Origin of the sequence: Leptospira meyeri, from assembly GCF_004368965.1 — a bacterium.
Classification (GTDB): Bacteria; Spirochaetota; Leptospiria; order Leptospirales; family Leptospiraceae; genus Leptospira_A; species Leptospira_A meyeri.
The window spans coordinates 2,881,213-2,938,883 of the sequence record NZ_SORO01000001.1 but is presented as its reverse complement, the minus strand read 5'-3'; the positions used below and the strand labels follow the sequence as shown (position 1 = coordinate 2,938,883).

The following is a 57,671-nucleotide window of genomic DNA, read 5'->3' as shown; positions in this document are numbered from 1 at the left end:
GGAATCTTCGACACATCCAAGAATCTGTGCTGATTCTTTCGCGTCTTTTTTAAGAATAGGATTTGATACTTTCTTTTCCTTATCAGCAGGAGATCCTAAGGAAAATACTTGGATTTGAAATTCTTTTTTCAAATCACGAAGGACAAATAGTTTTCCTTCATCTGTGTATGAGAAACTCAAAAAATCATTTCCGTTCCATTCTTCTAATATTTCCAAATTTGGATTTGTTTTAACAATTTTTCGGTCGGTACCCTTTTCTTTTTCTAAAAGAAGAAAAAAACCATTCGCATCAGCAGTTCCTTGTTTGACTTTCCAGCCAGCTAACACCTGTTTTTTAAAAGTCATCTTTCCAGACTCAGGATAAATTTTGGTGGCAGTATCATTGGAAATTCCTACAAGTTCCTTACCAGCAACTAACAATTGAAATGGAGCGGATGTATATTGTTTCCAAACCAGTTCTTTTGTGATTCGATCATAACCAACAAGCGCCGTTCCATAATTGACAATGATTCTGTTTGGATAGACAATTGGCGTTGAAACAGGAGTTCCTGAAAGATTCAGATCGGTTACATGCAATGGTTCATCGTCCAATGCATCAGAAGGAAGTAATCTTGCGTATTTGGTTTCTCCATATTCACGTAAGATTTTCTCTTTTGCTTGGTTTCGTTTTGTTTTGATCTTATCAGATGGAGATTGTTTTTGTTTTGTATCTAATATTCGAAACTGTGCAAACAATGCCTCAGCAGAAGGTTCTTCTTTGAGAACATGTTCAATGATTTTTTCTGCTTCATCTAATTTATTTTCCTTATAATAGATATAGGCTAATTGGATCTCGCCGTCCATAAAATCTGGATCCGACTTACGAATTGATTCTAAAATGGACTTTGCTTCTTTGGTTAGGTCTTCATTGAAGTAAGCAATTGCCAAATTGTAAGATGAAAGTCCAAACTCAGAATCTTTCTCTCTAGCTTTTTCGAATTCCCGTTTTGCGTTTTCTAGTTGGTTTAATTTATAAAATGCCAAACCCTTAGCGACATTACTCGGTGCAAAATTAGGATTTACCAAAATAGAACGATCAAAATCACCGATGGCCGCTTCGTAGTTTTTGCGTTTCATTGTGACGAGTCCCAACATATAATAGGCGTAATAAGAATCTGGCTTTTCTTTTAGAATATCGTAAAAGCCGTCCTCTGCTCTTTTGAGTTCACCTTTTTTATAATAAAACGAGTAGATCCCTTCCTTAAAGGAAATTGCATTTTCTTTGTTCGTTCGAACTGCATTTTCCAAAATAGAAAGACCTTTTTCTTCCTCACCTTTTTCGATGTAACATTCCGCAATTTTTACAAGAAGAGAAGCTTTAGGAACTTTGTCGTAAGCCTTTTGATAAGGAGTGACTGCTTCCAAATATTTTTTACGGTTGAAGAAGGAATTTCCTTCTTTTACGTAGGGCAAAATCTCCGCAAAACGCGAGTTCTCTGCGACTGTTTTTTCGGTTTCAATTAATTCAGGAATGTCTTTTGTATATTTTTTTGATTTTTGAATGAACTCATTCGCACGAGTGTAGTTCTCTTTTGAGTTTTCTTCCACTGCACGTTTGTAATACAAACTTCCCAATCGATAGTCTACTGCATCATTGTTTGAGAATTTTTTCTTCAGTCCCATATAGATGGACTCAGCTTCATCCCATTTACTTGCATCCTCTGCAATCCGACCTAAAGTGATGGCACTAAACGGATCTGTTGCGGATAGGATTTCGAGTTTTTTGATGTATTCTTTTTCTTTTTTGGATTCCCCAGTTTTTGCATACACACGAGCGAGTCCCTGTAAGGCACCCGGGTTTGTCGAATCCATTCGGTAAGCTTCTAAATAGGAACTCTCCGATTTTTTATATTCTCCAAAAGCAAAATAAGCCCGACCAAATGCATTTTGCGCAGCAGGATTTTCTGGATTTACTCCCATTGCTTTTCCATAATCATCAAAGGCTTGTTTTCTTTTTCCTTGGCGAAGGAAAACATCTCCACTAGCAATGTATTTTTGAGATTCTGCTAAAACTTTTGCTTTGCGAATCTCTTCCTTTTTTGCTTTGGGATGAGACTCTGCTTTTTTTAAAACATCGAGTGCTTCTTCAAAACGACCAGAATCAATTAATACATACGCTAAATTGAGTTTAGGTTCAAAAAAATTAGGATCCCAAGAAGCAGCATCTTGGAAACTAAGAGTGGCTTTTTTGGTTTCTCCCCATTTCCACTCACATATCCCTTGTTTGTTGCGGATTTCGGCGTTTTTTGGAATTTTTATGCCAGCTTGTTTGGATGTTTTTAAACAATCAGAATAGTTATGAGTTTGGATATAAACATTACACAATCCTACATAGGCATTGGGATTTGTATCAGCGAGTGATATGGATTTTTTAAAACTCTCTTCACTTTCTTTGAGTTTGCCACCTAATAACTGCGCATTCCCAAGAAAAGACCATAAAGATCCATTTTGAGGTTGTAAGTCCGTGGCTTTTTTAAATTCGGTAGTAGCCTCAGTATAATTCTTTTTGGCTAAAAAATCATTACCACGTTGGATGAGAGAGGCAATCTTTGTAGAAAGTTTGGCATCTTTGGCAGTTTTTAATTCCGGATTGAGTTTTTCCGCCTTTGCAAAGTATGCTTCTGCTTCCTCATATCTTTTTAGTTCTAAACAAACATCACCCAATTGGTTTAGAAGTTCGATAGGATACGGGAACTCTGCTTTTGTTTCCAAGGATTTGAGAACCACAAGGCTCTCTTGGTAGCGACCTAAGTTTTTGAGAAGGATCCCTGTTTTGTATGTATAAATAGTTTCTTCTGGTTTTAGTTGACTTAAGGTTTGGTAGGTAGAAAGTGCATCCTCATTTTCCCCCAAAGTGGACTGGACTGTTCCAAGACCAATGAGAAGTTTTTCGTTTTTAGGGTCTATGTTTTTGCCTTTTTCAAAAGCAAGTTTTGCATTTTCATAATCACCTAACTGATAATAGGAGGAACCAAGTAAAGAATAACCATCAATGAGTTCAAATGTTTGAATAGAGGCCTTTGCTTTCTCTAAAGCAGAATCCATATTCCCTTTTTGGAATTCGTTACTTCCTTCTGCAACAAGTGCCCTTGCCTCTTCAATTTTTTGACGATCTGAGGCATCGGATTTTTCTACCACGGGATCTTTGACCGTAACTGGTTTAAAATCTCGTGACTGGCAACCAACAAACAGAACGAAGGTAAAGATTAAAAAACTAAGTTGTCTCATTTTTGGAGCCTTTCCTCAAACTTAACCATATCAGGATAACGTATTTTTACACCGCGAAGGGGTGTGCCCGTAATTGGAGCATTATGCGGTGTTAAAACGCCTATATTCCAAAACGTTTCAAAATTCCAAGGAAGTTCCTCTACCATTTTATTTCCTAACGACAACCGAATCAGTTTCTTTTCGATATCAGTGGAAAGTTTTACAGATCTTCCTTTGAGTTCATCTTCTTTGTCCCAGCGGTACGAAGAACGAACAGGAGCTTCCTTCTCTTCAGAAGAAAACTTAATAATATGGAAATCTGTTTTATCTACATAAACTAAAATTGTATTTTGATTGTGGTCAGTAAAAGACAGGCCAACGGCACCGTTTAGATCTTTTACAAGATCTAACACTAGTTCCGCTTCCAAATAATCGGGAATCAAGTCTTCGGAATATACTCCATACCAACCAGAAGGAAGTTCTTTGTTTTTCGCAAAGGTTAGTTTTCCAGGAAATGTAGCAGAAAAATTCGGAGACGCTGAGGTTAGGTTCCAAAACTCTTCTGATTCCCAACCCACACCATCTTCTAGAGAAATGGGCAATGCAATGGATGTGATTTGTTTGGGTCTTATTTTAATTCCCGCTTTCGCATATTCAAAATTGGAACCATTTTGTGTGCGGATGAATTGGATTGGATAACTTCCGTAAGGTACTCCCGATTCGGCATATTGTGTTTTTCCTTTTTTCTGACCATCCACAACAATATCGAGCCCTGGAGGGAAACTGGATATGACAATGGTTCCTTGGGAAATATCATCACTCCATTCTTGGAACACACGAGTTGTTTTGCCCGCACGAATCAAAATATTTCGTTTTACCGGATCTTTGCCGGGTTTTGCAAAGGAAAGAGAATGTTTACCGTTGATCAGTTGATAAGAAAGTAAGGGAGCCTTACCCACTTCAATTCCATCCAAATAAATGGTAGTTCCCGGAGAAGTTGAAAATACAGAAACATTTCCTCGTAGGGAAGAAGTAAAATAGGAACGAAGGTCATCATCCGAAGGAGAGGAAATTTCAGCAAAATAGGAAGGAACACTTCCCGTCAATGGTTGGAGTTGTCTTTTGCCATGGAATACATCAAATGTTTTTAAAGACTTAACAACCGGTTCTTTTTCCTCTTGGTAAACAAACATCGCCTTTCCATAGTTTTGTGAAAGAACTGGATCTTTGTATTGTACCTCTACAGAAAGTCTTTCCGCATTTTTTGTGAGTGTTAACTCCAATAACAAGTCCAAGTCGGAGGATTCGGAAAATTTAGGATCGGGATCTTTGGGAGCTTTTTTATACAACCCTAGTTTGTTGTGCGGGAAAAGAACCTTCTCTTCCAGTAACAATAAATCGGATTTAGGAAACCCCTCTGGAACTTGTTTCCAGAGGAGTGAAAAATGTGGAGTGGATTTATTTACCAGTCGTTCTTTGTAATCTCTACCCGAAGGAAGGGGTTCCGACTCACCCGGAAGAGGTGTGATGAACTTAGGTTTTGTAAAACTTCGATTTAGTGTTTCGATCTTTGTGACCGAAGAACAATAACCGACTAAAAAACAAAGGACCGGTAAATAAACATATCTCATTTCGTCTTATCAAAACTCTCTTTGGGAGCTAATTTTAGTGAATCTTTTTGAACATCTTTTTTAATGTATTTTGAATCTTCGATGGACTTAGCCGTTTTGATAACTTCATCAGATTTTGATTTTGTTATCTCACGAGTTCTGGCTGCTTTTTCCAACTCTTCTGCAGAAGATCCAATGTTTAATTTTTGAAGTTCTTCGTTGTTAGTTCGAAGTTCGTTAGCAAGAGACTCAAACTGTAACATCTTAGTGTTTTCAAAAGCCAACATTTCTTTCATCTCTGATAAAGATTGTTTGTCCATTGGTTTGATCATTTTATCAGAAAGTTTAGTATCGTTTCCAACTTCAGCTACTTTCTGTTTGTCGACAACGATTTCGTTTTCTGAGTTTGATTTGCGAATTGCAACTGCTCCATCAAGAACTGTATACTTAACAACACAGTTTCCAGAACCACAAGCTACGTTCCCACCTTTGGCAGATGGATTTTCAACATTGGTAAGAAAGATGGTTCCGCGAACACCCGCAATTGAGGTGGGAGTGACAATGCTGAAAGATTCTGTTTTTCTTTCTTTGCGTAAAACTGTCACAAGTTTTCCGTACTGCATGTTTACTTCTGTTTCGCGAGATCCGTCATTTGCTGCAAACGCTTGGCTTACGCTGAGGGATGTGTTTTTGTTTAACTTGAGAACTCCGTCCTCACCCACAAGGATTTCCACTGAACCGTTTTGACCTGTTACGATGGTATCTTTAGAAGTTAAAACATCACCTAAGTTTGGTTTTACTTGCCCGCTTTCTCGGATCACGACCACATCGCCTTTCACAAAGGCAACAACAACATTACTTACTTGTTCAGACTTATCTGTAACATTTGTTACAGATTCTTTAGAATCTTTTTGGCAGGCAGTTAAAAATATGGCAAAAACCGCCACAAATCCTAATGCCGACAACCGATTGATCATTGCACGTTTCATATTCCTTCCTCCGGAAATCTTCTTCTAAGAATAGATAACAACTGAGTGCTTGGCAACTCTTTTCCCTAATACCTTTTTGTAACAGCTTTTGTCCAATGGTCCCGCCTTGTCACACGATGCGGGTTTTCAAGGCTTTCGATCATGGATTCTAAGCTCTTTTTTCTAGTTTCATCCATGGATTCATTTAAGTGTTTTCGCATTGGACACTCAGAACCCAGTTCACAGCAATAAATTTCCTGACAGGTTTCTTTAATCTTGCGTAATTCGGGAAAACTTTCCCAAAGTTCAACAGGCGTCAGGTGTAAAATCCCCCATTCTTTGACCCCAGGGGAATCGATGAGAACCGTGTTTTCTTCCAAAAACAGGGCAAAAGAATTGGTTGTGGTATGTTTTCCTTTTTTGGTGGACCCGCTGACAAGATTGGTTCTCTGCACTGTTTTTTTATGGAGATGATTCATGAGAGTGGATTTCCCTACTCCAGAATTCCCGCAAAGGAAGGTTCGTTTTCCACGGATGCGTTCCCACAAAGGTTGGATGGATTCCTCTGAAAGAAGAGACACACTTAATACCTCATAACCTAACTCTCTATAGTAAACTTCCCTCTCTTCAATTTCTTCTTCCGAAATTAAATCTTTTTTTGTAAAAATGACCAGAGGAGGAATTCCTGTTTGATAAGAAGCGGCAAGCAATCGGTCAATGAATCCTGGTTTGGTTTCTGGGTCTTTACAGGAAGCAAGGATTGCCACTTGGTCTAAATTGGCACATAACACATGACTGTCGCCACGGTCACTTTTTCTAGAAAGGTAGTTCTTTCGCTCCAGTCTTTCCGATATGACCCACTCTTCCCCGGAAGATTTTTCAGCCAAAACTAAGTCTCCCACAACAAAGGGATGTCTTTCGTTTGAGTTCTTCAGTCGCAACTTTCCCTTAAGTACGGCGAGGGCATAGGTAGTTCCTTCAGAATAAATTTCATAATAAGCTCCGAAGATACGAGCGATTGTAAATAGTTCTTTACCCAAGTGGAATCTGCACCAAAATAATCTAGTTCTTACATTCTATACAGGTGACATGCAAACACAAGTTTTCTTTCCCTTCGGAATCATAATCCTTTCTGCATTTGGTTGGTTTGGATTTGCTTATGCTTTAAGCAGTATCAATTCCACAGAAACCTACTTCCTATTTGCCACTCTTTTTGGAATTCTGAATCTTTTGGTTTTGTATTTTTTACGCAAAAAACAGGCACCACAAGGAATGGAAAAACCAAAAAAACGTGATGAACTCGTCCAAAACCTATTTGCTTTAGAAAAATTCAAAGAAGAACTAATTTCCTTCAACGACCCAGACCAAATCAGCGAAACCATCAGTCAGTTCCTTGCCTCAAAAATCCCAGCGGAGTTTGTCCAAGTGTATACTTGGGATGAAAGGGAAGGCCAATTTCGTCCCAGACCTTTTTTAGAATCATTAGACCAAAAGTTTTCAAATTTACCTTCTCTTCCCGTCTTTAATCCTTTTTTACTATGGCTCTCCGAACGCGAAGGTATCCATATCAAAGAAAATTTCATCCAGTTTGCCTCTCCCAATCATGAAAAAATAGCCAAACAAGCATTAAACTTTTTTACAGAAACCAAATCAGAGTTAGTTGCTACTCTTTCAATCAAATCAAGTCTTGTTGGTTTTATCTTACTTGGAAAACACAAAGAAGGAAAAATTTATGATATAGAAGAAATTGAAATCATTTTGGAAATCCTTTCTGTTTCTCTGATGTCATTATCTAATTCAATGATTTACCAACAGTTATTGAACTTAACAGAAACTTTGGAAGCAAAGGTAAGAGAACGAACGAAAGAATTAGAAGAAACACAAGCTCACTTAGTCCAATCGGAAAAAATGGCTTCTCTGGGGGTGATGGTAGCGGGGATTGCTCATGAAATCAATACGCCTGCTGCTGTCATCAATGGATCAGCAGACAACCTTGATGCTAATTTAGTTTATGTATTATCGCATTTAGGAGACATCTCACAACTCATTCAGAATCCTGATTTTCGTTCCATCTATTTGGACATTCTATTTAGTTTCGTGAAAGAAGACCCAGCGGCAAAGATCGATCCTAAAGACAAATTCAAACTCAAAAAAGAAACAAAATTTCGATTTGTCCAAGATGGAATCAGTGAAAATGATGCAACGGATTTAGCAACCTTTATCATTGATCATCATCTTTTGCATATGCAAGAGGAACTCATTCGTATTTGGAAGGCCGGTGGAAAAGAAACCTTTGAGATGTTAAAGAATACTTTGAGCTTACAAAGAAATATCAAAAACATCAAATATGCAATTCGCAATATAGTGCGGATTGTCAAAGCCCTCAAATACTATTCCCATTTAGGACAAGCCTCTTATGCGGAGTCCGACCTTCACGAAGGGTTAGAAAACACTCTTGTGATCATGCAAAACCAAATCAAACATGGAGTGGAAATTGAAAGGGCGTATGGAAGTATCCCTCCAGTTAGGTGTAATATTGATGAACTAAACCAAGTTTGGACAAACCTTATCACCAATGCCATCCATGCGATGAAAAAAATAGAACATCCCAAACTCATCATTTCTTCGCAAATGATTGGAGCAGATTATGTATTGATTAGTTTTGAAGATAACGGTTCGGGAATTCCAGTCGAGATCAAAGACAAAATTTGGGATCCATTTTTTACAACGAAAGACCAAGGCGAAGGTACGGGGCTTGGGCTGGGAATAGTCAAAGGAATTATCGAAAAACACAAAGGAAGGATTGAAGTGGAGTCCTCTCCAGGAAAAACAAGGTTTATGGTTTATTTACCGTTAGTTGGCCCTGGAGATGTTCCGAGTATCCCGAAAGAAATCTTTCGGGAAATTCGCGGTTAAGAAAAAATCGGTTTTCCCGGTTGGTTTAGAAGTTTCTCCCAACTTTCTTTTGTTTGTTCAAATTTTTTGCGAAGAATCCCGACTTCTTTTTCGTTGGAAGATTGTTTTGCCTGTTTCCAAGTTTGGAATTCTTTGATCGCAGTTTCCCTAAGGCTAGTTAGTTGTTCTTCCCAATGGCGTAGTTTTGATTCTTCCAAATTCGCAAATTGGTTTAAAGTTTCTTTTTCTTTTAAATACATGGTCTTCTGCAGGATTTTTTCTTCAGAAACTTTTTTTAAGTTATATGTAAGACCTAAAAAAGAAAGACCTTTGATCATCCATTTAGATGGATCATAGTCAAACCAACGTATCCCATTTCGATAATCTGATTGAAACTCATGGTGGAAGTTATGAAACCCTTCACCAAATGTAAAGAAGGCGATGATCCAGTTATCTCTTGCTGTTTGTTCTTTAGAAAAAGTTCTTTCTCCCCAAACGTGACATGCACTATTGATAAAAAAAGTAAACTGGTGAACTACAAACAGTCTTAAAAAACCAGCAACAAACATTCCTTCTAAAAAACTACCCCATAACATAGAGATAAGACCTGGGAGGATAAAACACATAAAAATAGAAATAGAATAAAAATGTTTATGTTGCCACAGAACCAAAGGATCATTTACCAAATCCTGAACTCCTTGTTGGACATACTTACGTTTGCGAAATAACCAACCAATGTGAGCAAACCAAAATCCTTTTTTAATGGAATAAGGATCTTTGTCTGTATCGACAAAACGATGGTGGATGCGGTGGTCTTCACTCCATTCCAAGGCTGTTGATTGAAATGCTGCTGCTCCAAAAAGAAGTAACCAGAGTTTGACGGGTGTTTTTGCATCATAAGCTTTGTGAGAAAAAAGTCTATGATAACCTACTGTGATTCCCATTCCTGTAGCAAAAAAATAAAATACAAACAGAGCCCAAGTTCCAATATGAACTGAATCATAAAGATACAAATAGAGGGTTCCGAAAATCCCTACTAACGGATAGGTTATTAAAAAGATCGTAGTCACCCAATCAATGGGTGCTTTGGTTTTGATTTCAGCTTGTATCATCATCGAGAATTCCTGTTTCATGGAGTGGGAGTCCCAATCCAGGATTCTGGTTGCAAAAAAAAATGAGTACAGAACGTTACAAACCGGGATTTTTAGAACAATGGGGGCGTAAGGTTCTCATTTCGATCCATTCACATGCGAGAAAACCCGAAAATTCCGACAAAAGTTTTGCCTCCCAGTCCAAAAAACTTCTTCTTTGGGGCGTTTTTTTATCTTTTTGGATTGGGTTTTTACCATCGATCACCTTCGTTTTTCTTTCAACTTGTCTTCCTCCACTTGAGTTTTGGAGTTTGGAAACTCATTCAATCATCACTCTGACTGAGTTTGTTTTTCTTTTGGCTCTAGTCACTTTCATTGAATTTTATCTCCTCTTTCGATTGGGATTTCACCTTTCCTATCGAATGGCACAGTATGCAGACATTGAACTTGCAGAAGAGCCAGAGCTCATCACTCCCATTCCGGGCATGATGGCTAGGTTGGTTTTAGAAATTCCCGATCCTAGGATTCGATTGTATGGAATTGATCCTTATAAACATTTAAATGAACGGGCACTATTCTTTCGGACCGTTTTGTACAAAAGCAAAGTTTTTCTTTCCAATATATTCGCCAAACTTCTATTAAAGGTATTTTTGGGGAGGACAGGACTTCGATTTTTAATTGAATATGTTTCGGGTCCAATTACAGGAATCTGGGACAGTGTAACAACTTATTTGATTTTATTTGAGTTACGCAAACGAATCATCACAAGAAAGTTGTCGGATGCAATTTTACTCAAAATCCAATCGAAACAAGGTTCCGAAGTATTCATCGAAACCACACTGCGTGCTGTGGCAATATCCATTGTATACACAAAAACATTCCATCCTAACTTTGAATACTTACTCTTTGGATTGATACGACTTTTACCAAATAAAGACAAACTGACCGATTTAGATGATTGGAACGAGTTTGTACATTTATTCCCAAAACTGACAAAAGAAGAAAGGAATTGGCCGATTGCAATCTTTGCTTTGTGTTCTACATTTGATGGATCCTTAAATCGGGAAGAATTGAATGCGTTTCAAGAAATTACCGACCTTTCACCTTCGTGGCTTTTGGATCGAGTCCGTCATTTAAGTGAAACCATTCGGAAAGGCGAACTCTCGGAATCTTTGCTTTGGATGGAAAAAATCCTTCCCGAAGAATCCGCTCGATGAAAGACTAGATTAGTCTAAATACAAAGGAGATCAGCATGGCACAAGTAACACTCAAAGGAAATCCCGTTCCACTCGAAGGAAACCTTCCCAAACCGGGGGATAAAGCCCCAGACTTTCGAGTCGCCAAACAAGATTTAGGTGATTTGACTTTAAAAGATTTAGCAGGGAAGGTAAAAATCCTTGTGGCGGTTCCCAGTTTAGATACAGCTGTCTGTGCCCTTGAAACCAAAAAGTTTAACGAAAAAGTAGCGAAGGAAAATGGAATCACAACCTTAATCATTTCTGGAGACCTTCCTTTTGCGATGAAACGATTTTGTTCCACTGAAGGAATTAATTCAGAAAACTTAATTACCGGTTCGCAGTTCAAAGATTTTTCTTTTTCCAAAAATTATGGTACTCATATCGCTGGTGGCCCACTTGCGGGATTATCAGCACGAGCCGTATTTGTGGTGGATAAAGACGATATCATCCGTTATACGGAACTTGTACCCGAGATCGGTAGCGAACCAAATTACGATACAGTATTTTCTGAAGCTAAGAAACTCGTTTAGTTAATTCATGGATTTGGCAAGGGAGATTATATTCCTTTGCCAAAACGTTAATCTTTGAAACCAAATCCTCATCAAAACTAAAAAATACGACTTTCCATTCTTCTTCTGCATTGGCAATACATTGCAATGTGTAGGCAAGTGCAACATCTCTTCGACTAATATCCATATGTCGAAATGGCTCATCCAACAGAAGATAAGGTAAATTGAATTGTTTCCCAATGCGAAAAGCATATTCCAAACGCAGAACATAAGAAATTTGTTCTTTCGTTCCTGTGGATAAATTTGTAAAGACTTGGCTAGTTTTAGAGGAGTCGGAGGTGATCTGAATTTCATCAGAAAATCCATTCCATTGGATTTGTTTTGTTGGAAGAGAACCTTTTAGTGCATCCATTCTGTTTTGTAATGATTTAACAAGAGATGACATTTTATCTGTACTTTCAGATTGCATCTCAGTAAAAATTTCTGTTAACACTTCCAGAGCCTGAAAGTTCTTTTCCAATTCATTTGTCTTTTTTTCTTTTGTTTCTAAATCGCGTTTGTTTTGTTCCCATTCTTTTTGGGCAGGCACGATTCTGGACTCCAAAACAGCTTTACCCGTATCCAATTTTTTCTCTAACTCAACAAGGATTCTTTCAAGATCTCGAATTTTATTGGAAATTGTTTGGATTTCGTTTTCTAATTTTTGTTTGGCGGTCCGATCTTCCGAGGAATAGGTCTTTGAGATTCCTTTTTTTTCTAAATCCATTCGTTTTTCTTTTAATTGGAGTTTTAAATCTTCTAATTCATTAATTCCCCATTTTTTGGACTCAAGTTTTAAGGATTCTTCTAATGTTCGCAACTTTTCTTGTTTCAATCGAATTTGAACAAATAATTCAGTTTGTTCAGAAATTGAATTCACTCCAGATTCTCGCAAAATTGCCGTTAATTCTTTTTCTTTTTCAAAAAGAAGTTCCTTCCCTTTTTTTTCTTCAATGCGAAACTGATTGATTTCTTCTTCCAAACTAGTGATGGCCGTTTGAAAGTTATCTCCTTCCAGTTTATGTTTTGTGTATTCCCGATCAAATCGTTGGAACATTAAGGTAATAGATTCCATAGTCAGTGAATCAGGTTTCCATTCACCTAAAGTTTTGGTTTCCATTTCGGTAGCGATCCGACGAACCATTTCGTTCCACTTGGGTTCATCCCGTTCAAGTTTGATTTCTTTAGCACGAAAAACAAAAAATAAAGTCGCACCTAAAAAGAAAATTGGGAGAATATAAATCCAAACACCAAAATCTGTGAATAAGGAAAGGATCAAAGAAAAAATCCCAAAAACACCAAACCCGCCCGCCAAACTTCTATATAATGGATTCCAAGTGATTCTTTGGACCACTGGGGATTCTTCTTGAAATTTACGAATGGTATGCTTCCAAGTTTCAAAAAAATCAAAATAGGATTCCAATTTTTTGGATTTTTGTTCTGTTAATGTTTTTTGACTCAGAGAAGATTCTAATTTTTTTTCCAATTGTAGAAATCGTTCTTTTGAAAGAGATAATTTTTGTTCGATCGATTGGATTTCCCCATCAATTTCTTTTGATTTTTGATCCCCATTTGATTTTAGGATTCGTTCATCTGACTTCGATTGGGTTCGTAATGTTTCCCATTGTAACAATTGGCCATACACTCGGTCCGCTTCCGCGAATTGTTCAGTTTCCTTATATTCTTCTAAACGTTTTTGTAGTTTAATTTGTTCTTCTAAAGAAGAGGATAACTCTTCTTTTCGTTTTTGACGTTCGATCTCCCAGGTTGGTAAATCAGCAAATTGAGAAGAGATTTTATTTAAATTCAACTCTGACTCATTAAACCTTTGTTTGGCAGTCGTAAGTTCTAATAAAGTTTGATTCCATTCTTTAGCGGACTTTCTTGTTCCCGTTTTTGTTGCAAGTTGTTCTACCTGCTCTATGAGTTTAGCAGGATTATATCCACTATCAAATATGGTTTGTTCAATGGTGCTAATCAGTTCTTTTTCAGAACCTACATCCATATTTCCTTCCCTAATGACTAGTGAGTTCAAATATAAATTTTGGGAAAGAGAAAGTTTGGGTATCCCCAAATCAGAATTTCTTTCAGGTTTGTATCTTGCATTAAGAAGGGCACCATACTTTGTGCTTCCCACAACTTTCACGAGAGCCGAGACAAAGGCATCCAAGATAGTTGTTTTACCTGATTCGTTGGGACCCGTGAACACAGTCACTTTTTCAATGGGAAATTCATTTTTGGAAAAGATACCGAAGTTTTCTATTTTTAATATCATCGATTTTTCTTTCCTTCCAAAATCAATCGAATGCCTGTGACCCGAGTGTGTCTCCAAAGACTAGGATCCATTTGTCCTTTTCTTTCGTTCATCTTATCTAAAAACTGTTTTACGAATTCATTTTCAGAAAGGTGTTGGATGACGGTGATTTGTGATTCATCGGGATCAAACTCCAAAATTCGAAATTTGGATTTCCAATCGCGAAGAACTGTTTCTTGGAATTTTTGTTTTTCTGACATCGAATCAACGTACCCTGCAAATCGAAACACAATCCAATCGTTTGGATTTGTTTCCGCTAAATATGTTTCGATACTCTCCTCTGGTTTTCCCTCCGTATCCAAAGAAACGATAATTTCTTTATATTCACCTGCAGATTTCCAATTTACAGATTCCGTACGAATCGTACTACCTTCGACAAACAAAAAGATACCTCCTCTTTTTCCAGATTCTCCTTTTCTCCATACACGAGAAGATCCAGCATAACCAACATTACACTTTCCAACAGTCCCCATTCGAGCTTTATGGAGATGCCCAATGGCAAGATAATCCAAATCTAAATTTTGAATTAAATTGGGATCCAAATAAGAGCCGCCCTCTTCTTCTTCCTCACTAAGACCAGTAAAACTCATTCCTGAAACAGTTCCGTGAGCGAGTCCAATCCGAAGTTTTGTTTGTTTTGTTGGTGGAGGTGCAAGTAACAATTCCGAATAATTTTCCTGGTGTGGGATTGCTAAAAATTCAATCCCATTGTCTTCAAATAAAAAATAAGGAGTTTTATCTAAAACCTTTACTTTAGAAGACCAATCATAGCTCGCATAATGGTTGCTATTTCTTTTTTCTAAAATTTCATGATTCCCTGGCAGAAAATAAATGATTCCTGAATAAGAGGATACTTCTTTTAGAAAATCTGAACGTAATCCTTCTAAATCGGGAAATGTATTAAAAAGATCCCCACAAAAAAGAATACGATCGCAATTCGTCGACTCTGCCGTTTGTAAAATTTCTCGTAATACGGAAAGGGAATAAATCTTTTCCTCGGGGGAAATTTGGGAAAGGTGAAGGTCGGATACTTGTAATAACTTCATAGAGTAGGTTTAGGGAAGAGTGTACCTCCCCCCTGGGACAAAATAAAGAAATTACTAAAAAAAAGCAAGGGAGCTGTTAGATCACTCGGTCTTTTTTAAACTCCGCAATTTTATCTTTGGAAAACCCCAATCCACCCAAAATCTCGTCCGTATGTTCCCCATGTTCTGGTGGGTCGTTTCTATAAACAAAAGGTGTCTCTGAAAAATGAAACGGTGACCCAAATTGTAGAATTGGTCCATATTTTGGATGGTTTCTTTCGATCACCATACCTCGTTCTTTCAAATGTGAATCTTCTGAAACTTCCTTCATATTGAGAATAGGAGAAAGACAAGCGTCTGTATTGTCAAAGATTGGTTGTAAATCGGAATAAGTTTTGGATTTAAAATAATCAGTTAACTTTTGTTTAATGAGAGGAATGTTTTCTTCATTCATAGGATGATCTTTCGTTAAGTTTTCCATTCCTGCGGCCCGTAAAAAAGTTTGGAAAAACATATCTTCTAAGGCACCAAGGGCTACATATCTTCCTTCTTTTGTTTCATAAACATTATAGTTTGGCAATTTACCAGAAAGAATATCGTTCCCTGCTTCTGGCGATTTTTCTGATGAAGATAAAATTCCACCGTATAACGAAAGAAATTGGAGGGAAGCATCTGTCATCGAAATGTCAATCCGTTGTCCTTTGCCAGTTTTTTCTCTAAAATAAAGAGCAGCAAGGATTGCAGATAGAGCCGTCAGAGTTCCTCCTCCCACATCTGCCAATTGAAAACCAGCAGGCCTTGGGGGATTTCCTGTTTGGTCAAGGACTCCAGAGACCGCTAAGTAATTCAAATCATGTCCGGCAAAGTCTACGTATTTTCCCGAGATTCCGTAGCCAGAAATTCCACAGTAAATCAAACGAGGAAATTTTTCTTTTAAGACATCATAACCGATTCCCATCTTATCCATTCCATCGGGACGAAATCCTTCGAGTAAAATGTCTGCATCTTCTAAAAGTTTAAAAAGAATTTCTTTGGCTTGGTCTCGTTTAAGATTCAATGTAATCGCTTTTTTATTTCGATTCAACATCATGTATAAAGCAGGATAACCAGTTTTGCCTTTAAACATCGCACGAGATCCATCATAGGCTCTGGGATTTTCAATTTTGATTACTTCTGCACCCATATCTGCTAAATGTTGCGAACACAAGGGGCCTGGAAGGAGTAAAGAAAGGTCCACAACTTTGACACCAGCAAGTGGCCCTTGGGATAATTGGTTTTGATTTTGGCTCATTTGATTTTATTGCAATTCCTGGAATTTTTTTTCTAATTTAAGCTATTTTTCTCGTAATATATAGAGGGAGAACCCTAAATGGGTGCGATACGAGGACAAAAGGAAATCATGTTCAGAGTTTGTATTTCCATCATGATCCTCCTCTCCTCCACCTTTACCATTTCTTGCCAGTCCATCACACCGCTGAATTTGCAGATGTTATTCGGTTCTTTCTTTGTTTCCACAACCGGGCAAGGTTCTGTCATTTACGAAGCTCCAAATTTTTTATTCACGAGTGAAAATGGAAGACAAGCAGAATTCACAGTTCGTTTGAACATAGAGCCAAACAGTTCAGTAAGAATTGGCCCAATCACTGTCTCTGATCCCACTGAGGGTGTACTTTTGTCGCAAACTTTTCTAGATTTTACAGAAGACAATTGGGATATACCACAGAGCATTCGTTTGGCGGGTATAGATGATTTAATTGCTGATGGAAATCAAAACTATAGAGTCCAATTAGGGACCACATTAACTTCCGATATCAGATTTTCTGCACAAGGACTTCCTGTTTTACTCGTTGTTAATACTGACGATGAATCTTCCGGTGTGGCAGCAAGCCCAGCTTTTGGACTCATCACTTCGGAAACAGGAGAAACCGGTACTATTGCTTATGTATTACAAACAAGACCAATGCAAGATGTAACCATCAGAAATTTTGTTTCTAATGATACAACAGAAGCAACTGTCGCTGCAGTAGAACTTGTATTTACACCTAACAATTGGAATGTGCCACAAACTGTGACCGTTACGGGTGTGGATGATTTTAGTGTAGATGATAGTACGTTTCAAATCTCTGCCGATCCCACAGTTTCGAATGACCCAGCTTATATGGGTAAGCCAATCCCTATCATTACAGGAACCAATGTCGATGATGATGTAGCTGGGTTTACTGTTATCAATTTGTCAGGACTGACAACGACAGAAGCTGGGGGCGCTGTGAGTTTTGGGATTGTGATGAATACATTACCGACAAATTCTGTTACAATTCCTTCTATTGTTGCCACCCCTAGTTCGGAAGGTACAGCTTCTCCATCTTCACTAACCTTTGCACCGAGTGAATGGTTTACACCGAAAATAGTCACTGTCACTGGGGTAAACGAATTTATCGTAGATGGTCCAAAAACTGTATCGATAGTTGCTGGGGCAGCCACTTCTGCCGACACAGATTACAATGGTTTGGCGGGTCCAGTTTTTCCTTCTGTAACCAATACCGATGATGATATTCCTGGATTTGTTCTGACATCCCCTGGTAGTTTGACCATTTCTGAAAATGGAGGTAACCTTTCTTTTGCCATCCATCTTTTGTCCCAACCTCCTCCAGGGTTTACCGTAACACTCACAGGAATATCTGAAAACAATGCCATCACTAATAGCAGTACTACCAACTTAGTTTTTACAAATGCAAATTGGAATGTAGACCAGTATGTCAACATTACCACTAATAACAATGCCATTGATGAGGACACAAGGACTGTCACATTGCAGTTTGGATCAGTTGATACGGGTGGGTCTGCCGATCCTGTTTATAATTCAGTATCGCCTCCATCATCTGTGACTATTTTAGTAACAGATGATGACACAGCAGGATTTACTGTCACTCCTGTAGGGGGTCTCGTGGTCCATGAAAATGGAACTCCTTCGACAGAAACCTTTACAGTAGTATTGAATTCTCAACCAACAAACACAGTGAGTATTCCAAGCATCACATCCAGTAATACTTCCGAAATAACTGTGTCTCCGGCTTCTTTGAGTTTTACTGCAGGGAATTGGAACACCCCGCAAACCGTCACCATCACTTCTGTGTTAGATGGAGTTGATGATGGAGATCAAAATGTAAATATCTCTTTTGGAAATTCAACATCGGCCGATACAAAGTACAATTCGACCGCAATCCCTGCTGTGACTGCCATTAATACGGATAGCAATGAACCTTTGGTTCGTATCCAAAACTTATCCGCATCTTCAATGTTAGAAAATGGAACTTCTACCATCACATTCGAAATCAGACTTTCTTTAAAGCCGAATGCCAATGTGACGATTGGGCCAATCACTTCTTCTGATGGAACTGAAGCGGTTTTACTCAATAGTTCTTCTGGTGTTGCTGCATCCAGAACTCTTACCTTTACCCCCACAAACGGACAACCTGCTAATTATTCCGGGAACACCAGTGATAGTGGTTGGGATGTAGTCCAAGTGGTCACAGTTCGTTCTGTTTCAGACTCCTTTGATGATGGAAATATTCCAGTCACCATTCATATCCCACAAGCGAGTGGCTCTTACTTCACCGGACTTTTTCCCACAGGAACTCTTCCAGGTTATACAGAAGCTAGCGGTGATTTGGTGATCACCATCACCGATAATGATACAGCTGGTTTTACAATTTCATCCAACACACTAAATCTTACGGAAGGCGGAAGTGATGGAACCTTTACAGTTCGTTTGAATTCAGCACCCTGCGACACTCCCGGTAATTTAGCTGCTTGTGCCTCAGGTTCCGTTACCATCCCCATCTCGGGCGAAACTTTTAACTTACCAGACACAGTACAATACACGTTTTCTCCTGCTAGTTTGACTTTCACACATACAAACTTTTCAACAACCCAAACAGTAACTGTCATTGTTGCAAATGATTCCATCAATGAAATAAACACAAGGACTCATACGCTTACGTTAGGTGCAATATCAGGGTCGGGAACAGACTATGAAGGGATGAATCCTTCTGATATCACGATTAACATTACAGACGATGACAACCCGTCCCCAAATATTTTATTCACTTTGGACTCTGGACAACCTTACTTCACAACAGAGTCGGGCCAATCGGCGATGTATAGCCTGAGGTTAGGAAGTCGCCCCATTCCGGGAAACCAAGTCACTGTAACTATCGCCACCTCCGATGCAACAGAAGGAATGATCAATGATGGAGGAACGCCCGTTAGCTCCAAACAATATATCTTTGATGAAACCAACTGGAGCACCTCGGTTCCTGTGGAAATTCAAGGAGTCTCCGATGTTTTGAGTGATGGAAATATAAGTTATTCGGTAACAGTAAATGGAACAGAGACTGGTTCAATGCCGTCATGGTATGTTAGTTTTGTAGGAAGCACTGGGGACACGGTTACACTTGTCAACTACAGCACATCAGAAAACCCAGTAACTGTTGTCACTCCCACGAATATGACTCGGGCTGAAAATTCTGCGACCTTTCCCATTTATGTACTTCTCAGCCAAGCGCCAACAGATGATGTCACAGTTCCCGTTTCGGTAACGACAACTTTTCCTTGCCAGTTGATTGTCGCACCAAGTGTCCCTCAATTTTCTATTTCAACAAGTTCCCTCACTATCACCAGCGCCAATTGGAATACTATCGGGCCACACAACACAGTCTTGGTGACGCCAAATGATGATGCAGTCGATGATGGAAATGTATCATGTCCGATTGTTGTGGGTGTCCTTTCTTCTACCGATGGCTTTTATAATGGTGTAAATCCTTACCCATCATCGAATTACCCTATGCTCACTTTGAATGATAATGACAGTGCTGGAATCACAACCTCTGGATTTACACCTGCCACAGTGATCACTTCACAATCAGGTGCATCCTCTGAATTTTACATCCATTTGGACTCACAACCCACAACGAACATCACAGTGAACTTTAACACAACTCCTGGCGGACTCGTAAGTTTCCCTACGGGAACTCTCACCTTCACACCAAGTAATTTTGGTTCAGGCCAACTGGTCACTGTGACGGGACTTGATACGGCCGCTACTGGTGACGTAAGTTATACCATTGCCTCTGCAGTGACCTCAGGAGAAACAGGCACCGGCTTTACACCTTCTGCTATTTATACTGCCCTCACCCCTCTTTCCATCTCCGCCACTCATATCAACTATATCTACGATATTGTTCCTTGTATAGATCCAAATCCTATGAATGCCTGCGGAACTTCAGCCAATAGTTCAGGGGGACTTGTCACTTCACCTAACTTAATCACTACAGAATTTGGTGGCCAATCTAGATTCCAAGTGCGTTTGCGTGCAAGACCTATCTCTAATGTTACCATACCCGTCTCTAGTTCGAATGTTGCGGAAGGGACAAGTTCTGTTTCTAGTTTAGTGTTTACATCCAGTGATTGGAATACATACCAAAATGTTGTTCTATCAGGAGTCGATGATTTTCTGACCGACGGAAATTTAGTGTATTCAATTTTATTTGGGTCCCTTAGTGGTGGAGGGAGTGGGTTTAATGGGGAAACTTTGCCGAATGTATCTGTTACGAATCAGGACAACGATTAATTCAAATCACAATCAACTATTGTACGTATCCTTGTTTCTTTAAAATCTCTAAAGCATCGGTTCCTAATTCTTGTTTCGAAGAATAAGATTTTTTTTGTCCACCCTCTTTCCAAAAATAAACTTTTGCTTTGGGAGTGATGACTGGTCTTTTCGGTCCGGTTTCATATAACAAATCACAGTTGGACCTACAAGATGCTAAACTCACTCCGAAGTAACCCGTAAAAATGTCCGATTTTGGAATTTGTTGTTTAGAAAACCAGACTGTAATTTCAGGTGAACTCACATCTGGATACACCTCAAAACTGATTTCAAAGGGATCCATTCGTTTGGTTTGGATTTGTACCAACTTTCCTTTTTCTTCCAAAAGAACATCCTCGGGGTAGGATGCCATACGTATGGTTCCACTGGGTATCCGAATTTGAATTTCTGTATCCTTTGATTCTGGATGGATGGAAAGATGATATAACGGTAGTTTGGGTTCCATTGATCGAATTTGTTTCCAAAACCGAATGATTTTCTTTTCCAGATCCGGCTGTAGTTTCATACCTTTGATCGTAGCTATATTCGCAATTCTTAATGGATTTTCCTGATTGGGATCTTTTTTTGAATCCAAATATAAATAGAATTCACTCCCTACAGATCCTTGCCAAAATTTTCCAAGCTCATGAAACCGGTAGGACCTTTGCAATAGAAACTCGGATCCTTCCCCATACCCTTGCGTAAATCTGGTCTCTCCATAATACGTCCGTTTGGTGGTTTCTTTATTTTCAATCAAGGATCTAAGTGATTTACCTTGTACAGATTTAGGAACTGTCAATCCAATATAATCCAAAATCGTTGGATATAAATCAATCGACCTTGTCATTGCACTTATAGATTGTTTTTTGGTTTCGTTTGGTAACTTAACTAGAAGCGGAACATGGATATTTTCCAAAAACAAATCCTGGCCATGCCCATAATATGTATTGGTTCCAGTAAACGGAGAAATTGCATGAGCAGAATGCATCACCTCACCGTGGTCAGCCGTGATGAGAATCATCGTGTTATCCCAAAGATTTTTATCTTTTAACTCATCAAAGACTTTTCCAAGTTCCTCATCGACAAAGGCTACTTCTCCAAGATAGTTTGTTTTCTTTTCATCTAAAACTTCTTTCGTTTGAATACGAGCTGTGAATCCCGGAGGTGGAGTGTATGGTTTGTGCGGATCGTTATAATTTAAAAACAGGAAAAAAGGTTTTTTATCGGATGAAATTTCTTTCAATACTTCAAAAGTTTTTTTTGTAATTTTTTTTGTATCTTCGTTATAATTGGAAAAATCGTATAACAAATCAAAGCCGACATCTACCCCAAGTCCAAATTTATCTGTTAAAAAAGGGTTGTTCCCGACCATATATGTACCAAAGGAATTTTCTTTGAGTAGTTTAGGCAATGGGTATTTTTCAGTCCGATAAAATGCTTCTACTTCTGACCTGGTAGTTGGATAGTCCCAAAAATTAACAGGGTTGGCAGAAGCATACTTACCAGTGAAAAATACTAATGTCGATGGTCTTGTCCAAGCTGCGTTTACTAAATGGTATTGGAAGGTAATGGCATTTTCTTTGAACAAATCTAAGTTAGGTGTAACGCCATAGCGACCAATGATATCTCCCCGAAGGGAATCAATCACAATCCAAAGAACATTGGGACGAGGTTTTAAAGCAATAGAGTCAGACCCCGAACCAAGTCCCGGATCCGATTTTTTACAAAGAAAAATGAAAAGAAAGGGAAAGAAAAATAGTAAAAATATTCGTTTGTTAGAATTGGATTTAGGTTTCAAGATTTAACATCAAACATCTGCAAGGCGGTAAGCCAAACACCGATCAATATAAATGCAATCCCCAACCATTGTGTCAGATTCAACCGCTCTTTAAAAAAAAGAGAAGAGGCAATGAGGACAATGATAAAACCACTGGAAGTGAATACTGGATAAGCAAGTGAGAGTTTCAACCCCTTCCCCAAAACATATCGATACCCAAGTAAGGCTAAACCAAAACTGGCGAGTCCACCGATAAAATAAGGATTAAACACCGTAAAGATTGTTTCCCAAAGACCACCTGACAATGTTTTTGTTTGGTCTTGTAAGGATGAGGATTTGATTAAAATATTAGCCAATGCATTAAAGAATACGGCTATACAGAAGAAGAGGATGACCTGGAATTGCATGGGATAGAGACAAAATCCGATCTAAATCGGGAAGGGTCAAATAGAAAAATGAAACAAAAATCCTTTCGGTTCAGAAACTGGGAATGTGCCTACTTAGATTCGGAAACTCCGGGTCCCGTTCTCGTTTTCTGTCATGCCAATGGTTATAGTGCCGGATGTTACCAGTATTATTTTAATTTATTATCAAAACATTACAGAGTCATTGCTCCTGACTTTTTGGGTCATGGACGTTCTGAGTTTAGTTTAAAATTTAATAATTGGAATGTGTTTCGAGATCAAATCCTTGCACTTCTCAATTTTGAATCCATTAACAAAACAAGTATCATCGGACACTCTTTAGGTGGAGCCTCATCTCTTTTAGCGGCAGCCAAAGAACCTTCCCGTTTTGAAAAAGTATTAGTCATGGACCCCGTCATCTTAGGTTGGAAACTCATCCTCCTTTCTAAATTTTTAGAAAACCCTTTGGCAAAGGGTGCAAAAAAAAGAAGAACTCATTTTAAATCCATAGAGCTTGTTAGGCGGTCTTTTCGAAAATTTCCGGCCTTTGCCAACTTTGAACCTTCTATCTTCGAAGATTATCTCAACTCATGTTTTGTAAATACTGGCCATGAAGCAGAAGTCAAACTTTGTTGTGATCCAAGAGTGGAAGCAAGGATCTTTGGCCACGCACACTTTCACGTTTTCAAAAACTTTTACGGTATCAAAACAGAAAACCATATCGCCATTCCAGAAAAATTCGAAGTCTGTAGCCCTAAGTATGCCAACCTTCTCGCAAAAGTAAATCCCAAGTCCGATGTTACAATCTTTCCAGGATTTACACATTTTTTTCCATTTGAAAGGCCGAAAGAAACTTGGAATTGGATGAAAAGATGTTTGGAGATAAAAGAAAATTGAGATAGGTTTCAAAGAGAGAAGCGATGGGCGCATCGAATTGGTTAGGTGACAAAACTCCTAAGTGAAACCGACCGCGCTATACGCTCCAATCTTTCGCTCCTGCGAAAGGATTTCCGCTACTATCGCTGGCGCTGGGGATTCTGGTTAGACTGCTGTTATGTGTATTACCTATGATCCAAAGAAAAAACTAACTTGATCCCGTCTTCTACTTTCTTCATATTCTTGTTTTTGATTTCTGATGCCTTATGGATGCATCTTTCTCTATCTAGAGTTACAATTTGAAAAACATATACAATTGAGTCTTTAGAAAGATTTGTATTTTTTTGCAGAGCTTTTCCAATTTTATTTCAACATTTACGTGTTCCCAAGCAAATGTTGAGAACTGTAAGAACGTTTGAACAAGCAAGAGGAGTGGCGCACAAAACAGAACAATTAGTTTAATTCTCAAATATTATGTATATTACAATGCAGATTAAGAATTGTCTGATATTAGATTTTTCAGTTTTTCGAGTTCTTCACTCAAATCACTATCCTTCGAAATGCGAATAAATTTTTGCTCCAAATTATTTATTTTAATACGAAAGAACTCAGTGTAATCGCGCCAGTCGTCATTAAAAATTTCTATGGTGTCATTACCTTTGAAGACTATTTTGAATACCCAACTTCTATCATCAGATAGTTTTAATTTATTATTGTCATAAATAATTTTGTATCCGAATGAAAGTAAATCTTTTGCCAATTTCTTACGAATTAATTTCTGGAATTCAATTTCTTTTGGTCTAGAATTTACATATCTCATTTAATTAAAATGAATCTCATCTAACAATTTGATTATAAGGATTAGAATGATTGATTTTGTATTTTCCTTTCCATTACCTTTGAAAATTCGATACATTTCGAAAGAACTTCATCGTAACCTTCTCCATAGCAAGAAACTTCATTTCCTGAATTTCGTAATCCCAAAAAGTGATAAATGCCATTTGAAGTTTCCTTATAATAGAATTTCCAATTTGATAATTCAGAAACTCCTATACAGGATTTATATTGCTTCATCAATCACAGTAACCTTTCCCATAATGAACTATATTTTCTTTCCCTCTATATATTAATCGCCTCTCCTAATACCGCCGCCGCACTTTCCATAATTCCTTCTGACAAAGTAGGATGGGCATGAATGGTGTTTGCAAGCTCCCGAACAGTAATTTCCATATTGGCACCTAGCGTTAATTCTGCGATCATTTCTGTTGCTCCATTCCCAATGATATGCGCACCCAAAATTTCCCCATGTTTTTTATCAGAAACAATTTTAACCATTCCCGTTGTGTCCCCTTGGGCTTGGGCACGACCACTGGCAGTGAACGGAAATTTTCCAACAGTGACTTCATAACCTTGTGCTTTGGCTTTTTCTTCTGTAAGTCCAACACTTGCTACTTCTGGGTGGCAATAGGTACATCCAGGTATGTAGGAATAATTGAGTCTTGAAATTTGTAAATGGTGTGGGTTCCCTAGTCGCACAGAAATATCCTCTGCCGCACGGATTCCTTCGGCACTGGCCACATGGGCAAGAGCTGGTGTAACAATACAATCCCCAATGGCATAGATATGATCCACAGTCGAACGGTAGTTTCCAACAAAATCCACAAATCCATTTTTTAATTTGATTCCAATTTCATCTAAACCAATATTGTTAGTGTTAGGTGTAATTCCCACCCCAACAATCACCTTATCAAAGTTCAATTTTTCTTTTTTTGCCGATTTACGATCTTGTAAGGTAAGTTCTACTCCCGCATCAGTAACGGATGCACTTTCCACACCAAAACTCAAATACTGCTCTATCCCGCGCTTTTTAAAACTTCTTTCCAAAACTCCCGAAATTTCCAAATCTTCATTGGGAAGTAAATGGTCTTGAAATTCAATGATTGTGACCTTAGATCCCATAATTGCATAAAAATCGGCAAACTCCACGCCAATCGCACCAGCCCCAATGATGGCAAGGTTTGTAATGACTTTCGGTTCGATCATTGCATCCCTAGCAGATAACACGCGTTTTCCGTCAAAAGGTAAAAATGGGAGAGCTTTGTTTTTTGCACCCACCGCTAATATAAAAAAATCGGCAGTAAAAGTGGAAGGTTCTCCTGCACTCGGCCTAACCTGGATGGTTTTGGAATTTTGGAAACTTGCCTCACCATTCACCACGGTAATTTTGTTTTTCTTCATGAGAAACTCAACACCTTTGGCCATTTGGTCTGCCACAGAACGAGAACGTTTGATCACAGCATCAAAATCTGCCTTGATATTTTCACAAGACAAACCGAAACTGGCTGCATGTTTTAAATGTTCCAAAACATGAGCACTTTCTAACAAAGCTTTGGTGGGAATACAACCCCAGTTCAAACAAACTCCGCCGAGTTTTTCACGTTCCACAATACAAGTTTGTAATCCTAATTGTGCAGCACGGATGGCAGCGACATAACCGCCGGGCCCTCCTCCAATAACGATGACTTGGAAATGGTTTGGACTAGACATAGGTTCTCCCAATAGATTGGGATACCGTACGAAAAAAGGAAAGTCAAGACCTCTTTTTGGCTACGATGAGCATCCTTGCGCCGGTTTTTATATATTTTTCACCGTCGTAGTTGCTATAAACATGTAGAACATCAAACTTATTATCGTCTAAGAAATTTCGAACTTGCGGAAAATGAAAGACACGCATTGTATGTTTGTCTTTTAAATCCTTCTGATTTAGATTATACACATAATTCACTTCTACAATGGCAACATCATCTGCTCTTGTTAATCGAAAACCTCGATTCCTACGAATGGATGTCGCCCCTTGGCGCACGTTACTCACTGTTGTGATGGGTTTTCTTTTGATCCGATGGATGGGATCGGCATTCCAAATTTCCAAAACCAACAGCCCAGCCTGTTTCAAATTTTTATAACAATTACGTAGGAAATTTTGAACCAAATCATCGTTAATGAGATAATTGAAGGTTCCATACAAACAAATCACTGCATCTACAGGTTGTTTTGCGACATAGGCTTCCATTTTTCCAAGTTCAAATTGGCAATGGGGAAACCGAGCCTTGGCAATCTCCAACATCCTTGGAGAACCGTCCACTCCGAGTGGTTTGAAACCCATTCCTTGGAGTTCCTTGATATGTTCCCCTGTCCCACAACCGATATCCAAAACAGTATGTATTTTATGTCGCTTAAATGTATCTCGTAGGAAAAGGATTTCTTCCGAAAACTTACGGCTAGCTTCTTCAATGGTAAAATAGTATTCGGCCAATTCGGAATAGAGTTTCATTTGCCCCTAGCGGAAAGGGAAAATCAGTACAGCGAATCCCCATTTTACCCGTTATATTGAGTAACGGCTAAGTAACGATGAAACGATATACAATTCCCACAATTTTTTTTATCATTGGTGTCATCCTTCAATATACTTTTTATTTCTCCTGGGTGAGTTTCACCCTGCTCACCGTTTCCTGTTTACTACTCACACTCTTTCTATATAGTTTGGATTTCCAAAAACAGGATTCCTATTCTGATTTATCTCATTCCAATGCAGATGCAAGTGTGCTATTAGAAACAAAAACAAAACCAGATATTGTTTTTGATACCGAATCTGCTTTGCCAATCGAACCCTCTAACGCGGAACCAAAACCAAAAGATATTCTTTGGAAAAAAGATCCTGTTTTACTTGCAAGAGAATCAATTCATTCAGAAACAAGGGCCGTATTTTCGGAAACGGTAAAAGACTTTCCTTTTCCGTTTTTTACGGAGAAACTTACCTCAATCCAATATTTTTATTATGATGAAAAAGAGTTTAAGGAATGTTATTGGCAAAAAACGGGGATGATGGTGGAAACCGATGACAATCCTGTAGAATGGGAAGAATATGAAGAAGGAAGAATCAAAGACTTACTTCCTGCTATTTCTTTCGACAAACGGAAGTTATACATTCCTCTTACAATGAATGCACATTTATTTGGTTTTTTATGTTTTTCTACAAAAGAATCTTGGAACGAATCGGATATACAATCCTTTTGGGAAAAGTCAAACATCATATCTGAAAAGATAATGACCAAAAGAGAATATACAAAAGTAACCAAACATCCTATCACAAAACTATTTAATGTATCTCACTTTTATCAAATGGCAAAGTCAGCATACGAATCTAAAGAAAAGGTAACTTTAATACTTTTTAAATTCATTGATACGAACTTCCAATCAGAAATTGCCATTGGATTGAACATTCTCGGAAAACAGAATGCGGTCCTTGGTTTAGGTTTGTATCAATTGGAAGACCATTTATATGCAAGTATCATTTCCAATGACAAACTCGATGATTTTTCTGAATTTTTTAAACAGTTCATCGAAGAACTTGATATTCTAGGGTATCCATCAGAAGTAGCTCTCGGTTTCTCGAAACAATCCACTCCTGAAATCAAATTTGATACTTGGATCAAGGCTGCTTACAAATCTTTGGAAGAAAGTATCCTCTACCACGCTGCTTAAATGGATCCACTCATAGATGAGAAGTTTATCCTGACTGTTTCGCAAGTATTACCGGAACATTTTCAAAAGTCTCTATTAGTTTATGCAGAAAGAGAAGCATATGGTCCTTCCAAAAATGAAGGCCTTTGTTTTGAAAATTGTACGTTAGTTGAATTTGTAGGTGATATCAATGGAAAAGTATATCTTGCATTAGATGGATATACAAAACTAAAACTCCTCCCAAAAATTGCCAAAGCCTTTCAAATTGATCCTACTTCTCGCTCTCATTCGGCTTCCATTATGATGGAATTTGCAAACCAGATCGCTGGAAAACTAATTACAGAAATGAGACTAGGACGTTACGATATTGATATATTACCACCAGAAAACCTGAACCATAAACTGGTTCCAATTTCTTTAGAACATTTCCGCCAGTATATTCTTATCTTTAATCTCAAAGATAGAAGAGGTGAGGAGTATATGGGTAGGTTATATTTGATTTTATTGTTGGAAAAATTTCCTACTCCAAAAAAGTAAAGTCGAATGAAACCTTATGTTTTGGCAATCCCACTCGTTTTGAGTTATGCTGGATTGAAACAAAAAAAATCTTTAGAACGTAAAGAACTCCGGTTTCCAGACACAGGCAGAAGGGCTTTTCACTTTTATCCAACGGGAAAAAATCCAGAATCTCTACCGGGTGTTTATATCCAACATGGAATGAGTGCCATGGGAATTGACGACCCCAGGATCTTAGAACTTGCAGAAAACATTGCCAGTTCCAATCATAGTGTCATTTTACCTGAACTTCCCGAAGTAAAGGGATTAAAAATCGAAGAAAAGACAATTTCCAATATCCAAAACTTAATGCTGGAAATTTACTCCAACAAACATTTGTTTAATGGAAGCCAGTTAGGATATTTATCCGCCAGTTTTTCCGCCGGGATGGGACTCATTGCTGCTTCCAAATCCAATACAAGAGAAAAAATCAAGTCTTCCATGGCCATCGGTGCCTATTGTGATTTTTTAGATACCGTACCATTTGTATTTTCAAATTACCAAATCGATCCGTACGCTGTGTACGTAATACTTTACAACTTTATTCATCGTTTCGAACCATCACTGGCAGAAGAATTAGAATCTGTGTATTACGAAGCCGCCCTCGACAATGGACTCAAACGAATGGGGAATGAGGCGCTTGCGAAATCTTTGCTTCATCGAACTTCTACCAGAGCCAAAGACTTTTTTTCCCAAGTGGGAAGAGATGGAAATTTCCGCAAGGAGCTGGCCGGACGAGTCCTGGACACTGTTCCTAAAAACCTTCCCGAAAATCTTTCTCCCTTTTACCAATTAGAAACTTTGGCAGGCCCTGTCTCCCTCCTCCATGGAAAAACAGATCCGGTGATTTCACCGGATGAATCGGAAAAACTCACCCTTCTCTTTCAGAAAAAACAGATTCCTTATGTCTACCGCACCTCCACAGCCCTTACTCATGGAGACAGCCTCCCTCTCCATTCCCAAATTTTTGGGGTTCCGGCCCTGCTCCAGACCTTCGGAAGTTTTCTATATTGGCTCGACCGATAGAAATTCTCGTTTCTCCTAAAAAATATGCCGATACTTTTAACAGAATGGAAGTTAAAAATGCACCGGACTTCAATCCGGAACGGGGACTGAAAATCCAAATCTCCGAGGATCGACTTACTGCAACTTTGGTCGCAAAACCAATTTGGTTGTTAGGTGGTTCTATGAGCAATATATTGATTTATGAAGCTCTAGACAATGCATCCATTCACCGGGATCGGATTTTGATGAAAGAGGTAGATAAAGCCGCCATCGAAATCGATAAAATTCTCAAGGATCCCACAAAAGTAAAAGAAGATTTCAATTTTATCGTGGCCCAAGGAAACCCCGCCAAACAAGGAGAAAGTGGCTGGATTAAGTTTTATTTTCCAAGAGCCCAACGTGTTGTTCTAAAAGACGATGGATCAGCTGATTTTAGAAATATAAATAAATATGTTCACGTAAAAGAAGGCGAAAGACTTGCAACACTGTTTGAAGGAATTGCCGGCGAACAAGGGATTGATGTTTTAGGAAATCCAATTTATCCAAATCCTATTGATAGACCAAGACTCACCTTAGGGAAAAATGTCCTCCCTAAAACAATAGAAGATCCGGAAAAACCCGGAAGACAACTCAAAGAATATTTTGCATCCCTTAGTGGAGTTGTTTTTTCCACAGACACTTCTCTCACTGTTTCTCCTGAATTAAACATTGAAAGTAATATTGGATTAGGGACTGGAAACATCAACTTCGAAGGAACCATTCGAGTGAAAGGAACCATTGAAGAAGGTGCTATCGTCAATTGCCAAGGTTCTTTGTATTTAGATGGAAACGTAGAATCTTCCGATGTTGTAGTCGGTGAAGACCTAGAAGTCAAAGGTGGAGTGAAAGCCAAAGGGAAAGGTGTCATTCGCATCAAAGGTGACTTACGTACAAAGTTTATTGAAAATGGAAATCTTGAAATTGATGGCGATTGTATCGTTGAAAATTTTATTTTAGGAAGTAAAATCCTTTGTTTAGGAAACGTAATCCTTACGGGAGAATCCTCATCAATCATTGGATCTGATATTACTTCTTACCAAGGAATCACTGTTTCTTCATTGGGGTCTACTGCACAAATGGATACAGTCGTCGAAGTTGGATTTCATTATAGAAATGATAGACTCTTTATAGAAGGTAGTTCAAGACTCGCAGAGTTCGAAAGAGAATTAGAGGCATTGGTGCCTGAAATTCAAAAAATCAAAGAAGTAGTACAAAGATCTCGTGGTAAACTTGATGATGCACGAAAAGAAAAATTCAAAGAAATCTTTGATGCTTACCAGAAAAAAAGCAAAACCGTTGAATTATTAAAATCTAAAATTGAAGAGCTTAAAGGTGCACGTTATAACCAAGACAATGTGAAAGTTGTTGTTCGGAATACGGCTCACCCAGGCGCGGTAATCAAATACAGAAGACAGGTAGAAAAAATTACCAAAGCACAAACAGCTTTTGTAATGAATTTTTTCCCAAACCAAGAAAAAGCTTTGTTAACAGCTTTCAAAGGGAAATAGCCTTACAACGATTATAGTTTTAAACCCAATTTTTTTAACTTGGGAAATATTACATAATGGCAGTATGGGTTCTGGGGATTCAGTGTAAAATAGTTTTGGTGATAATCCTCTGCAGGATAAAACTCAGGCGCCGGTGCAATTTCCGTTACGATTGGATCAGGAAAAAGAAATGCATGTTTTCGTTTGGACTCAACTGCTAATTCTTTTTGATTTTCATTCAAATAAAATATAACTGAACGATATTGTGTACCAACATCATTTCCTTGTCGGTTAAGTGTTGTGGGATCATGTGAAGCCCAAAAAACTTCTAAAATTTTTGAATAAGAAATAATCTCAGGATCAAATTCGATTTCGATGACTTCTGCGTGACCCGTTGTGCCAGTACAGATTTCTTTATAAGTTGGATTAGGAGTAGCTCCCCCTGCATATCCAGATCTTACAGAAAGTATTCCGGGAATCCTTAGGTATACAGCTTCTGTACACCAAAAACACCCACCACCTAAAATTACTTTTTCCGTCATACGTTCTTTAGACGAACCGAAATCTCCTCTGGTACAAAACAACCAAATTCTGTAATGAAGTTTTTAATTAAGTGAGCTTTGGTTACATCAAAAGAAGGATTGAGGGCCCTTGCACCAATCGGCGAGGTTTTTCCTTCAGGAAATAAAAACTTTCCATCTTCAGTTTTTAAAAAATCAAATTGTGTCACCTCTGATTCTTTTCGCATCTCGATAGGAATTTCATCCCCGGTTTTCAAATTCAAATCAAAACTGTCTTTTGTGGCACAGACATAAAATGGAACTCCATGTTCTTTTGCGACTATCCCTAAATTGTAAGTTCCAATTTTATTTGCAGTGTCTCCATTGGCAGCCACACGGTCACATCCAACTAACACAGCATCAATCTTACGATGGTTCATAAGCCATCCACTCATCCCGTCGGTGATAATATAACATTCGATTCCCTCTTCCATCATTTCAAATGCAGTGAGCCTAGATCCTTGTAAAAAAGGTCTAGTCTCGTCAGCGTACACTATGACTTTTTTACCTGCGTCCCGTAAACTTCTGATGACCCCGAGAGCTGTTCCATGTCCGGCCGTAGCCAAAGCACCCGTATTACAATGCGTAATGATATGATATTCCGATTGGTCTTTTGGGAATAAGGAAAGACCATTTTCACCTAACGCTCTATTGGCGGACAAGTCCAACTTTACCATCTCTTTACCATAAGATTCCCAAACTTCTGTGATCAAACTCCAATCGGTAATACCTTGGATACGGTTTTTAGCTTCGCGTATAGCGTAACTCAAATTAACGGCAGTAGGTCGAGATTCCAAAACGGAAGTAAGTAGAGAGTCAATATCCTTTGAAGATGCAACCCCAACCCTTGATTTTGCACCCAACGTAAGACCGAAAACTCCAGTGATTGCAATGGCAGGAGCTCCCCTAACAGCCATTTCTCGGATTGCTAAAATAGTTTCTTCAACAGACACAATTTTTAAAAATTCTTTTTTTCCAGGCAAAATTCGTTGGTCGAGAAGTTCCAAATGTGTGGATTTCCATTGGATGGGTAAAAATTCCGGGTGGGTCATCGATCCACTTTTTTGGTGCGATGCAGAAAAAAAATACAAAAACGGGTTGACAAATCCCTGTGCGGCGCACAAAAAGGAGTGGTGCAATGCACAAAACAATATCGAAAAAAGGAAAATGAAAATGGAACAACAAGTAAAAGACGGATTAAACTTCATTCTAGGTGCAGTGAACACAGCAAAAGTTGAAGCTGAAAAAGCTTTCTCTAACATCAACACTGGATTTCAGTCTTTAGCTGCAAAAGGTGCGCAAGACCAAAGTGAAGTTTCTGTAAACCTTAGAAAATACCTTCAAGAAGGAATTTCTCAAGTTGAAACAATCATCGGAAAAGCAAACACTGTGGTTGCTGAAACAAAAGCGAAAGTAGCAACTGTTACTTCTAAAGCTTAATTAAATTTATTTTAATCAAAGCCCGGATACCTTACCTCTATCCGGGATTTTTTTATAAAGTTCTTCTCTCCAATCTTTCCAGTAAGCACCCACTTCTGTCGTAAAATAAACTTCCAAAGCACTCAAATCAGAAAAACTTTCATAATTGATTTCAAACGAAGTGAAATTTTTTTCCGCTGAAGTCAAAAGCCTCGCTCGGTATAAATCCATAAGTTCCAGTCTGAATTCTTGAAACATTCGATCCATACTGATCCCAAAAAAGGAAAAAAGTTTTTCTATAGCATTTGCAAAGATATGATCTGCAGCTAAAAATGAGAACTCCACGGAATCTTTTGCGATCTCCACAAAGAGAGACTCCCAAAAATCAGCTAACATACTTTCTTTATTTTTACAATCATAAGCCTGACAAATGGAGGCTCCATAGAACGAAAAGTTTTGGCTTTTCGGATCCCCAGTGAAAATTGGGTGGATCATACAACCAATACGATTTTTGGATTGATCCACATATCCCAAAAATGGACAATTATAAGTCATCTCATCTTTTTTGGGAATCCCGGCCTCCTTTGTTTCTCTATCTTTACGAAAGATAGGAAAACTATGCCTAACCTCAAAATTGACAGTCGATTGAAACTCAGAAGTTCGCTCAGATAATAATGTTTTAAATTCTTTTGGAGATAATTTTAAATTAAATAATCCGCAGCAGGCACCGCATGATACGTTACCAACATCCGGATGGCATAAACTCAACTCTGTTTAGCTCCTGGAGCAAAAGGAGTAAGACCATTAAACACAAGTTCTAAATCTCCCGTTTCTTTGCGTTCCTTAAAATAAGTTGGGAATGGAATCACAATCTTTCGATTTTCATGAACCAATACAAGATTTCCTTTGTGTTTTGATAGTTGTTCTTGTAATTTATCTTTTGTGCCAGGAGAGGATGGATATAAATAAGCAGGTTTGATCCCTTTAAAATAAAAATGTGGATTATGATTTTCTGATACTAGAAGAACACTGACTTTCTCCAATTCCGAAAACTCAAGTAACATGTTCTCCAAAAAGAACTGCATAATGATTTGATAGGATTCTATTTCTTCTTCTTTGATCTCATCTTGTTCCCAAGACTCCATCCATCCAACGATTTTAAAAATAGTCTCTTTCTGTTCGTGTAAAACAGGTAAGGCCGCTTCTAAAATACTAGAAATCTTTAGTTTTTGGAAATCCCAAACACAACCATACACAAGTTCCCACCACTTTCGAAGCGATACCGCATCATCAGGGTTATTCGGGATTGATTTGTTCATTGCATGAGCAGCGTGGTCACTAAAAACCATCATTCCAACAACTTGGCTGATTGCTTCAAACAACTTAACCAAATTGGCTAGATTACTTTTATCGATGGATTTTGCTTTATTGGAGTTGATTAACTTTGAGTAGGCAACGGCAATTGGAGTCGGATAAAATTCGATTACAGATGTTGGATTTAAGATTTTTGCCGAGTGAAAGTTCCTTCTATCTTTTACGAATAAAGAAAAATCAGGATTCCCATACAAAGCATAATTTGCCCAAGTTAAGTCGTTTGCGTGATAATTTCGTCTTGCATACTCTTTGGATAAATACAAGGACTCACCCACAGATTTATCAGAAAACAAAAAAGTATAAAACCTGACGGTAAAATCAATGGTTCGTTCGTTATCTAAAATTTCCCAATTGGTTCCAACAAAGGTTTTGATTCCTGCCGTTAAAAAAGCACCTGCATACTGATTTAAAATATTTGGATTTAACTTTTTGCTAGCCGACTTTGCTGACATACAAGAGTTAGAAAATACTAAATCAGTATCAATTCCTGTTGATTTGATTTCACGAGCTTTTAAAACTTTTCCGTCTGACAACAACCAACCATTTTCTAATGAATCATCAGAAAAATGAAGGTGTCCCGAATAATGAATGATATGTTTGTCTTTAATAAGAGAGAGTAACTTTAATTTGGTGACTTGTTTTCCACCTATGAACTCAAGCTCCAACAAATGAGTAGGAACCTTTTGGCTAAGAACAGAAAACAATACCTCGCCTTCTTTTTGTGCATGGGGAAGATCCTCTGTTGGATCTGCAATGATGAGCATCTTAATCTTTCGATTTTCATGGTGGGTCGGGCGATGCAATCCACCGCGAATTGTTTTTCCAATTCTAAATTTGTCAGAAAGAAAACTGGCACCGTCATGCAAAAGTTCCCATGGAATGAGAGCAAGGGCGGGATCTATATTAAAATGAATGCTGTGTTTGGTTGTGTTTTTTAATTTTTCAATGATAGATGCAGGAAAAAACTGTTGGTAAAAAGTTTCGCCAAGTACTTTTAAATCTTGAAGGATATCAGCATTAAGGATTTGGTTTGGATTGGAAAGTACCGATTGAGAAACATGAACCAGTCTCTCTACTTCCCCCAAGTATTCAAAGATTAGATCATCATCTAACGTGGATTGGATATGCGATTCTTCTACTGGAAGATTATCTTCTAAAACATTGAAGATATTAACGTTACCAACTCTGTCGATGATTAAGGAGAGCATGCTCCCATGAAGTTATCCAACGAGGATAGACAAGTCAAACGATTTTGATTGGCCTGGACCTACAAACTCTATGGTGTAACCACCTGGGACTAACCCGGAAAAGCTGGCACTGCCTTCTAAATTAATTTTGCTAGAAAGTATGAACCGCCCTTCTCGACGTAAGTTGACTTGTTGGAAAGCCGGAGTTCCCTCTGCTTTGACAGAAAGATACACCTCGCCTTGGTTTTCTTTTACAATTTGATAATAGAACTTCTGATTTTGGCTAGTGGTTTCCTCAAAGATCACAGAGTTTGCTTCTCCGGACCGAACCTCTGCCGAAGCAGAACGCATCGAAGGGGCAAACTCAAAACTCTCTTTGATCTGCAAACTTTCCACAAGACTATCAATCACACGAACTCCTGTTTGTGTGAGTCTTACAATGAGGCTGTCTTTTTTTTCTGGAAGGGCTAAATTCTTTCGGGTGTATTCTTTTAAAAATTCAGGGAGAGGGTGAGGAGATTTTCCCATTGTCAGTTCCGCTTTGGCAAGGTCCCAAGACTCAGCAAAAGGATGATTTTCCACTAGTTCTTGGCGCATACTGGCAAAGAAAGCTTCTTCACAGAACCAGAATGCCTCCAGTAAGTCAGGATGATTTTGCAACTCACCCTCACTCGGAAACTCACCTCGGGCAAACAACCCCCTAGCTAGTTCCAATACTTCTGCGTTAAAACCCTGATCTTCCATGTCAAACTCCACTCTCTTAAAGTATGACGAAGGAAATTAGCCCTCTCCAGCCATCGAATGCATTTTTTTTTGCATTTTTTCGAGAACTCTTAGCAAGGTCACACTGACTCCACCTTCGGAAATCCCTAAGATTCTGGCAATCTCTCTGTACGGGGTCCGGACGAGAAAATGGCCTTTTTGCTTTTTCTCGATTAACTTCTTCCTCTGTTCGTACTTCTTCGAAAGCGCGTGGTCCAAACGTTCTTTATAATATTGTGCTTCGACAGAATCCCCTTGTGCCTTGGATTTTTTCTGTTCCTTCAAATCCAGAATATTCAAATACAGGGATGTAATTTTATCTTCCATTTTTAAGTTTTCTTCTTCGCGGCCTGAAAGTTCTTCACGAAGACGTAAAACCTCAACTCTGATTTCTTCTTCGGAACGATTTGTTTTTTCAGCAATGAAGCGAACTTCTTCTGGATCCAGATGGAGGTAATAAACAAAAGACAATTTGAAGACCACTCGGTTTTCAATTTTGATTGTGGATAGTACGGAATGAAATTGATCCGATACATCGATTGCCAGGGCCAAAGCTTCTGATCTTTTGTCAGGCTCATCTTCGATGGTACTATATTCCTTTCCTTCCTTATTGACTTTGGAAATCGTTTGGGTTTTGACTTCTCGTTTGGTGCGCTGCCAATCAATGAGTAAATTTCGAAGGACTGAGAAAAACCAGGTTTTAAAGCTGGATTTTCCCACAAAACTTTTGAAACGTTTCCCGGTTTTTAACCTTTCAAATGCATAGATATAGTAATCGGAAGCATCGTCTTCACTTAGGTGGAAAACACGAATGGGAAAATTGTAAATATCTTGCGAATAAATGTCAAAAAAAGTTTGGAGAGATTTTTCGTCTCCACCGCCACAAGCTTTGACAATCTCTAAAATTTCTTCGTTGGTATAAGAAGTCTGTTTCATTATCTACTTTCCTAAAAAGGAACCTGCCAGGAGACTTCTCTAAACATGAGAAGTATTGTTGTAGTATTGAGTCTCTTGGCAAGTTTTATTTTCGCAGAGGAACCCATCTCGGATATAAAACCCGAGTTTGTCTGGCCCATCCAGGGTTTGGAATTACCTGCTCTCATTACGAGCACCTTTGGTGAATCCAGAAAAGACCATTTTCACAATGGATTAGACATTTCGTCAGTTTTACAACCAGTCAAAAGCATGAGCCAGGGATTCATCCTATACTCCCGTTATGCGGAGGATGACCCATTTGAGGACGAACGTGGGTCTGGAAATATTGTCTGGATTGCACATAAAAACGGTTATGTGAGTGGATACTACCATCTAGGTGGGACAAGAAATGAAACGGTTCGAACGGGAAAACAGGTTTCTGCCGGTGATACCATTGGAATCTCAGGAAACACCGGACATTCTACCGGAGGCCACCTACACTTTGTTTTGGGAAAGGACTATGGAAAAACTCTGCTCGATCCGCTAGCCTACCTACCGCCTGTAGAAGACACAATGCCACCACAGATTGCCAATCTCTTCATCCATGTAGGGGAAAACTACACCAATCTCAATGATGGTGACAATATTAATGTGTCTAAAGCTTTTCCGCTTACCGTCAGTATACTAGATGGGGGAATCAAAAATAGCCAGAGAAGAGGAATCAAAGAAGTAAAATTTCTTTTTAATGGCGAGGCTTATAAACAAGCCAACTTCGAATCCTTACGATTTGAAGAAGGAAAGTGGAAAACCAAAGAGGGACATAATTTTGATGATTTATTTTTTAAAGATCGTTATTTGATAGGTGTTCTCAATCTAAAAGCAGGAGAAAATACCATCAAAGTCCAAACGAAAGATTTTAGCGGACAAAACTCTGAACGAAGTTTCAGCATTAACATAACGAGGATTAGTGGAGGAAATTAAACCCTCCACTAAAAATTATCGAACAACTAAATTTTCTTTATTTTAATTATTCGAATACAAAGTTGAAATCTCTGCTTTGTATTTATCCGTGATCACATGTCTTTTTAAAGAAAGTTTGGCAGTAAGTTCGTCGCCGACTTCAAAAGGTTTTGGTAAAACAACAAGCCCCACAACTCTTTCGAAAGATTTGAATCCAGTTTGTGCATTTACTTTTGCTTTGATTTCTGTTTCTATTTTCTGAATGACTTCTTTTTGTTTCCAAAATTCCCCCTCAATTGGCTCTTCAAATCGCGAAAGATTTGGGTATACAAGAACACTCAAATACTTTTGGTCTTGTCCTACAACCATACACTGATCAATCCATTCCGATTCTAAAATTTTTGACTCAATAGGGACAGGCTCCACATTCTCACCACCTAACAAAACTATGGTTTCCTTAGAACGTCCGACAATTCTTAAGTTATGATTTGCTGTAAAAATTCCCAAGTCACCTGTATTCAACCATCCATCAACCAAAACCCTATTTGTAGCATCAGGATTTTTATAATAACCTGCCATCACTTGTTTGCCCTTTACATGGATTTCACCTTTTCTTCCAAATACAAATTTTCCAACTTCAGTATCTAAAAAAACTTCACCCGTATGAAGATCCACAAGCCTTAATTTAGTTTTAGGAAAGATCTTTCCAACTGAACCTGGAATGATTTCTTCAAACGTTCGCATTGCAAGAACAGGTGCCGTTTCTGTCATTCCATATCCTTCTAAAACAGGGATTCCAATTGTATTAAAAAATTCATCCACATGATATGGCAACGCACCCCCACCAGAACAAGACCCACGAAGTTCCCCACCCGTTGCTTTTCTAATTTTTGATAAAACTAAAAAATCAAAAACGAGATGAGGTATACTCACTAAAAAAAATCGATACAAGTGATAAACAAAACGAATGGATTGTTTCCAAAACACAACAGGATGAATGTCTAAAACATTGCCTGTGATGACTTGCCTTGAAATAAAAAACCTTTTGGCAAAAAACATTGCGAGTTGGAACATCTTTTGTTTTACCGGTGAAGATTTGGCAAGTGTCCCGAGGATTCCTGAATAAATACTTTCCCAAAGCCTTGGAGCCGAAGCCATAAAATGAGGTTTTACAAATCGTAAGTCTTCCTTTAATGTACGAACGCTACTATAATAAGTACAAGCTCCGTAATACAAACTAAAGATTTCAAAAATTCTTTCGAAGATATGCCAGATTGGTAAAATCGATAGAGTGCGATCCCCTTTTTGCAAACGAATCGGAAGATTCTGTAATTGGAAGAGAATATTTCCTTGGGTCAACATGACTCCTTTGGGAGTACCAGTTGTTCCCGAAGTATAAATCATTGTAAACAGATCGGATTCTTTTATGGTGTTGTTTAAAAAAACTGTGTCCGTTGAATCAACTTTACGAAGTTCTTTTCCTTTGGCAACTAGCTCCTGCAAGGTGGATATTCTGATTTTCCTCGAACTGATTTCTTTATTCCCATCTTTAGGAGGATAAATGATTACAATTTCCTTTAAAAATTCCAATTCAGATTCTAGGCGAATTACTTTTTTAAATAGGACTTCATTTTCCACAAAAAGTATCTTGGACTCTGAATGATTTAGAATGTACAATATATCATGTTCAGTAACATCAGATGCCCTGGGAACATCTACAGCTCCGAGTAGTGTAACTGCAATGCTTGTTTGTATCCACTCATACGCATTGTCCGCAAATATAGCCACTTTTTCTCTTTCGGACAAACTACCTTTTAGCCCAAATGCCAAATCCTTTGCATCGGAAAGTAAGTTATCATAAGTTTTAAACTGATAAACACCGGCTCCCATCCGAGTCGCAAAGGCATTTTTGTTACCGAATTTTGCCGGAAGGTTTAAATAAAAATCAATCATGGTTCGCATTGAATTTCCTCTTTACGGAACCATTCTAATTTAGATTTTTTTTACTGTCGTCTTGGGGAATTCTTTGAGACTTAGAAATGGAACGGACTTACGTTAGTTTTGATTGTTTTCGAAACTCGGAAGGGGTCGAACCAACAGTTTCCAAAAAAACTCGATTGAAAGTGGATTTAGAATTAAAACCAACTGAATCGGCAATAGAAAGAATCGACCTTTCCTCGGATTCCAATAACAAACGTTTTGCCTCATCGATCCTGTATTGGTTGATGTATTGGTAAAATCCAAAACCATAACGTTTATGAAAGTATTCAGAAAGTTGACCAGGTTTGACTTCTGCCATCTCGGCTAACTTGGAAAGACTCAAATCTTCATCACAAAACACCTTTTCTCTCATCAATTCATACAATCTTTGGTCGATGACCTCCAACTGAACAGATACCAATTTAGATTTTTCATATTTATTTCTTTGAATGCTATCACGAACATCCGAAACAAATGGTGCCCACAGTTCGCGAGTAAAATAATAAAAGTACATGAGAACCGGTAAAAGATAAGCACTCAGTTTACGAAAAAAAGGAATTTGAAATGTAAATCCTATGCTTCCCAATAACAAATCGATCCAGATCAAAAGAATGAAAACAAGAGAATAGATTGCTTTTTTTGTAAAAAAAACAGACAACCGAACATTCGGAATCCATTCTTTCAGAAGAAATAATCCAACTGAAAATAAGATAGATAGTTTAATTCCAAAGTTTAAGCCAACTACCACCGATCCATATTCCGTTTTGGTCATTTGTTCCAAAACATCTAACTGTTCCGAATCTGATCCGAAATAAAAAGGAACCAAAAGAAGAACAGAAACAAAAGCAGGAAAAAAATGATAGGATTTGATTTGGATCGGTTTTTCCAAAAACAAAAATTCTAAATAAAAATAAAGTAAAGTTGAGGAAAGGAATACAAATGGGATATGAATGAGCGCAATGATTGGAAGGTATTTGTAAAACCCGGTGAACATAAAAGCACCGGTGAGTAACCAAAGTCCTGTAGAAAATAAAATAAAAGACCAAACCAATCCGGAAACATTTCTGTTTCTAACTAAATTGGATAGAGACCAGATCAAACAAAATACGGACCCAGATCCCATCCAAAGAAACTCAATTAATAGGTTTAAGGATACAGACCCAGTCTCCACAAAATTTTATCCGTATACTCGCACTTCTTCGCCAACTGTATAACGAACGGTTCCCTTCCCCAATATATCCGTTAACATTTTCATTAGGTCAGGAGTGATATCAATGGAGAAATGATCATGGGCGCGAATAACTTTTTTTTCATCTCCATTGCCGATTAAATGAAAGAACACGGAAGAGGCTCCACGATGGACCGAAAGAACATCTTGCAATTTCAAAATCACATCTCTATTTTTTTCTTCCATCATATTGATTGTTAGATGGAGAGTTTTCTCCATTTTCTTTTCGATAGTAACTGAATTTAGTTCTTCGAGTTTATTGACGATTATTTGACCTTTTAACTCTGATTCGTCGGCATCGAGTCGTTCCAAAATTCCGCGAATAAAGACAGTATTATCTTCCGTAAATAGGTGTTTGAATTCTGCATATGTTTTGGGGAATGCAACACATTCTATTTCACCTGTTTGGTCCTCCAACATAAAGTTTACAAACTCTTCTTTTTTCTTTGTGAGTTTCACAACTTTTTTGGAAAGAACTCCCGCAATTTCTACCTTTGATTTGGGTCGAACCTCTTCTAAGTTTTCGATGGTTGTTGGTTTTAAAGTTTTTAATTGTTCTGTAAATTTATCAAGAGGGTGCCCAGAAAGGTAAAGACCTGTAGTTTCTTTTTCTCTCTTTAGCAATTCATCCCCGTTCCACTCAATCCCATCTTTTGGTAAATTGAGATTTTCTTCCCCACCACCATTTACGCCACCGAACAAAGAAAATTGACCTTCTCTCTCTTCCGCCTGCTTTTTGTTAGCGTAAGTTAGGATCATATCAGTGGATTCAAAAATTGTTTTTCTTGTATATCCAAAAGAATCAAATGCGCCACCTTGTGCAAGAGACTCTAATACCTTTTTATTAGCAAGCCTTGTATCTAATTTCTTTGTGAAGTCACCAAGCTGTTTATATCCACCGATGGAATTTCGATTTGAAATGATATTTTCCGCAGCAAGTTCTCCCACACCTTTGATAGAGGACAAACCAAATCTTACAGTTTTATCGTCAGTAATTTCAAAAGAAATTCCTGATTCTTTGACATCAGGGCCTAAAATACGAATCCCCATCTCTTTTGCATTGTTGATGTATTTCACAACATCGGTGATTTTCGAGTGATCTCCGGATAACAGAGCGGTTAAGTATTCAATGGAATAGTTAGCTTTTAAATATGCAGTTTGATAGGTGACAAAAGCATAAGCAACTGAGTGCGATTTATTAAATCCATACTCACCGAATTTTTCCAACTGTTCAAATAGTTCCGTCGCAAGTTTTTCGTTGATCTTTTTTTCGATCGCACCTTTTACAAACTTCTCTTTCAATGCAGGAAGTTTTGATTTGTCCTTTTTGGCCATCGCCTTACGAAGAACATCCGAATCTCCGACAGAGTATCCACCCATAATTCGCGAAATACCCATCACCTGTTCTTGGTAGACAACAACCCCGTAAGTTTCACCTAAAACTTCAGCCAAACTTTCATGTGGGAAAACAACCTTCTTTTTTCCGTTTTTACGATCTAAATAGTCATCCAACATCCCCGATCCCATTGGACCAGGACGATATAACGCAAGCAATGCGGCGATCTCTTCAAATTTTTGCACTTGTGCTTTGGCAAAAAGATCGCGAATCCCGGAAGAAGAATCTAACTGGAATATTCCAAGGACATTGGCCTTACGTAACAAACTAAATGTAGCCGGATCATCCAAAGGAATTTTATCTAAATCAAGTAAAATCCCGTGGCGTTTTTCAATGAGTTTTGTAGCATGATGGATGGTGGTTAAGTTTTTTAAACCTAAAATATCCATCTTAATCAGTCCCACTTGTTCCGACATATTTTTGTCGTACTGAGTCACAATGGAACGCCCATCTCGACCAGGTTCACTGACAGTGGACAATGGAACGATTTCTTCTAATGCAGTTGGTGCAATGACAACACCTGCAGCATGCCTTCCCACCTGACGGTAGTTACCTTCCAATTTCTGAGCAATGTAAAAAACTTTTTTGTTTAGATCGGATTTTTCTGCAATATCACGTAAGTCTTTAGATGTATCAACAGCTTCTTGGATGGTAATTCCCAATTTTTTGGGAAAAAGTTTACTCATCTCGTTTACTTCTGAAAATGGAACATTGAATACACGCGCAACGTCTTTGATGGCAGCTTTTGCAGCAAGAGACCCAAAGGTGATGATTTGTCCCACGCGGTTCTCACCATATCGGTGTTTGATGTAATTAATGACTTCTTCTCGTCTTTCTACACAAAAATCAGTATCAATATCCGGCATATCTTTTCTGTCGGGATTAAGAAACCTTTCAAAAAGTAAATTATAACGAATGGGGTCTACGTTCGTAATTCCAAGTGCATAAGCAATGATCGAACCTGCTGCGGAACCTCGCCCTGGCCCTACTGGAATTCCTGCTCTTCTGGCAAAGTTAATATAATCCTGAACAATCAGAAAGTATCCAGCAAAATGCATATTTCGAATCGTCTGCATCTCATACTCTGTTCTATCTCTTACAATAGGAGTAATCTCTTGGTATTTTTCTTTGATTCCTTCCCAAACCAATTTTTCTAAATAGCTATCGGTATCAAAACCAGCAGGCACTTCGAAAGGAGGAAGTAATGGATTACCAAATTGGAAGTTAAGAGAACATTTATCTCTGATGGCTAAGGTATTATAAAATGCATCAGTGTGATCGGGAAAAAGACCCATCATTTCAGCGGGAGATTTTACATAAAAATTATCATTAAATCCAAACCGCATTTCATCATCGATATTTTTACGCATACCGATACGAAGTAAAATGTCTTGGGCTTCTCTATCATCTTTTGTTAAAAAGTGAGAGTCATTCGTAAGAACAAGTGGAATACCCGTGCGTTTGGAAAATCCCATAACCGCTTCTGCAACAGTTCTTTGTTCTGGAATACCATGGTCTTGAATTTCTAAATAAAAATCTTCTTTGCGAAAAATTTCATGCAAACGACCAGCTAACGCATACGCCTTATCTTCTTTACCTTCTAAGATCTTTCGATTGACTTCTCCTGCAAGACAAGCAGTTAAACATACCAATCCTTCACTATGTCGTTCTAATAAATCGTAATCAATCCTTGGTTTGCGATAAAAACCTTCCGTAAATGAACGACTTGCAAGTTTGATGATATTTCTGTAACCTGTTTCATTTTTACAAAGTAAAATGATATGGTAAGCTCCACCGTCTGCAATTTCATCTAACTCTGTCTCGGCACTCCGAGAAGGTGTTACATAAAACTCACACCCAATGATGGGTTTGACATCGTGTTTGACAGCCTCTTTGTAAAATTCAATGGCCCCATACATGTTTCCGTGGTCTGTGATGGCGACAGAACTCATTCCAAGTTCCTTCACACGTTTCATGAGATCGCTGATCCGTATGGCTCCATCCAACATGGAATAGGTAGTATGCAAGTGGAGGTGGGCGAAATCTTCCATGGCTTGGTGACATAGTAACTCTGACGGCTTCCTACGTAAAGCGCCCCAAGGGCTAAATTTCGGATTTTTTTCGGCCCAAATAGCCAATTCCTAAACCTCCCTGTCCCGTCCAAGCCCAAAAACGATGGAAGCCGATACTGGCCCTTTTAGACTGGTTTTGTTTATGTCACCATTTTCCCTACCCTCCATTTCTCCCTTAACTGATGTTTTGCGAACTTCCATTCGTAGTAAAATAGACAACAAAACCAAACCTCTGGGTTCCCTTGGTGATTTGGAGACTCTGGCCACACAACTGGCGGAAATCCAAAATACTTTATCCCCTGAGTTGAAAAATCCGAAACTCATTCTGTTTGCTGCTGATCATGGGATTACGGAAGAACCAGTTTCTTTGTATCCCAAAGATGTCACATGGCAGATGGTTCTAAATTTTTTATCTGGTGGGGCTTGTGCCAACGTCTTTGCAAAACACAGTCATATTGACGTGGAGGTGGTCGATGCAGGAGTTGACCATGATTGGGATAACATTACTCCAAAACTCATCCAAAAAAAAATCAGAAAAGGGACTTCGAATTTTTTAAAACAAAAAGCCATGTCAATAGATGAAGCAAAAGAAACTATCTTAAGCGGAATCGAACTTCTCTCTGAAAAAAAATATGAATCTACAAATATATTTTTATTCGGTGAAATGGGTATTGGGAATACATCAGCTGCATCTATAATTTTATCTCATCTAACAGAGATTCCTCTTCGAAAACTTGTTGGAAGGGGAACAGGTCTCAACAATAGCGGAAAAGAAAATAAATTCAAAATCCTAACGGAAGCGTATGAAAGAACAGGAAAACTAAAAGATCCGATCGAAGTACTTTCTGAATTTGGTGGATTCGAAATTGGAATGATGGCTGGTGCGATGATTGGAGTTGCCGCACAAAGAAAAACATTTGTAGTGGATGGATTCATTGCTACTGCTGCCTTTGCAATCGCCTTTGCACTCAACCCGACTGTAAAATCTTATGCAATTTTTTCACATTTGTCAGAAGAAGAAGGGCATACCATTGTTTTAGAACATTGGAAAATAAAACCACTTCTTCGACTCAACCTTCGCTTAGGAGAAGGAAGTGGTGCATTAGCAGCCTATCCACTGATTGAACTGAGTGTCAAATTTTTGAATGAAATGGCATCTTTTGCAGATGCTGGCGTAAGCAATACGGATTCTATATAAAAGTAATATGAATTGGATTGTTACAGAGATTCGCCTATTCTTTGTTTGTCTATCTTTTCTTTCAAGGATTCCCGCACCTCGTTGGATTGGATTCAAAGAAGAATGGTTACACAAATCGATTAAATATTCTCCTTTAGTTGGAATCCTACTCGGGTCCTTACAGTGGATGATCTTTATCATTTTTCAAATGTTTTTAGGACCTGGGATCGCATTTGTAATTTCGGTTGGATTTTTGTTAATCTTAACTGGGGCGTTTCATGAAGATGGATTTTCTGATTTCTGTGATGGAATCGGAGGCGGTTGGAAACGAGAAGACATCCTGAGGATCATGAAGGATAGCCGTGTGGGGAGTTTTGGTGCTGCCGGAATTTCACTTCTGCTTTTACTTAAAATCTTAGGTGCTTTCGAATCACTTAAAACGACAGGATTTGATTGGAGCCATTTTCCGTCTGAAAGTACCAACCAACTGATACCCGTTTGGTTGTATTTTCTTTCAGCACATAGCTTAAGTCGTTTTTTTTCAGTTTTGATGATGAAACTACTGCCGTATGCCAAAGAAGAAGGGTATGCAAAACCGATGGCTAAGGAAATTACTTGGCCTCAAACTTTTTTTGCAAGTCTTGCAGGAGTTTTGCCATTTGTTTTTCTGATTCACCTTCATCCCAAGTTTTCACTGAGTTTGGTTTTAATCCTTCCTAGTTTGTATTACATGTATTCACTAATGAAACGTTGGATAGGTGGATTTACCGGAGATTGTTTAGGAGCAGTCCAACAAGTAGTAGAAACTTGTCTTTGGATTTCAGGAGTTTTTATATGGACCTCTATTTAATTCGCCATCCAGAAACAATCGCTCCAAAAGGCACTTGTTATGGTCGCACCGACTTCCCTCTCAAATACCCAGTGGAAGACACAGCGAATTCCACTTTTCCACATTTACCACCTAGCTTTGATTTATTTCTTTCGAGTCCTGCACCAAGAGCACTAAAACTTTCCTCTGCTTTATTAACCAAATACAATCTATCACCTGTGGAACATTCTCAAATACCAACTGACGAACGTTTGTGGGAAATGAACTTCGGAGACTGGGATGGAAAACTTTGGGAAGAAATCCCAAGAAAAGAAACCATTCCTTGGATGAAAGACTTCGTAAATGCGAAAACCCCTGGTGGAGAAGCCTTTACCGATCTCATCTTTCGAATGGATTCTTTTATCAGTGATTGGAAAGAAGGTGGAAATTTAAGGATCCATTGGGAAAAAACAAACAACAAACCTTTAGATTCACTGATAGTTGTTTGCCACTCAGGGACGATCCGAGCGGCTCTTTGCAAACAATTCGGAACCCCTTATGAAGAAGCTTTCAAATCACCTGTGGACTTTGGGTCTGTCCACAAACTAGAATTTGATTAAACCTTTTTCTTTTCACCAAGAGGCCCTAGTTTTGCAAGAATTAGTTCATTCACAAGTTTAGGATCAGCCTTACCTTTCGTTTCTTTCATCACACCGCCAACGATAGCACCGAGAACGCGATCTTTACCGTTTTTCCAACCTTCGACGGATTCCGGTTGTGATTCAATCACACGATTAACAATTTCTTCCAAAGCTTTGTCGTCACGAACTACCTTCAAACCTTTTGCTTCTACAATGGCTTCTGGTTGGTCTTTAGAAGTTAACATATCTTCAAAGATGGTCTTAGCAATTTTTCCTGTGATCTCACCAGAGTTGATGAGTTTTACCAGTTTACCGATACGCAATGGATCGATCGCAAATTCTTGGATGGAAATATTTTCTTTGTTTACGATTCCCAAAATCTCATCTTTAACCCAGTTGGATGTTTTTTTTGCATCTCCAGAAACTTGGAGAGCTTCTTCAAAGTATTCAGCTATCTCTCGTTCACTGGTAAGTACTTCTGCGTCGTAATCAGGAAGACCAAGTTCTGTTTTGTATCTTTCTTTTTTTTGTCTAGGAAGTTCTGGTAACGATTTACGAATGTCTTCAATAAAGGAATCTGCAATTTGAATGGTTGGAAGGTCTGGTTCTGGGAAGTAACGATAATCATGACTCATTTCTTTAGAACGCATAGGAATTGTTTTGAGTAAGGTGGCATCCCAAAGTTTTGTCATTTGGCGAAATGTTTCCCCACGAGAATACATATCCTTTTGCCATTCAACTTCGTAGTCTATCGCTTGTTTTACGGCCTTAAAAGAGTTTAGATTTTTAATTTCAACACGAGTACGAAATCCATTTTCTCCCTTAGGACGAATGGAAACGTTAGCATCACAACGAAGAGAGCCTTCTTCCATATTACAATCAGAAACTTGAATGTATCGTAAGATTGTTTTGAGTTCATTTAAATAAACATATGCTTCATCAGAAGAACGTAGATCCGGTTCTGATACAATTTCGATCAGAGGGGTTCCTGCACGGTTGTAATCCACATAAGAACGATTGATCGATGGATCATGGGAGTGGATTAGTTTTCCAGCATCTTCTTCCATGTGAATCCTTGTGAGAGGAATGAATTTTTCTTCTGTTTCCCCTTTTAATTTGATATGGATTCCCCCTTGGGTGGCATAGGGTTTATCAAACTGAGAAATTTGGTAACCCTTTGGTAAATCAGGGTAAAAATAATTTTTACGATCAAATTTTGTGAACCGTGTGATTTCACATCCAAGTGCCACGCCAGCACGAACCGCCTTTTCCAAAACGACTTCGTTTAACACTGGCAATGTGCCAGGTAAGGCCACACATAGTGTGGAGATATGAGTGTTTGGGCTTCCGCCAAATTCGTTTGTAGCTGTGGAAAATATTTTTGATAGAGTATTGAGCTGGACGTGGACTTCCAGACCGATGATGACTTCGTATTCCATGGGTTTGGAAACAGGATTTTCCCGGAAAATCAGACTGGCAATTCAATTTCCGGGAGAAATCAATCCAGAGGGTCGGGGGCCGATTGCATCACCAGTTTATATAGGTTTTTTTGTTCCCTAGAGATGCTAATTTCCCCAGTTTGGTGCAGTTTTTTTGTAAACTCGGAAAGTTCTCGCACCCGAGATTCAAAAGCGATCCCAATTTTTTTATCCTCAAGGGCAATATGAGACAAAAGCCAATTTCTAAGGTCTTGGACCAAATGAAGTCCAGCACGAGGATGTCCTAACTTAAATTCATCGTTTCTTGTTTTGATAAAGTCAATGAAACGTTTGTGCTGATTCATATGTTGGACCACATCCGTATATCGAAAGTATCTCATAATTTTATCTTCCACACCAAAGTGATCTTTTGTGTATTCAATTGCGGAAGTTATGACTCTTTGAAACGTTTCACTCGAACCATCACCTAACTTCAAAGAATTGTCTAATTCAACAATCATCTTCAATAGCCAAATGTGTTGTAAATCGATAATAGGAATTCCAGTGGCAAGATTATATGTTTTCCAGATATTTCGAATTTCTTGGATAATATCAATGGATTGTTCATGAAGTGTGATATGAGTTGTATCTACTTGCACAATATTTTGATAAATTAAAAGTTGTTCTTTCGAAATTGGATATTTGCCTGATTTTAAAATTTCATTACAATAGGATTTTAAATCTACAGCACTCGCTTTGAAAAAATCTGCGTAATCGGTATCATCATGCAAGATATGCTGAAACAGCCATTTTTTCAAAATTTGTAAAATACCTAAAGCTGCCATTTGGCTATTTTTTGCTTCATAGTATTTTTCAGTTAACCGTTCTACAAATTTTCGATGGCTATTGACGTGTTCAGAAAATTCTGGATAGTTAAAATGTTCGAGAATATCTTCTTCTAAAGCAAAATGTTCTGAAACATAATCCAAGGCTTTTCGAAACGAAGAGTGAACATCCACTTCAGATCCATCTTTTTCAGATTCAACAATGGTTTCTTCTAACTCTAAGATAATATGAACCAACCACACATGCTGTAGATCAATGATAGGAATTCCAAGATGGAAAGGTTCACTTAACCAAGTGATTCTTAAGGAATCGAGATGCGCGGAAAAATCCTTCTGCATAGTTCCACAAAAATATTCACACAATAGGTGTCACGGATTTAGAATCATTTGAGGAATTGATATTTATCAGTAGTTTCGAAAAAACGTGTATATCGATCATTCGCTGTAAACAGTGATCAATTTTGTAGCGAATTCAATCGATACACTCCCGAACTTATCCCAGGAGCGTATCTTCATTAAGTGAAATTAGGCTAAACGAAAAATTTTGTCGTTAACTTCACCATTAATCTCACAAAACCAGAATAAGGTGGATACATCAGTTTCGCAATGGATGCCTTAGGAGTTTGTAAAACAGATCTTTCATGAGAAAAAGTTTTAAACCCAAAAAGTCCATGGTAACTACCATGTCCAGAATGATTCACACCACCAAATGGAAGATTAGAATTCACAAGATGAAGGATCACATCGTTGATCACTGCCCCACCTGAACTTGTTCTTTTCAGAACATACTTGGAAGTACTTCTTTTTTTAGTAAAAATATACAAAGCAAGCGGTTTTGGTCTTTCATTGATGATTTGGATGGCTTCATCCAAAGTTTTATAAGTGATGATGGGTAAAAGTGGCCCAAAAATTTCATCTTCCATGATACGAGCATCTAAAGAGACATTTGTTAGGATGGTTGGTGAAATAAAATTATCCGAACTTCTAACTTCTCCGCCATAGGCAATTTTTGCACCTTTTTTGACTGCATCATCCATATAAGATGATACTCTTCCAAAGTTTTTTGCATTCACGATACGGCAAAAGTCGGGACTTGCAGTAAAATTTTCTGGTTTAGATTTAAAGAAACTTTCAGTGGTTTCTTTTGCATTTTTAACAAATTCTTCCACTTTCGATTCAGGAATCAAAAGGTAATCAGGAGCCACACAAGTTTGTCCTGCGTTTAAAAATTTTCCCCACATAATCCTTTCTGCTGCAACTTTTAAATCAGCATCTTCTGCTACAATCGAAGGTGACTTACCACCTAACTCAAGTGTTACGCTGGTTAAGTGTTTTGCAGCTGCTGCCATTACGATTTTACCAACTGGTGTGGAACCAGTAAAAAAAATATGATCAAAAGGCACTTCCAGTAAAGCAGTTGCCACAGCAACATCACCTTCAAAAACTGCAATTTCATCTTCTGCAAAAATTTCACTTAACATCGCTTTGATGACATCAGCAGTGTGCGGTGTAAATTCAGAAGGTTTCAACATGATTGTATTTCCCGCTGCGATCGCGGCTGCAAGTGGTGCTATCGCAAGGTGGAATGGATAATTCCAAGGAGCAATGATAAGACAAACACCTTTTGGTTCGTAAACAATTCGACTTGTGGCACCAAGTAAAGTTGGTGGAGTCATTACGTTTTTTGGGCGCATCCAATGTTTTACGTGGCGAATGGCATCATTGATTTCGGCAATGGTTGGCAGAATTTCCGTGATGTCCACTTCCCCGGCAGATTTTTTAAAATCGGAATGGAGAGCGATTTGGATTTCTTTTTGGTATTTTAGAACTGCGTTTTTTAGTTTTTTTAATTTAAGAATCCGAGTTTTGAAATTTGATAAACGAAGTTCCAATGCTTTTTTCTTTTGTGCTTGGAAAATACGATCAATGTCAGAAGGAGTAAAACTTTTTGTTTGGATCACAGCCTTTCCAGAATTTGAGGTTTGTGTGAGAGTGGCTTGGGTCATGGGAATCTCCGTATTACTGACTCTCGTTCATTTAGAGAGGAAGTTCAAGAACTTTTTCGGAAATCGGGGCGAATCTATGTCTTTTTTATGCCAAAAATCCTTTTCCAAACCCCGGAGGTGGGCCGTTTTGTGCGTAGATTTCTGTTTTTTCTAAGTATAATTTGGCCGCTTTGTCTGTAGGATCGATTGCACAAACTTCCCGAAATCCTTTCTCGGCTTTTTCAAATTCCCCATCCCAAAACAAATTAACACTGTCCTCAAACTGATCTTTTGTTTTTAACTTCAAATCAAAAGATTCTTCCACACCTTCTACCAACACTTGCGCAATACCAATTAACTTCTGTTTGGCTGGTATTTCAAGAAAATCCAATAATCTGTGCGGATAGGAATCGGGATGTTCCAATTCAAGAAGTGCATCCAAACTAATTATGATTTTTGCCCCATATTTTTTGGTCATTGATTCCAAAGAATTGGCAACACCCATAGAGTCAGATAATACGGCAGACTCTATTCTTTGTTCTTCCCCAATGATACCGAGCATCAATTCACCAAAATGTATCCCTACTCCAATTTGAATTCCAGTAACACGATGAGAAATTGTTTCGTTATTCCACCTAGCAACTGCTTTGTGCATTTCGATTGCCGCAGACAATGCATCTTCTGGTTTTCTTTCAAACAAAGCAAAAATGGCATCCCCAACATATTTTTCGATAAACCCGTTATGGGATCGAATGGTTGGTCCTACTTGTCTCAAATAATCGTTAAGAAATAAAAATGTTTCTTCTGGACTTAAAGTTTCAGATATTGCAGTAAAATTCCGAATGTCAGACGATAATACTGACATCTGTTTTACGATAAAATCCCCACGTTTGACTCTTGACCTGGAAACCATTGAAAATAATTGAATGAGTCGTAACGGAACGAATTTCGCATAAACTTCGTTAGATGCTTCTAAGCGATTGTTTACCTCGATCAATTCCGTTGTCAAAGTATCCATTGAAGAATAAAAGCGAGCATTTCTTCTAGCAAGTAAAATGCTTTGAAACAAAAAGAAAACAAACAATGAAAATGGCATCAATGGTTGAGACTGAAACCAATAGTTTCCTGCCATCAAATCATGTGTTGACCCAATCATAAGTAGTAAGGATCCATAGAACACCAAACTACTATCTCTTTTTTTCTGTTTATAAATCTTCAAAATCACATAAAAAGAACAAACACTAAAAAATAGGATTAATACTTGAGAAAAGATATTGGTCTTTGTGAATAGTTTTGCATCCGTTAACACAACGAAGGAAACAAAACAGGCAGTGATACTCCAACAAGAATACAACATCCACTTAGGCACTTCAGATTTTCCGGGAAACAAACTCTTTAGATAACCTAAGAAAAAACATACAAGAAGGGGAGCAGAAGTGTAATCCAGAACCTGCATCCAATGCCAAGAAAAATCAGGAATTGCGTAAACGATATAATAGTTATCAAGGACAACCAATCGAAGCCCAGTAAACAAACAAAACAATGCAAAAAAAAGTGAACTTTTTTCCTCTCTTCTAAAGAAAAAAACTGTTAGCTGGTATAATGCCATTGTTAACATCGCACCAAAAACAAATACTTCTCCTGCAGAATAAATAAGCGACTGATTCTGAATGACTTCCTTTGTTCCAATTTCAATTGGTTTTCTATACCCACCTCGTGCATGATGAAAATTACTCACTACATAAAGTATTTCTTGTTCGAAACCTTCCGGTTGGAATGAAACATATTGAATTTGGTATTTTGGAACTGCACTTAACTCGTCAGTTCCCACCTTTCCGGAACTTGCAATTTTTTGTCGATTGACATATAACTCATAAGAACTTGTCGCAGGTTGTACTCGTAAGTAATATCGAATATTGGGATCGGGAACTTTCAACGTTAGGCGAAACACTGCAAAACCGTCTCCGCCCTCCCCTTCTGGTCTATAGGAATTCCAAGAAGAGGGTACTTTCACATATGTTTTGTTAGTTTCTTTGATTTTTTCAAACAAACTTTCTCCAAAAACTTCTCCCCAATAGAATTCCCACTCACCACCAGTCGAAAGTTTTTGATTGTTTTTTACTGCTTCAAGAGGAAGTTCCAAATATCCTTTTAGCGCTTCCTGTGAAGTTCCAAAATGGCAAGAGGAGAGTAAAAAAACAGGTATAAAAAATACAAAAAAGATTTGGATGTGTTTTTTTATTTTTCCCATTCGGAAATCCCTTCCCAATCTTCACTGACACCTGCTGCTTGATAATACTCACATCTTTCAATATAAATCTGTGCTGCTAAATCTTCTGGATTGTTTGCAAATACCTCACGAAATCCTTCTAGGGCCGAAACAAAATCAGCCCGTTCATAATCAAAAATTGCAGCTTCAAATCTTTCTTTATTTTTAATTTTTTTATTGGAGATATCATCGATGCCGGATATGAGAATTTCTGCAATCATTACTGATTCTTGTTTTCCTTTGACCCGAACAAAATCCAAAATTCGATAATGAATTGTATCCAAATCTTCTGCCAACATAAGCGATGTTAAACTAACGAGAATCCGTGCACCGTATTTTTTGGTTAACCCTTGGATGCGACTGGCAAGATTGACTGTGTCAGAAATAACGGTCGACTCAAATCTTGCCTCTTCTCCCAAAATTCCTAGCATGGTGTCACCAGAATGAATTCCGATTCCTGCATGCAGTGGTAAATACCCAAATGTTCTCCTACGTTCATTGTATTTTTCTAATTCCCATTGGATGTCTTCTGCTGCTTTGATGGAATTTCCAATCCCTCCATCAAATAGTGCCATAATTGCACTTCCAATGTATTTATCGATGAAACCGTTGTTTTTGCGAACACAAGGTCCAATCCTTCCTAAATAAGAATTGGTAAATAACATTCGATTTTCAAGAGAAATAGAATAAATGATATCCCAAAACTCCCAAATGTCAGCGAACAAAATCGTCATTTCTCTTTCGCTACTATCACCTAACCGAACTTCCTCGATACTTTCCTTACCTAAATGGATCAAAAAGTCGCGAGGAATAAATTTTGCATAAAGTCGATTTGTTAAAATAAAGTGTTCATTGATAGTCTCAAACTCTTCTTTTAATAAAACTTTTTTATGGAAGTTTCTTGCCGTACGAAGTGTAACAATTGTTGATTGAACACCAAAAAACAAAAATACAGCAATTTGAGATAAAGTTGATTCTCCTTCCCCACGATAAGCAAGAAAGACATCATAAACAAACCCAATAAAAAGTATTAAATATCCTAAAAAGAAAATTCCAGAATCGGGCAACCCTCTAACCATCATTTGGTATAATCGAATTCCCAAAAACAGAGCATAAACAACACCCAATAGTTGGAAAACTACTTCAAACTGAGTATAAACTTCCGGTTTAATGATTAAACCATAAACTAATATAAACTGCACATAAGCGCTGAAATAAAGAATCAGCTTCGTATCTATAAATCGAGGGAAAAGTCCATCAACAAACCATAAAAACAAAATTCCCAAAACAAATACAGATGCATACTCAACATAAATCACTAGCTCCCAAGGAATATTTGGGAATACGGCATAGATTGTTTTGCTACCGATAAACGGAATTCTTGCAGCAAATACTAAGCAGAAAAAACCAAAGTAAAATGCTTCTCTTTGTTTGTTTCGATAGAAAAACAAAATAAAATGATACAAACCGAACATAAATATAGCGCCAGTTAAAGCTAAGTCGATCGTACTTTGCGCCAGGATATAATTCTGAACACTTTCAGCAAGACCAAAGATAGGTGCATTCGGGAGTCCACCTTCTTTGTGATGAAAATTACTAACTTCAATACGAATTTGAAGATGATCTTCTGCTACAATTGTAAAACTTTGCCCTTGTGCACTTGGGATAGTTGTTTCTTTCGTTTTGCCAGGATTCCCCGAGACCAAACTTCTGTTACCTGCCAGAAGTCGAAATGAAGTGCGAACCTCAGGCAAATAAACCGAATAAATTTGATTTTCTTTTGGAAGTTGAATGTCCAATACATAGGTACCATAACCCTTCCCATCCTTGATCCCTGAATGTAAAGGAACCTGATTCCAAAGAGCCGGAACTGGAAGATAAATAGCGGAGGGCGCACCTTCTTCAGGAACATTAAATTGTCCCGGAAAAAATTTCCAATCTCCGTGAAGAGCCATGGCGGCTCCTGATTCAAATGAAAAATTTCTTAAATCCAATTCACCCGATTGAATTTTCGGTGAGGGTGCCACCATACGACAGGTCGTAGACAAAAGTGCAATGGAAAGATAGATTATTGTCTGGCGGGTCATCCCTAACCTTCAGAGACTTGGAGGACAGGAATTTGGAAAGGAAGTTTTCGAATTAAAAAAAATAATATTTTTTGGTTTGTACGACTGTCCTATTCAGTTATTATGTCACCTAAATGAAAACTCCGTCCGGAACCAACAAGGCCGCCCTTGCCTACCAAATCCTTGGCCGCTATTTACCGGATGAAGTGTTCGCACATTTGAGTGATGATGAAATTGAATCACTCCTTTTGAAAGTAGAATCCAATCCCTCGCCAACCAAAGGGCAGGAAAAAGACATCCTACTATCCTTCACAAAATTCCTCCAAAAAAAAGGATCCCAGGCAAACTCTAGAATTCCGAAACCTTCTGTTGGTGGCAACGGCGGTATTACCAATTCGGTAACAGGACTGGACGAATATACGAATAATGCATATCCTCCCAAAAAAGGACGAAAAAACGAGGCTTCGTTCGGAAAATCATCGATCGAGGGTGGTTATGCGAATGACGAAGATCATACGCGAAATCTCGGTGGATCGAACGGGAAATATACGAATGACGAAGATCGAAAATCAAATGAATTGTATTCGCTCATCCAAGAAATCCTAAAGGAAGAAGAATCCAAGTCGAACTCACTCCTTTGGCCGGAACTTCCCAAATATTCTCTGGAAATGCTCCGTCACTTGACCATGGACGAATCATCGGAGGTCGTCGCAAGAATTCTTAGTTTTTCGGACCCAGAGACAGCCTCAGAGGTTCTAGCCGAATACCCTGAAAACCATCGAGAGGACGTCATTTTGGCTCTTTCCGAAATTGACTACCATTCGGATAGAGAAAGGGATCAATTAGAGCGATTTCTGCGGTTTAAATTGGAATTGATCGAGAAAAAAATGCCGGTTTCGAAAATTCGCAGTCGGAAGGCAAAAACTGCCGGCGAAATTCTGACCAGGCTTCCTTTTTTGCCTTCTCAAAATTTAATTGAACGAATTCAGAAAAAAAGCCCAGAATATGCCGAAACTATAGTAGAACACTACTTTCGTTTGGAAGACCTCCTTCATTTAGGAAGGACGAGCCTCACTCGGTTCTTTTCTGAAATCCATCCTCTTGTCATTGCCTGTGCTTTGAAAGGAGTTGAGACGGATTTTCGCGACCAAGTATATTCCAATTTGGAATCTTGGCTTGTGAAAGAAATAAAGATCGAATGGGATTCGTTAGGTCCTGTCTCTTTAGCAGAAATCGAAGAAGCCCAAAAGGGAATCTTAGATAGATTGCGTGAGGCGATGGATGAAGGCAAAGTGAAACTCTGGAGATTAAAGTAAGTATATGGCAAAACTCGTCTTTAAACCCATCCAAATTGCCGACTTAC

At 38.3% G+C, this 57,671-nt stretch carries 44 protein-coding genes (2 of these 44 only partly in view); 16 read left to right on the top strand and 28 right to left on the bottom strand.

Features of this window, described 5'->3' with window-relative positions; all coding sequences use genetic code 11:
• The 4 genes from CLV96_RS13760 to rsgA all read right to left on the bottom strand — a co-directional run.
• Positions 1–3,267 carry the 5' portion of a tetratricopeptide repeat protein gene (locus CLV96_RS13760; RefSeq protein WP_004784413.1) on the bottom strand. Its footprint begins 327 nt before the window's first position, so the window shows 3,267 of its 3,594 coding nt (coding positions 1–3,267); the start codon lies at positions 3,265–3,267; its stop codon lies beyond the left edge, outside the window.
• Complete coding sequence (locus tag CLV96_RS13755; protein WP_004786046.1) at positions 3,264–4,877, bottom strand: LIC10124 family lipoprotein; 1,614 nt, start codon at positions 4,875–4,877, stop codon at positions 3,264–3,266. The genes CLV96_RS13760 and CLV96_RS13755 overlap by 4 nt, the downstream gene beginning before the upstream one ends.
• Positions 4,874–5,845 (bottom strand): FecR family protein, encoded by a 972-nt coding sequence (locus CLV96_RS13750; protein ID WP_004785152.1) that lies wholly within the window; start codon positions 5,843–5,845, stop codon positions 4,874–4,876. The genes CLV96_RS13755 and CLV96_RS13750 overlap by 4 nt, the downstream gene beginning before the upstream one ends.
• Positions 5,846–5,910: 65 nt before the next feature.
• Complete coding sequence (rsgA, locus tag CLV96_RS13745) at positions 5,911–6,864, bottom strand: ribosome small subunit-dependent GTPase A (RefSeq protein ID WP_004784517.1); 954 nt, start codon at positions 6,862–6,864, stop codon at positions 5,911–5,913.
• Between the two features lie 49 nt (positions 6,865–6,913).
• Between rsgA and CLV96_RS13740 the strand changes: the two genes are divergently transcribed.
• The gene (locus CLV96_RS13740) at positions 6,914–8,740 is read left to right on the top strand and encodes a sensor histidine kinase (RefSeq protein ID WP_004787120.1); all 1,827 of its coding nucleotides are present in this window, start codon (positions 6,914–6,916) and stop codon (positions 8,738–8,740) included.
• Here CLV96_RS13740 and CLV96_RS13735 read toward each other — a convergent pair.
• Entirely contained in the window at positions 8,737–9,834 is a 1,098-nt protein-coding gene (locus CLV96_RS13735) for an acyl-CoA desaturase (RefSeq protein ID WP_004786133.1), read from the bottom strand. The genes CLV96_RS13740 and CLV96_RS13735 overlap by 4 nt on opposite strands.
• Positions 9,835–9,893: 59 nt before the next feature.
• Between CLV96_RS13735 and CLV96_RS13730 the strand changes: the two genes are divergently transcribed.
• Together CLV96_RS13730 and tpx are read left to right on the top strand one after the other, a co-directional pair.
• Positions 9,894–11,027 (top strand): LBF_2804 family protein, encoded by a 1,134-nt coding sequence (locus CLV96_RS13730; RefSeq protein ID WP_040917316.1) that lies wholly within the window; start codon positions 9,894–9,896, stop codon positions 11,025–11,027.
• Positions 11,028–11,062: 35 nt separating this feature from the next.
• Positions 11,063–11,578: a thiol peroxidase gene (tpx, locus tag CLV96_RS13725; protein ID WP_004787509.1), complete on the top strand. Its 516-nt coding sequence runs from the start codon at positions 11,063–11,065 to the stop codon at positions 11,576–11,578.
• On the opposite strand, the gene CLV96_RS13720 is transcribed toward tpx, so the two are convergent.
• The 3 genes from CLV96_RS13720 to CLV96_RS13710 form a co-directional block, all read right to left on the bottom strand.
• Positions 11,562–13,871 carry an ATP-binding protein gene (locus CLV96_RS13720; RefSeq protein ID WP_004786638.1) on the bottom strand — a complete coding sequence of 770 codons (2,310 nt, stop codon included), beginning with the start codon at positions 13,869–13,871 and terminating at the stop codon, positions 11,562–11,564. The two genes, tpx and CLV96_RS13720, sit on opposite strands and share 17 nt — an antisense overlap.
• Positions 13,868–14,956 (bottom strand): metallophosphoesterase family protein, encoded by a 1,089-nt coding sequence (locus CLV96_RS13715; RefSeq protein WP_004787630.1) that lies wholly within the window; start codon positions 14,954–14,956, stop codon positions 13,868–13,870. The genes CLV96_RS13720 and CLV96_RS13715 overlap by 4 nt, the downstream gene beginning before the upstream one ends.
• A 76-nt stretch (positions 14,957–15,032) precedes the next feature.
• Positions 15,033–16,226, bottom strand: a complete 1,194-nt coding sequence (locus tag CLV96_RS13710) for a CaiB/BaiF CoA transferase family protein (RefSeq protein WP_004784752.1) — start codon at positions 16,224–16,226, stop codon at positions 15,033–15,035.
• Between the two features lie 78 nt (positions 16,227–16,304).
• Here CLV96_RS13710 and CLV96_RS13705 point away from each other — a divergent pair, with 78 nt between their 5' ends.
• Positions 16,305–20,564, top strand: coding sequence for a beta strand repeat-containing protein (locus tag CLV96_RS13705; RefSeq protein ID WP_004785245.1), 4,260 nt, complete (start codon positions 16,305–16,307; stop codon positions 20,562–20,564).
• A gap of 16 nt (positions 20,565–20,580) precedes the next feature.
• Here CLV96_RS13705 and CLV96_RS13700 read toward each other — a convergent pair whose 3' ends face one another.
• Positions 20,581–22,380: a sulfatase gene (locus tag CLV96_RS13700; RefSeq protein WP_004786386.1), complete on the bottom strand. Its 1,800-nt coding sequence runs from the start codon at positions 22,378–22,380 to the stop codon at positions 20,581–20,583.
• Positions 22,377–22,766 carry a DMT family transporter gene (locus CLV96_RS13695; RefSeq protein WP_004785703.1) on the bottom strand — a complete coding sequence of 130 codons (390 nt, stop codon included), beginning with the start codon at positions 22,764–22,766 and terminating at the stop codon, positions 22,377–22,379. The genes CLV96_RS13700 and CLV96_RS13695 overlap by 4 nt, the downstream gene beginning before the upstream one ends.
• Between CLV96_RS13695 and CLV96_RS13690 the strand changes: the two genes are divergently transcribed.
• Positions 22,761–23,660 (top strand): alpha/beta fold hydrolase, encoded by a 900-nt coding sequence (locus CLV96_RS13690; RefSeq protein WP_004787446.1) that lies wholly within the window; start codon positions 22,761–22,763, stop codon positions 23,658–23,660. The two genes, CLV96_RS13695 and CLV96_RS13690, sit on opposite strands and share 6 nt — an antisense overlap.
• Positions 23,661–23,824: 164 nt before the next feature.
• On the opposite strand, the gene CLV96_RS20015 is transcribed toward CLV96_RS13690, so the two are convergent.
• The 4 genes from CLV96_RS20015 to CLV96_RS13665 form a co-directional block, all read right to left on the bottom strand.
• Positions 23,825–23,989, bottom strand: coding sequence for a type II toxin-antitoxin system PemK/MazF family toxin (locus tag CLV96_RS20015; protein WP_265370177.1), 165 nt, complete (start codon positions 23,987–23,989; stop codon positions 23,825–23,827).
• A gap of 143 nt (positions 23,990–24,132) precedes the next feature.
• Entirely contained in the window at positions 24,133–24,459 is a 327-nt protein-coding gene (locus CLV96_RS13680; RefSeq protein ID WP_020776277.1) for a hypothetical protein, read from the bottom strand.
• A gap of 299 nt (positions 24,460–24,758) precedes the next feature.
• Positions 24,759–26,186: a dihydrolipoyl dehydrogenase gene (lpdA, locus tag CLV96_RS13670; RefSeq protein ID WP_004785901.1), complete on the bottom strand. Its 1,428-nt coding sequence runs from the start codon at positions 26,184–26,186 to the stop codon at positions 24,759–24,761.
• Positions 26,187–26,229: 43 nt separating this feature from the next.
• On the bottom strand, positions 26,230–26,970 hold the full coding sequence (locus CLV96_RS13665; RefSeq protein ID WP_004787383.1) for a class I SAM-dependent DNA methyltransferase: 741 nt from the start codon (positions 26,968–26,970) through the stop codon (positions 26,230–26,232).
• 77 nt (positions 26,971–27,047) lie between these two features.
• On the opposite strand from CLV96_RS13665, the gene CLV96_RS13660 reads away from it, so the two are divergent.
• From CLV96_RS13660 to CLV96_RS13645, 4 genes are read left to right on the top strand one after another with little or no spacing between them, the layout of a single operon-like run.
• The gene (locus CLV96_RS13660) at positions 27,048–28,181 is read left to right on the top strand and encodes a hypothetical protein (protein ID WP_004784058.1); all 1,134 of its coding nucleotides are present in this window, start codon (positions 27,048–27,050) and stop codon (positions 28,179–28,181) included.
• The gene (locus tag CLV96_RS13655) at positions 28,182–28,697 is read left to right on the top strand and encodes a chemotaxis protein CheX (protein WP_004785323.1); all 516 of its coding nucleotides are present in this window, start codon (positions 28,182–28,184) and stop codon (positions 28,695–28,697) included.
• 6 nt (positions 28,698–28,703) lie between these two features.
• The gene (locus CLV96_RS13650; protein WP_004786706.1) at positions 28,704–29,741 is read left to right on the top strand and encodes an alpha/beta hydrolase; all 1,038 of its coding nucleotides are present in this window, start codon (positions 28,704–28,706) and stop codon (positions 29,739–29,741) included.
• 44 nt (positions 29,742–29,785) lie between these two features.
• A complete protein-coding gene (locus CLV96_RS13645; protein WP_004787651.1) occupies positions 29,786–31,267 on the top strand; it encodes a DUF342 domain-containing protein in 1,482 nt (493 codons plus the stop codon).
• 11 nt (positions 31,268–31,278) lie between these two features.
• On the opposite strand, the gene msrA is transcribed toward CLV96_RS13645, so the two are convergent.
• Together msrA and mtnA are read right to left on the bottom strand one after the other, a co-directional pair.
• Positions 31,279–31,788, bottom strand: a complete 510-nt coding sequence (gene msrA, locus CLV96_RS13640) for a peptide-methionine (S)-S-oxide reductase MsrA (RefSeq protein ID WP_004785036.1) — start codon at positions 31,786–31,788, stop codon at positions 31,279–31,281.
• Positions 31,785–32,858: an S-methyl-5-thioribose-1-phosphate isomerase gene (mtnA, locus tag CLV96_RS13635; protein ID WP_004785448.1), complete on the bottom strand. Its 1,074-nt coding sequence runs from the start codon at positions 32,856–32,858 to the stop codon at positions 31,785–31,787. Before mtnA ends, msrA begins: the two co-directional genes overlap by 4 nt.
• A 121-nt stretch (positions 32,859–32,979) precedes the next feature.
• Here mtnA and CLV96_RS13630 point away from each other — a divergent pair, with 121 nt between their 5' ends.
• On the top strand, positions 32,980–33,246 hold the full coding sequence (locus tag CLV96_RS13630; protein WP_035983335.1) for a sigma-54 down-regulated protein: 267 nt from the start codon (positions 32,980–32,982) through the stop codon (positions 33,244–33,246).
• A gap of 15 nt (positions 33,247–33,261) precedes the next feature.
• On the opposite strand, the gene CLV96_RS13625 is transcribed toward CLV96_RS13630, so the two are convergent.
• From CLV96_RS13625 to CLV96_RS13610, 4 genes are read right to left on the bottom strand one after another with little or no spacing between them, the layout of a single operon-like run.
• Positions 33,262–33,993, bottom strand: a complete 732-nt coding sequence (locus tag CLV96_RS13625) for a hypothetical protein (RefSeq protein WP_004785565.1) — start codon at positions 33,991–33,993, stop codon at positions 33,262–33,264.
• Positions 33,990–35,807, bottom strand: a complete 1,818-nt coding sequence (locus tag CLV96_RS13620; protein WP_004786592.1) for a CHAT domain-containing protein — start codon at positions 35,805–35,807, stop codon at positions 33,990–33,992. Before CLV96_RS13620 ends, CLV96_RS13625 begins: the two co-directional genes overlap by 4 nt.
• Before the next feature lie 12 nt (positions 35,808–35,819).
• Positions 35,820–36,530 carry a hypothetical protein gene (locus CLV96_RS13615; protein WP_004787572.1) on the bottom strand — a complete coding sequence of 237 codons (711 nt, stop codon included), beginning with the start codon at positions 36,528–36,530 and terminating at the stop codon, positions 35,820–35,822.
• A gap of 36 nt (positions 36,531–36,566) precedes the next feature.
• Positions 36,567–37,484 (bottom strand): sigma-70 family RNA polymerase sigma factor, encoded by a 918-nt coding sequence (locus CLV96_RS13610; RefSeq protein WP_004784990.1) that lies wholly within the window; start codon positions 37,482–37,484, stop codon positions 36,567–36,569.
• A 45-nt stretch (positions 37,485–37,529) separates the two neighbouring features.
• Here CLV96_RS13610 and CLV96_RS13605 point away from each other — a divergent pair, with 45 nt between their 5' ends.
• Entirely contained in the window at positions 37,530–38,444 is a 915-nt protein-coding gene (locus tag CLV96_RS13605; protein ID WP_004786124.1) for a M23 family metallopeptidase, read from the top strand.
• 42 nt (positions 38,445–38,486) lie between these two features.
• Here the strand turns inward: CLV96_RS13605 and CLV96_RS13600 are convergent, their stop codons facing one another.
• From CLV96_RS13600 to dnaE, 3 genes are all read right to left on the bottom strand, one after another.
• Complete coding sequence (locus CLV96_RS13600) at positions 38,487–40,385, bottom strand: AMP-dependent synthetase/ligase (protein WP_004787179.1); 1,899 nt, start codon at positions 40,383–40,385, stop codon at positions 38,487–38,489.
• 88 nt (positions 40,386–40,473) lie between these two features.
• Positions 40,474–41,574 carry an AraC family transcriptional regulator gene (locus CLV96_RS13595; protein WP_004784245.1) on the bottom strand — a complete coding sequence of 367 codons (1,101 nt, stop codon included), beginning with the start codon at positions 41,572–41,574 and terminating at the stop codon, positions 40,474–40,476.
• Between the two features lie 6 nt (positions 41,575–41,580).
• Positions 41,581–45,078 (bottom strand): DNA polymerase III subunit alpha, encoded by a 3,498-nt coding sequence (gene dnaE, locus CLV96_RS13590; RefSeq protein WP_081581539.1) that lies wholly within the window; start codon positions 45,076–45,078, stop codon positions 41,581–41,583.
• A 163-nt stretch (positions 45,079–45,241) separates the two neighbouring features.
• Here dnaE and cobT point away from each other — a divergent pair, with 163 nt between their 5' ends.
• Genes cobT through CLV96_RS13575 form a run of 3 tightly spaced genes read left to right on the top strand, consistent with a single transcriptional unit; the run spans position 45,242 to position 47,704 of the window.
• On the top strand, positions 45,242–46,297 hold the full coding sequence (gene cobT / locus CLV96_RS13585) for a nicotinate-nucleotide--dimethylbenzimidazole phosphoribosyltransferase (protein ID WP_004787285.1): 1,056 nt from the start codon (positions 45,242–45,244) through the stop codon (positions 46,295–46,297).
• A gap of 7 nt (positions 46,298–46,304) precedes the next feature.
• A complete protein-coding gene (locus tag CLV96_RS13580; protein ID WP_004786564.1) occupies positions 46,305–47,126 on the top strand; it encodes an adenosylcobinamide-GDP ribazoletransferase in 822 nt (273 codons plus the stop codon).
• Entirely contained in the window at positions 47,111–47,704 is a 594-nt protein-coding gene (locus tag CLV96_RS13575; RefSeq protein ID WP_004785560.1) for a histidine phosphatase family protein, read from the top strand. Before CLV96_RS13580 ends, CLV96_RS13575 begins: the two co-directional genes overlap by 16 nt.
• On the opposite strand, the gene gatB is transcribed toward CLV96_RS13575, so the two are convergent.
• From gatB to CLV96_RS13550, 5 genes are all read right to left on the bottom strand, one after another.
• Positions 47,701–49,164, bottom strand: a complete 1,464-nt coding sequence (gatB, locus tag CLV96_RS13570) for an Asp-tRNA(Asn)/Glu-tRNA(Gln) amidotransferase subunit GatB (protein WP_004786236.1) — start codon at positions 49,162–49,164, stop codon at positions 47,701–47,703. The genes CLV96_RS13575 and gatB overlap by 4 nt on opposite strands.
• A gap of 59 nt (positions 49,165–49,223) precedes the next feature.
• The gene (locus CLV96_RS13565) at positions 49,224–50,327 is read right to left on the bottom strand and encodes a bacteriohemerythrin (protein ID WP_004784391.1); all 1,104 of its coding nucleotides are present in this window, start codon (positions 50,325–50,327) and stop codon (positions 49,224–49,226) included.
• Between the two features lie 191 nt (positions 50,328–50,518).
• On the bottom strand, positions 50,519–51,994 hold the full coding sequence (locus tag CLV96_RS13560; protein ID WP_004786661.1) for an aldehyde dehydrogenase family protein: 1,476 nt from the start codon (positions 51,992–51,994) through the stop codon (positions 50,519–50,521).
• 85 nt (positions 51,995–52,079) lie between these two features.
• Positions 52,080–54,224 carry an adenylate/guanylate cyclase domain-containing protein gene (locus CLV96_RS13555; RefSeq protein WP_004785296.1) on the bottom strand — a complete coding sequence of 715 codons (2,145 nt, stop codon included), beginning with the start codon at positions 54,222–54,224 and terminating at the stop codon, positions 52,080–52,082.
• Positions 54,212–56,329, bottom strand: coding sequence for an adenylate/guanylate cyclase domain-containing protein (locus CLV96_RS13550; protein WP_004784291.1), 2,118 nt, complete (start codon positions 56,327–56,329; stop codon positions 54,212–54,214). Before CLV96_RS13550 ends, CLV96_RS13555 begins: the two co-directional genes overlap by 13 nt.
• Positions 56,330–56,442: 113 nt before the next feature.
• Between CLV96_RS13550 and CLV96_RS13545 the strand changes: the two genes are divergently transcribed.
• Entirely contained in the window at positions 56,443–57,624 is a 1,182-nt protein-coding gene (locus CLV96_RS13545) for a FliG C-terminal domain-containing protein (RefSeq protein ID WP_004786781.1), read from the top strand.
• Positions 57,625–57,628: 4 nt separating this feature from the next.
• On the top strand, positions 57,629–57,671 hold the 5' end (the start) of the coding sequence (gene fliH / locus CLV96_RS13540) for a flagellar assembly protein FliH (protein ID WP_134151983.1). It continues 881 nt past the right edge of the window; 43 of the gene's 924 nt are visible here — the first part of the coding sequence; it begins with the start codon at positions 57,629–57,631; its stop codon lies off the right edge, out of view.

What these genes read in the sequence shown, in the direction of transcription:
- CLV96_RS13755 (WP_004786046.1), bottom strand. Translation starts at nt 4,877, where the DNA reads ATGAGATATGTTTATTTACCGGTCCTTTGTTTTTTAGTCGGTTATTGT.
- CLV96_RS13750 (WP_004785152.1), bottom strand. Translation starts at nt 5,845, where the DNA reads ATGAAACGTGCAATGATCAATCGGTTGTCGGCATTAGGATTTGTGGCG.
- CLV96_RS13740 (WP_004787120.1), top strand. Translation starts at nt 6,914, where the DNA reads ATGCAAACACAAGTTTTCTTTCCCTTCGGAATCATAATCCTTTCTGCA.
- CLV96_RS13735 (WP_004786133.1), bottom strand. Translation starts at nt 9,834, where the DNA reads ATGATGATACAAGCTGAAATCAAAACCAAAGCACCCATTGATTGGGTG.
- CLV96_RS13730 (WP_040917316.1), top strand. Translation starts at nt 9,894, where the DNA reads ATGAGTACAGAACGTTACAAACCGGGATTTTTAGAACAATGGGGGCGT.
- tpx (WP_004787509.1), top strand. Translation starts at nt 11,063, where the DNA reads ATGGCACAAGTAACACTCAAAGGAAATCCCGTTCCACTCGAAGGAAAC.
- CLV96_RS13720 (WP_004786638.1), bottom strand. Translation starts at nt 13,871, where the DNA reads ATGATATTAAAAATAGAAAACTTCGGTATCTTTTCCAAAAATGAATTT.
- CLV96_RS13715 (WP_004787630.1), bottom strand. Translation starts at nt 14,956, where the DNA reads ATGAAGTTATTACAAGTATCCGACCTTCACCTTTCCCAAATTTCCCCC.
- CLV96_RS13710 (WP_004784752.1), bottom strand. Translation starts at nt 16,226, where the DNA reads ATGAGCCAAAATCAAAACCAATTATCCCAAGGGCCACTTGCTGGTGTC.
- CLV96_RS13705 (WP_004785245.1), top strand. Translation starts at nt 16,305, where the DNA reads ATGGGTGCGATACGAGGACAAAAGGAAATCATGTTCAGAGTTTGTATT.
- CLV96_RS13695 (WP_004785703.1), bottom strand. Translation starts at nt 22,766, where the DNA reads ATGCAATTCCAGGTCATCCTCTTCTTCTGTATAGCCGTATTCTTTAAT.
- CLV96_RS13680 (WP_020776277.1), bottom strand. Translation starts at nt 24,459, where the DNA reads ATGAGATATGTAAATTCTAGACCAAAAGAAATTGAATTCCAGAAATTA.
- lpdA (WP_004785901.1), bottom strand. Translation starts at nt 26,186, where the DNA reads ATGTCTAGTCCAAACCATTTCCAAGTCATCGTTATTGGAGGAGGGCCC.
- CLV96_RS13665 (WP_004787383.1), bottom strand. Translation starts at nt 26,970, where the DNA reads ATGAAACTCTATTCCGAATTGGCCGAATACTATTTTACCATTGAAGAA.
- CLV96_RS13660 (WP_004784058.1), top strand. Translation starts at nt 27,048, where the DNA reads ATGAAACGATATACAATTCCCACAATTTTTTTTATCATTGGTGTCATC.
- CLV96_RS13655 (WP_004785323.1), top strand. Translation starts at nt 28,182, where the DNA reads ATGGATCCACTCATAGATGAGAAGTTTATCCTGACTGTTTCGCAAGTA.
- CLV96_RS13650 (WP_004786706.1), top strand. Translation starts at nt 28,704, where the DNA reads ATGAAACCTTATGTTTTGGCAATCCCACTCGTTTTGAGTTATGCTGGA.
- CLV96_RS13645 (WP_004787651.1), top strand. Translation starts at nt 29,786, where the DNA reads ATGGAAGTTAAAAATGCACCGGACTTCAATCCGGAACGGGGACTGAAA.
- msrA (WP_004785036.1), bottom strand. Translation starts at nt 31,788, where the DNA reads ATGACGGAAAAAGTAATTTTAGGTGGTGGGTGTTTTTGGTGTACAGAA.
- mtnA (WP_004785448.1), bottom strand. Translation starts at nt 32,858, where the DNA reads ATGACCCACCCGGAATTTTTACCCATCCAATGGAAATCCACACATTTG.
- CLV96_RS13630 (WP_035983335.1), top strand. Translation starts at nt 32,980, where the DNA reads ATGGAACAACAAGTAAAAGACGGATTAAACTTCATTCTAGGTGCAGTG.
- CLV96_RS13620 (WP_004786592.1), bottom strand. Translation starts at nt 35,807, where the DNA reads ATGCTCTCCTTAATCATCGACAGAGTTGGTAACGTTAATATCTTCAAT.
- CLV96_RS13615 (WP_004787572.1), bottom strand. Translation starts at nt 36,530, where the DNA reads ATGGAAGATCAGGGTTTTAACGCAGAAGTATTGGAACTAGCTAGGGGG.
- CLV96_RS13610 (WP_004784990.1), bottom strand. Translation starts at nt 37,484, where the DNA reads ATGAAACAGACTTCTTATACCAACGAAGAAATTTTAGAGATTGTCAAA.
- CLV96_RS13605 (WP_004786124.1), top strand. Translation starts at nt 37,530, where the DNA reads ATGAGAAGTATTGTTGTAGTATTGAGTCTCTTGGCAAGTTTTATTTTC.
- CLV96_RS13600 (WP_004787179.1), bottom strand. Translation starts at nt 40,385, where the DNA reads ATGCGAACCATGATTGATTTTTATTTAAACCTTCCGGCAAAATTCGGT.
- dnaE (WP_081581539.1), bottom strand. Translation starts at nt 45,078, where the DNA reads ATGGAAGATTTCGCCCACCTCCACTTGCATACTACCTATTCCATGTTG.
- cobT (WP_004787285.1), top strand. Translation starts at nt 45,242, where the DNA reads ATGTCACCATTTTCCCTACCCTCCATTTCTCCCTTAACTGATGTTTTG.
- CLV96_RS13580 (WP_004786564.1), top strand. Translation starts at nt 46,305, where the DNA reads ATGAATTGGATTGTTACAGAGATTCGCCTATTCTTTGTTTGTCTATCT.
- CLV96_RS13575 (WP_004785560.1), top strand. Translation starts at nt 47,111, where the DNA reads ATGGACCTCTATTTAATTCGCCATCCAGAAACAATCGCTCCAAAAGGC.
- gatB (WP_004786236.1), bottom strand. Translation starts at nt 49,164, where the DNA reads ATGGAATACGAAGTCATCATCGGTCTGGAAGTCCACGTCCAGCTCAAT.
- CLV96_RS13565 (WP_004784391.1), bottom strand. Translation starts at nt 50,327, where the DNA reads ATGCAGAAGGATTTTTCCGCGCATCTCGATTCCTTAAGAATCACTTGG.
- CLV96_RS13560 (WP_004786661.1), bottom strand. Translation starts at nt 51,994, where the DNA reads ATGACCCAAGCCACTCTCACACAAACCTCAAATTCTGGAAAGGCTGTG.
- CLV96_RS13555 (WP_004785296.1), bottom strand. Translation starts at nt 54,224, where the DNA reads ATGGGAAAAATAAAAAAACACATCCAAATCTTTTTTGTATTTTTTATA.
- CLV96_RS13550 (WP_004784291.1), bottom strand. Translation starts at nt 56,329, where the DNA reads ATGACCCGCCAGACAATAATCTATCTTTCCATTGCACTTTTGTCTACG.
- CLV96_RS13545 (WP_004786781.1), top strand. Translation starts at nt 56,443, where the DNA reads ATGAAAACTCCGTCCGGAACCAACAAGGCCGCCCTTGCCTACCAAATC.